We start from the raw sequence: 56602 nt of genomic DNA on the forward strand, positions 1-56602 counted from the left end.
GCCATGTCCATGATCTTGTGGATCTTCGTGGCATGCGCCTCACCCAGCGCCCCGCCGAAGATCCGGAAATCATGCGCGTAGACGAAGACCGTCCGACCCTCCACCGTCCCCCAGCCGGTGATGACACCGTCCGTGTACGGCCTCTTCGCCTCCAGACCGAACCCGGTGGCCCGGTGGCGGCGAAGCTGCTCGACCTCGCTGAACGAGCCCGCGTCCAGCAGCAGCTCGATGCGCTCGCGGGCAGTCAGCTTGCCCTTGGCGTGCTGCGCCTGGGTCGCACGCTCGCTGGGGCCGCGCCGGGCCTGCTCGCGCAGGGCCAGCAGTTCGGCCACCCGGCCACGCGTGTCGCTCGGCTGCTCACCCTGGGTTTCGTCCACAACGGTCATGCATCGACCCTACGAACCCCGACCCAGAAATCGTGCCGTCGACTCCGTACAGTCTCCTGCCCGGTTTCGTGGTGGGAGTCAACAGAAACGTCCCGCCGTGCAGGCGATCCACCAGCTGAACGCCGCTCGGCGCTGTGAGAACTCCACAAAGAGCCGGTGTGCCGTGGGCCACAGGGCACCGAGGGGGCCCGGGGACCCCCTCAGTATCGCCCAGCACTGTTCAGCTCGGCGCCACCGCGCCGCGACCGCCGTTCGACGGAGATTCAACCTCCGCAGTGGAAGCGGGCGTTGCCCCAGTCGGCGTGGTCGTTTCCGTTGCCGTCACCGCCGTCGTCGACGACGAGTTCGACGTACCGCGCGCCGGTGACATCGGCGGTGAGCCTCCAGGCCGGGTCGAAGGCGCCCAGCACCGGCGACTTCACCTTCTCCGTACCGTCGGCGGTGACGGAGAACCGCACGCTGCCCCGACTGGTCTGGACGTCGTCGACCCCGACCTCGGCGGTGAAGGAGGTGCACCTCCCGCCCAGGTAGTAGCGGATCGCCGCCGGGGCGTGCGTGCCGAGCCCCTTGGCGTAAGTGACTCCGCCGATGCGCAGCGGGGTGCCGTCACCGCTCCCGGTCTCCCCGTTGGACTGGTCCCGCTCCACGGGCCCCCAGCCGTTGCGGGCCTCCGTCCAGTCCAGGTCACTGGCCCAGCGGTCCTCGGTGGGCGGCGGCGGGAGAGTCCGTACGGAGGTCTGCGAGCCGAGCGTGCGCGGGGCGTCCTGGACGGTGTACGTGGCCCGGGCGCCGAGCTGGTACGTGTCGTACGGCGCGTCGAGCGGCGGAGTGACCCGCCAGCTGCCGGTGGCCTTCGCGCCCGGAGCGACGGAGTCGAAGGCGACGGCCCCCGTGGGCTCGGCCTTCCACCCCTCCGGGACCGTCAGCGCCAGCTCAACCCCCGTGGCGGCCGTCGCCTCGTCGTTGCCGAAGACCGCCTTCACGGTGTTCGGGGCGCCCGGCTCCAGGGTCGCCGCGTCGGCGGCCACGGTGAGCGTGCCGCAGGAGGCCTCCTGCCCGGCCGGGGCGGGTCCGAGGTCGGTCACGGTGAAGGCGTCGAGCACGAAGTCCGCGCCCTGGGGCGCCCCGGCCCGCTTCCGCAGCCCGGTCCAGGTGTCGCCGCACCCGGCGGTGAGGGTCTGGCTGAAGTGGCCGGTGGTGCGCTGCTGCCCGATGGGGGTGGTGCGGGTCTCGGTGGAGACGGCCCCGCCGCCCGCGGTCCGGTCGTAGCCGTCGACCCAGGCGTAGGCTCCGGCGTGGCTGGACTGGTAGGCGAACTCCACCGTGTACCGGTGGCCGTCCTTCATGGGCACGGTCCAGGGGGCGGTGCGGTAGACGAGCCCGGTGTTCTCCTCGTGGGACTTCAGGGACTCCTTGCCGGCGAGCACGTCGTCGATGAGCTTCCCGTTCCAGCCGGACCGGGTGTACGGGGCGTTGAGCTGGGAGATATGGGTGCGGGGGTCGGTGGAGCCGCCCGCGTCGCCCTTGAGGAAGGGGCCCCACCCCTGGTCGACCGCCTCGAAGTCCTCGTACACGAGCGTGCCGGGCCGGGTGGCGGGGGCGTTCTCGACGATGCGTACGTCATCGGCCCGGACCCTCGCCTCCGAGCCCGCCGCCGCCCCGATGCGCAGGGTGGTGCGCCCGTTCGCCGGGGCGGTGAAGTTCACCTTGGCGCGCTGGAAGTGGGTGCCGTGCCAGTCCGATGCGGCGACGAAGTCCCTGGCCGTGGACCGCTCGACGGCGACCGACCGCCCGCCCGCGCTCAACACCGTACGACGGGACTGTCCGGGCTCGACCTCGATCAGGGCGGAGGCGGTGTAGCGCTTGCCGGGGGTGAGGCCCGCGATGGTCTGGGAGAGCGCGGCGGCGGGGGCGCCGGAGAGGGCGGCGCTGTTGCGGCCCTGCTCGTCGGTGTCCCGTACGACGGTTCCGGTCTTCGTCCAGCCGCTCAGCGTACGGTCGTTGAAGCCGGGGTCCTCGATGGGCGTGCCCTGGCCCCAGTCGGGGTCGGCCGCGCGCGGGGCCTGGCCGGGGTGGAGGACGTAGGGCTGTCCGGCGGTGGCGGTGAGCGTGATCCTCCCGTCGGCGGGCCGGACGGTGGCCACCTTCTCGCGGCCGTTGTCGGTCAGTGCGTAGACGGTGTACGGGCCCTTCCCCGGCACCTCCCAGGTGCTGGTGCCCCCGGCCCGGCTGTAGTGGTAGAGCTTCTTGCCGCTGTCCCACGGCAGCAGGTAGTCCGTCCCGCTGAGCACCTTGCGGCCCTGCTCGTAGAAGGTCCGCTTCCCGTTCTCGACCGTGCCGCGCACCCCGCCGGTGAAGGTGATGTCGTCGCCGTCCCAGCGGGTGATCCTCTGCTGCTGGAGGTACTTGGCGGGGAGGTTCCTCTGCCAGATCGTGGCGGTGAAGGCATTCCAGTCGGTCTCACCGGTCCACCCCTCGAACTCCTCCAGGGCGCTCTGCCCGAGGACCGGGTGGTTGTTCCAGACGTCCTTCTCGCTGTTGCGGATGAACCGGATGATCTGCGAGTTGAGCCCCTTGTTGGTGGCCCCGCCGTAGTCGAGGTCGTTGGCCCAGTGGGACCAGAGCGAGGCCCGCTCGAACTTGTCGGACCACTCGGTGCCGACCGTCCACCCCTGCTGCTGCACGGTCTGGATCGTCTTGTCGGCGATCCAGCCGTGGGTGTAGTAGACGTCGATGTAGAGGAAGGCGAGGTTGCGGTCGGTCTCGTCGCGCAGCTGCTGGAAGCGCCGGGCGAGGCCGCCGCTGTTGAGGTCGCGGCGCTGGTCGATGTAGTAGCTCTGGTTCAGCCAGTTCCAGCCGGGCTTGGAGGTGTCGACGAGCTGTTCGCTGAAGGCCTTGGCCTCCGGGTAGGACTCGGTGGCGTTGACGTGGACGCCGAAGGTGGCACCCCACTTCCTGCCCTGCTTCAGCAGGGTGTTGAGGTCCTTGAGCCCGCCCGCGCGCTTGTTGTGGTTGCCGCCGTAGTCGGGGTGGGCGGAGTCGTGGCCCTCGGAGCCGTACCCCTTGAGGACGGCGAGCTGACCGAGGCCGTCGGTGGCCTGCGCGATCCGCTTGACGTCGTCCAGGGTGCGCAGGAAGGGGTGGGTGGCCTGGCTGGCGAAGTTGAACGGGATGTGGGTGACGACCCGGTCGGCGGTCTGCTCGCTGCCGGGAGCGGTGATGCCGATGGAGCGGAAGGCGATGGCCCCGTCCTGCCAGTCGACGGCCTGGTCCCCGTTGGCGTCCGGGGTGATGACGACCTTGGCCCAGGGCAGGTTCTCGCCGCTCTCGGGTTTCGGTGCGCCCTCGCCCCGGTAGGTCCACTGGCCCGAGCTGACGCCGACCCGGATGCTGCCGTCGCCCTCGGTGCGGGCCTGGTGCCAGAAGCGGGCGTCGTCGCCGTTGGTGGGTCCGGAGGGCTTGTCGTAGGAGGAGTTGGACTCGACGGCGGCGGCGAGGGAGTCGGTGTTGAGGAGGGCGTAGGTGGCGCCGAGGGGTGCGGGGTCGGGCTCGGTCTCGCGGGTGATCTTGGCGAAGACGTCGGCGGTACGGGTGGAGTCCGGGTCCAGGGTGGTGAAGGCGGTGGCGGCGCCGGGTTCGGCGGAGCCGACGGAGACCAGGTCGTGGCCGGGGATGTCGATGGTCCCGACCCGGAAGGCGGCGGTGTCGCGGACGGCGGTCACCTTGAAGGTGGTGGTCCGGCCGGAGACGGTGAGCGAGGCGTCGATCTCGACCCCGGGGAGGCCGCCGAAGGCGAGGGTGTAGCGGGCGGAGGAACCGTTCACCTCCGGCGCGGTCTTGAGCTTCACCGGGTGGGCGGTGCCGTTGAGGGTGACGGCGGTGACCGGCCGCGTACTGCCGAGGAGCCGTCTGCCGCTGGTCCGGTCGGTGTACGAGAGGACGCGCGGGAAGTCGTGGGCCACGGCGACGGTGAGCTGGTCGGAGCCGATGGTGGCGGACGCGGCGGCGGACCGGGCCGCCCCGGCCGGTACGGAGGACGGATCGGCGGCTGCGGCGGGGAGGGCGGCGGTCCCCACCAACGCCAGGACGGCGGCTGAGGCGACGGCCGAGGCCACGGAGACCGGGCCTGCGGAGCGGAATCTTGGCGACATGGCCCCTTGAGTAGCCCTCGTGTCGGGACACCGTCAACGAAGGACGGGGCCGGTGGCCGTCTCCGTCCAACAACCGCGGTCGTTAAGTCCAAGTGGGGGTACGGGCCCGCCGGGCGCCCGCTCGTCCGCCTCTTGGCCGGAGCCACCTCACTACGACCTGGGCCGTCCCCGTACGCCCGGCGCCGCCTCCCTGCGACCAGGACCGTCCCGGTACGACCGGCGCCGCCCGGGCGTGCCGCGGACCGGGCTCCTGAAGGAGGCCGGACCGCTGCCCCCGGGATCGCCCGTTCAGTCCTGGAGGGTGGTGAGCCAGTCGATCAGCAGACGGTTGACCTCGTCGGGGCGCTCCTGCTGGATCCAGTGGCCGCAGCCGTCCAGGAGGTGGCAGGCCGACAGGCCGGGAAGGGTGGCGGGGTAGGCGTCGATGGCGTCGGACATCCAGGTGGTGGAGGCGTCCCGGGCGCCGCCGACGAACAGGGACGGCTGCTTGACAGCGGCTCCGCGGTACGCGGCGAGGTCCTCCCAGTCGCGGTCCATGCTGCGGTAGCGGTTGAGGGCTCCGGTGATCCCGGTGCGCTCGAACTCCGCGGCGTAGACGTCGAGGTCGTCCTCGCTCAGCCAGGCCGGAAGGACTTCCGCGGGGAAGCGGTCACGCATCCTGCCGCCGCGGGCGACGAAGTGCGGGTCGGGCTCGCCGGGGCCGGGCATGGTGTCGGCGGACAGGGCCGCGTAGAGACCCGCGAGCCAGCCCCGGACGTCCGGCTCGATCTCCGCCTCGGCGCGGCCGGGCTCCTGGAAGTAGGAGACGTAGAACTCCTCGTCGGGGCCGCCGATCTGTCCGAAGACGTCGGTGGGGCGCGGGCCGCCGGGCGGCGCGTAGGGGACGCTCAGCAGGCCGACGGCGCGGAAGACCTCGGGGTGGAGCAGGGCGGAGGCGGAGGCGATGTTGGAGCCCCAGTCGTGGCCGACGACCACCGCGCTCTCCTCGCCGAGCGCGCGCACGACGGCGACGTTGTCCTCCACCAGGTCGAGCATCCGGTAGGCCTCGGTCGCCTCCGGCACGGCGGAGCCGCCGTATCCGCGCACGTCGAGCGCCACCGCCCGGTAGCCGGCTCCGGCGAGGGCCGCGAGCTGGCGGCGCCAGGAGTACCAGAGCTCGGGGAAGCCGTGCACGAGCAGGACCATCGGGCCGGTGCCCTGCTCGACCACGTGCAGGGGCCCGGACGGGGTCTCGACGGTGCGATGGCTGAGGTCGGCGATCGGGTCGGGCTGCATGGCTTCTCCTCGGTTCGCGGTGTCGCGGCTACCGGTCGATCATGCGACGCGGCACCCGCCCGACGCGATCGGCTTTGCCACTCCGGCAAGTTGGGGGAAAGAGCGGTGGCGTGCGGGCCCGGACACCCCCTCGCCCGGGGTCCGGGCCCCCGCGGCGCGCATCCGCACGCGCCCGCGGGGTGCGGATGCGCGGGTGAGCACCGCGGAGCCGCCGACCGACGTGGATGACGCTCCCCACCAGCCCCCGGCCGGACGCACCGGACCGCCCCCATATCGAAAGGTTGAAACTTGAACAAGATGAGGTTAGAGTCAATCTCGTTGAAGGTTAAACAACACCGACGCACGGGACCGCCGTGCACGTCCCCCGAGGAGGAGCCATGGCTCTGTTCACCCGCAAGTCGACCGCCGCCCCGACCGCCGTCGCCGAGGCCCCCGCGGTGGACCCCGCCCTGGCCGCCCTGACCGGCACCTACACCATCGACCCGGCCCACAGCAGCATCGGTTTCACCGTGCGGCACGCGATGGTCACCAATGTGCGCGGCTCCTTCGGGGAGCACGAGGGCACTCTGACCCTGGACGGCACCGACCCGGCGAACTCCTCCGCCGCCATCGACGTGAGGATCGCCAGCATCGACACCGGCATCGCGGACCGCGACGGCCACCTGGTGAGCGGCGACTTCTTCGACGCCGAGAAGTTCCCCCTCATGACGTTCCGCTCGACGCGCGCCGAGCAGCTGGGCGGCGAGAGGTACCGGATCACCGGCGACCTGACCATCAAGGACGTCACGCGCCCCCTCTCCATCGACCTGGAGTTCAACGGCTCCGCCACCGACGTCTACGGCAACGAGCGCGTCGGCTTCGAGGGCAGCGCCGACATCCTGCGCTCCGACTGGGGCCTGACCTGGAACGCGGCACTGGAGACCGGCGGGGTCATGGTCAGCGACAAGGTCAAGCTGAACTTCGACATCTCCGCGATCAAGGCCGCCGCTCCGCAGGCCTGACCCGCGGCCGTACGCGGCAGCACACCGCACACCGCACGGGCGGTCCGGCGCCTTCGGGCCACCGGGCCGCCCGGCGCTGTTCCGGCACTCCGGCGCTCCGGCGAGTGCGTGCCCGAGGGCCCGGCCCCCCGCGAGCGGCCCGCGGGACAGAGCCGGCCTCCCCCGGCACGCCAGGGCCCCCACCCCGCCGTCGGTGAGGTGGGGGCCGCACGACGGTCCCGGCTCAGGCCTTGCGCTGCATGGAGCTGCGGGCCGGGTTGCTTTGCTCGCCCGCCTTGGGGTCCTTCTCGCCCGCCTTCGCGCGGACGCCCTCCTCGATGCGCTTGCCGATGGTGGCGTCGATGTTCGACCAGTACGTGAAGGCCCGCTGGAGGACCGGTTCGGTCACCCCGTTGAGGAGGTGGCCGACGACGTTGTCCACGAGCCGGTCCCGGGCCGCGTCGTCCAGGACCTCGCGGACCATCGTGCCCGCCTGTCCCCAGTCGTCGTCCTCGGCGTGGTCGACGTAGGCCGCCCGGGTGATGTCCCCGTCGGCGTACCAGCTCGGCGGGGTGCCGTAACGCTCGGTGTCCGCCGCCGGGCCGCCCTTGGAGTTGGGCGCGTAGACCGGGTCGGTGGTCTTCCGGTACGCCATCGCCCCGTCCTTGGAGTACGTGTACACCGGGACGACCGGGGCGTTGACGGGCAGTTGCTGGTAGTTGCCGCCGATGCGGTGGCGGTGCGCGTCGGCGTAGGAGAACAGCCGCGCCAGGAGCATGCGGTCCGGGCTCGGGCCGATGCCGGGGACGAAGTTGTTCGGCTGGAAGGCCGCCTGCTCGATCTCGGCGTGGTTGTCCGTGGGGTTGCGGTTGAGCGTCATCCGGCCGACCTCGATCAGCGGGTAGTCGCCGTGCGGCCACACCTTGGTCAGGTCGAACGGGTTGAACCGGTAGTCCTTGGCCTCCTCGTACGGCATGATCTGGACCTTCAGCGTCCAGCTCGGGAAGTCGCCGTCGCGGATGTGCTCGAAGAGGTCACGCGTGTGGTAGTCCGTGTCCGCCGCCGCCATCTGGTCGGCCTCGTGCTGCGTGAACGTCTCGATGCCCTGGTCGGTCTTGAAGTGGTACTTCACCCAGAACCTCTGGCCCTCGGCGTTGATCCACATGTACGTGTGCGAGGTGTAGCCGTTCATGTGGCGCCAGGTGCGCGGGATGCCCCGGTCCCCCATCAGCCAGGTGACCTGGTGGGCCGACTCCGGCGAGAGGGTCCAGAAGTCCCACTGCATGTCGTGGTCGCGGAGGTTGTTGTCCGCCCGGCGTTTCTGGGACCGGATGAAGTGCTGGAACTTCATCGGGTCCTTCACGAAGAACACGGGGGTGTTGTTGCCCACCATGTCGTAGTTGCCCTCGGTGGTGTAGAACTTCACCGCGAAGCCGCGCGGGTCCCGCCAGGTGTCCGGGCTGCCCCGCTCCCCCGCCACGGTGGAGAACCGGATGACCAGGTCGGTCGTGGTGCCCGGCTGGAAGAGCGCCGCCTTCGTGTACGCGGAGACGTCCGCGGTCACCTCGAACGTCCCGAACGCCCCGCTGCCCTTGGCGTGCGGCTGGCGTTCGGGGATGCGCTCGCGGTTGAACTGGGCCATCTGCTCGATCAGGTAGGAGTCCTGGAGCAGGATCGGCCCGCCGGGCCCGACGGTGAGCGAATGCTCGTCGCTCTCCACCGGGGCGCCGGAATCGGAGGTGGTCGGCTTGCGCGAGGTGTCGGTCATGTCGTCGTTTCCTCTTGTCGGTCTTCGCGGGCGTGTCGGCGTCGGCTCCTGCCTCGGCTCCCCTGTCGGCCCTCCGCCAATGTAGGCATACCGGGGCGAATCGACCCGTCGAGGAGAGGATCCCGGCGGCCCGCGTCAGCGGGCTCGCTCTCCCGAGACCAGGCGGTAGATCACCAGGACGATCACCGAACCGACGATGGCGGCGATCCACGTCGACAGGCTGAAGAATCCGTCGATCGAGTCGACGCCGAAGATCACCTTGCCCAGCCAGCCGCCGAGCAGCCCGCCCACGATGCCGATCACCATCGTCAGCAGACAGCCGCCCGGGTCCTTGCCCGGCATCAGCGCCTTGGCGATGGCGCCCGCGAACAGGCCGATGAGGATCCAGGCGATGATGCTCACGAGAGTCTCCTTCTCCGTTGCCGACGTGGCGGCACCCCTGTGGTGCCGGCACCCTCCACCTATCCCCCCAGCGGCGCCTCACACCTGGGCCCGCCGCCGACCGTCACCCCCGCGCCCCCTCATTCGCCGCGATGCGTTACGCCGGACGGGCCTTCGCCGCCTCTCTCCGATGCCGGTGCCGTGCCGCTGCCGCCCCCGCCTCCCCTCAGGCCAGGACCGCCGTCGCCTCGATCTCCACCAGGTGCTCCGGTACGTCCAGGGCCGCCACGCCCACCAGCGTGCCCGGCGGGACCGGGGTGACGCCCAGCTTCGCCGCCGCCCGGGCCGCGCCCTCCAGGAACAGCGGCAGCTTGTCGGGCGTCCAGTCGACGACGTACACGGTCAGCTTCGCCACGTCGTCGAAGGAGCCGCCGGCCGCGGCCAGCGCCGTCCCGATGTTCAGGAAGCACTGCTCGACCTGGGCGGCGAGGTCGCCCGCGCCGACCGTGGCGCCGTCGGCGTCCCAGGCGACCTGCCCGGCGACGAAGACGAGCCTGGTGCCGGTCGCGACGGAGACCTGCCGGTAGGCACCGACCTTCGGCAGTCCTTCGGGGTCCAACAGCGTGATGGCCATGTCCAACGCCTCCTCATGAAGAGCCTTGCGGTCTCTCGCGGTCTCTTGTGGTTACTCAGGAACCGTAGGAGAGTCAGCCCTGACGTGGAAGAACGCACTTTTCGGTGACGGAGGAACCTCATGGTGACCAAGCAGTTCAGCGGCTCGCCCGACGAGGCGGACCTGCGCCGCGCGGACTCCCTGGCCCGGGAGATCTTCTCGGACCTCGCCAACAAATGGGCGCTCCTGATCGTCGAGACCCTCGGGGACCGCACCCTGCGCTTCAGCGAGGTGCTCAAGGAGGTCGACGGCATCAGCCACAAGATGCTCACCCAGAACCTGCGCATGCTGGAGCGCAACGGCCTGGTCGAACGGACCGTGTACCCCACGGTCCCGCCGAAGGTCGAGTACACCCTCACCGAGCCGGGTCAGGGCCTGCGGGGAACGGTCCACGGCATGTGCGACTGGACGCAGCGGTATCTGGGCCACATCGAGGAGGCCCGCGACCGCTTCCCGGGCTGAGGACCACCGGACCGGGCCGCCAAGTGGCGCGGTGATTCGATCATGTGATGGGGCGTCGGAGGCAACGTCCGGCCCTTGGCCCGCGTCTTCACGTACGTGATGGATTTCCTGGACCCGTCCGGTACGGGCTTCACAGACGACGACGAAGCGACCCCGCGCCCCGGCCCCTGGTGGCGCCACACGCTGTGGGTGGTGGCCGTCACCGCCCTCGGGGTGGGTCTGGGCTGGGCCGGTTCGCTGTTCCGCCTCGGCCCCGACGACTACGGGCTGCTCGGCGCCGCCCCGGGTTCGCCCTGGGCCTACCTGGCCGTCTGGGCCGTCACCGGCCTGGCGGCGGCCGGTGTGCTGCGGGCGACGGCGGCGAGGGTGCCGATCCCCGCCCCGGGCACCATCGCCGTGATCCTCCTTCTCGCGGGCACGCGCCTCTCCCTGGGTTGGCGCCCCGAAGCCCCGCAGCTCGCGGCCATGGCAGCGGGCGCGCTGGTGCTGGCGGGCATCTGGTCGGCCGTCGCCCTGCGCGCCGACCCCGGCACACAGAAGGCGGAAGGCTCCCGGGCGGCCTGACGGCACCCCGCCCCCGCCACCCAAGATCACCGTGTGCAGAATGGCCTTTATGCCGATATCAAACCTTCCGCGTACGGCTACGGCCGACGACGCCCCGGACATCAGCCGCACGCTCGCCCTCGCCTTCGACGACGACCCGATGATGCGCTGGTTCTTCCCCGAAGCCGCCTCCCGCGAGGCCGCGTTGGGCCGCTACTTCGCCACCCTCTTCACCCGGCAGTACGTCCACCACGGCGTGTGCGAGCGCACCGGGGCGGCGGCCGCGTTCTGGGTGGCGCCGGAAGCACAGGCCAAGGCCGTCCCGGACGCGGAGACCATCCAGGAACTGCGGAACATCCTGGGCGACCGGGCCGGGCTCTTCGGAGACGCCGTGGAGACGGCCGCCCGCCACACACCCCGGGAACCGCACTGGTCCCTGGCGCTGATCGGCGCCGACCCCGCCGCCCAGGGCCAGGGGCACGGGTCCCGGCTGCTCCGCTCGGGGCTGGCCAAGGCCGACGCGGCCGGGCAGCCCGTGTACCTGGAGTCCTCCAAGGCCTCCAACCTGCCGGTCTACGAGCACTTCGGCTTCGCCGTGCGCGAGGAGTTCGAGCTGCCGGGCGACGGCGGCCCGACCCTGTGGGGGATGTGGCGCGAACCGCGCGACTGAGGAACGTACGACGTACACCGCACGGTTCTCGCCCAGGAATCGGACATTCCCGGACGAGAACCGGACGGAGATCACTCCGCGCGGAACGCCCCGCCCCTCCGGCCCGTCTCTCCCCACAGGAACAACAGGACGGACGAGACGACTACGGGACAGCAGGGCACCAGGGCGGCACACAGGGGGATCGAGGCACCATGGCCAGGCCAGGACCAGGACGTGTCATCGCCGCGGGCGTCACCGCGACGGCGGCCCTGCTCGCACTCATCCACCTGCCGCCCCACATCCAGCAGTCCCCCTCCCGTACGACACCGTCCGCGAGCGCGGCCGACACCACCGAGCTGGCCCGGCTCGCCACGCACTACCTCCAGCAGCGGGCCGACATGTTGACGGCCGCCCGGCCGTCGGTGGAGGACGCGAGCGGGCGCTTTCGGGCCACCCCCGCCATGGCGGCCCGGGCCCGGAGCGAGCTGGCGGCACTCGCGGAGAAGGGCCGGCAGTACGAAGGGGTCGACGGCGGCTACACCAGGGCGCGGGTCGACGTCGAAGTCACCGGGGCGGATGTCACCGACCGTACGGCCACGCTCCAGCTCACCGACCACACCCGTCTCTACTTCTCGTCCACCCCGCAGCAGGTCGAGGGCGGCGCCCCGGAGTGCGAGGAGTCGGCGCTCCCCCGCACGATGACGTTCGCCCGCGGGGCCGACGGCGGCTGGCTGCTCTCCTCGGACCGGGCCGAGGTGGCAGGCGGGCCGCTGCCGACGACGGAGGTGGCCGAGGTGACCCACACGGGCGGCCATCCGGCCCACTGAGTACGTCGCCTCCCCGCTCTGAGTACGAGCCCCCTGCGCCGCCCGTCCCCGGCCCTGCGAGAGTTCACCCCGCGGAGCCGGGGAGGGCTCCGGCCAGGTGGCCGACATACTCGATGGGGCGGGGTGGACCGTGGATCTCTTCGATGCGGAGCTGGGCGGCGGGCGGGACGAGTCCGAGGGGGGCGAGGGGCGCGGCTGCTCCACGGCCGCGCTGGTGACCGTCGGGATCTTTGCGCTGCTGGCGGTGGTGGCGCACCGGTTCTTCGGGTGGGTGGGGGACCTGTTGTCCGCCGTGTTCTCGTAGAAGCCCCGCAAGACCGGCGGGAGTTGCCGCAGGACTCGTGGGAGTTCCCGCGGAACCCCCGCAGAAGCCCCCGCAGGCGTTCCGGCAGGGGCAGGTCCCTCGGTCGCGTCAGCCGCGCCGCCGCTCCTCCACCGCGGTGCGGGTGTCCTCCGCGATCAGGTCGCCGTTGATGGCGGCCCCCGCCATCAGACCGGCCGCGGCGGCGCCGATGACCTGTTCGGTGAGGCGGGTGACGTTGCCCGCCGCCCAGACCCCGGGGACCTCCGTCGCGCCGACCGGGTCGGTGGGGACGTACGTACCGATCACCTCACCGCCCATCTCCTGCGGGACCGCCGCCAGCCCGAGCGATTCCAGCACGGCCGAGCGGGCGGTGAAACGGGCCTGCACCACGACGGCCTCGCGCGGGATCACCCGGCCGCCCGCCAGGCGCACGCCGGTGAGACGGCCGTCCGCGACCTCCAAGCCCTCCACCTCGCCGTCCACCACGGCCACCCCGCGCGCGGCGAGCTGCTCGTACTCCTCGTCCGTCGGCTCCGGGCCCGTGTGGCGGAAGAGGGTGACGTCGTCGCTCCACTGCCGCCACATCAGCGCCTGGTGCACGGCGAGGGGGCCGACGGACAGCACCCCGACCGGGCGGTCCGCCACCTCGCGCCCGTGGCAGTACGGGCAGTGCAGCACCTCACGCCCCCAGCGCTCCGCCAGCCCCGGTACGGGCGGCAGCTCGTCCACGAGCCCCGTCGTCACCAGGAGCCTGCGCGCCTCCACCGAGGAGCCGTCCTCCAGCGCGACGCGGAAGCCGCCGTCCTGCGGCAGCCGCTCGGCCGAGGCCACCCGGCCCCCGACGATCTCCCCGCCGTACCCGGCCACCTCGCCCCGGCCGATCGCCAGCAGCTCCCCGGGCGGGGTCGACTCCCGGCCCAGGTAGTTGTGGACGTGCGACGCGGGTGCGTTACGGGGCTCCCCCGCGTCGATCACCAGCACCGAGCGCCGGGCCCGCGCCAGGGTGAGCGCCCCGCTGAGCCCGGCCGCCCCGCCGCCCACGACCACCACGTCGTACCGCCGCCGCTGTGCCTGCCGCTGTTCCATCTCGTTCCTGCCCTCCATACGGATCACCTCCATGTGGTGCCGATGGTGCGCGCGGCCCGGCAGGAACGACAAACATCATTGCCGAAACGGCAACATCACCCGAGCGTGAACTCGCACCACACGATCTTGCCGGGGTTCCGCTCCGCCACGCCCCACTTGTCCGCCAGCGCGGAGACCAGGAGCAGCCCCCGGCCGCCCTCCTCCTCCACACCGGGCAGCCCGTCCGCCATCCGCACCTCACCGTCGCCGCTGTCGTGCAGCTCGATCCGGAGCGCCGCCTCCAGCCGCTCCAGAGAGATCTTGACCCGGAACCCGCGCCCCGGCGGAACGCCGTGCCGGAGGGCGTTGGTCGCCAACTCGGTCACGCAGAGCAGCATGTCGTAGGCGCGTTCCTCGCACCCCCACTCGATCAGCGCCTTGCGGGTGAACTTACGTACGACCGGGACCGAGCTGCGGTCGCGGCAGTAGAAGTTCGTGCGGAGGTAGGGGGGTTGGGTCGTCTCGTTCATGCCTTCACGCTCACACACCGTCACTACGCTGTAGCAGGGCGGAAGGCCGTACAAAACCTTTTGTACGGGTCCTGACGGGTAGACAGCGGCACCAAACGGGGGAGAGCCATCGCATGCAACCGGGAAAGCAGAGCGGCATCAGGCGGGTTACTTCGTGGCAACTGGTCGGGGCGCAGCTACGCCACTTCCGCAGGGTCGCCGGGCTGACACAGGCCGCCTTGGCCGAGCGGGTCGGGGTGGGCGAGGACACCATCGCCTCCATCGAGCAGGGGCGACGAGCACTACAGCCGGACCTGGCCGCCAAGCTCGACGAACTACTGGAAACCAAGGGGGCCTTGCAGGTCGCGGTGGTGAAGATCCCGAAGAAGGAGCGCTACCAGGCGCTGGTCAAGGACTTCGTACAGTGCGAGCAGGACGCGGTGAGCCTGTTCTCGTACGAGTCCCAGCTCATCCCGGGACTGTTGCAGACCGAGGCATACGCGCGGCTGGTGTTCTCCAGCCACTATCCACCGCTCGAAGAAGAGGAGATCGAGAAGCGGGTGGCGACCCGACTCGATCGGCAGAAGATCCTGGATCGCAAGCCTCGCCCCATCCTCCACTTCATTCTGGAGGAGAGCATCCTGTTCGCCGAGTTGGGCGATCGCGAGGTCATGCTCGCGCAACTTCTCCACCTGCGACGCTGCATGGACCTGCCGTTCGTCAGTATTCAGATCATGCCCCGGAAGACATCGAAGCACGCAGGGCTCGCGGGACCGCTGGTCCTGCTGGAAACTCCCGATCACGAACAGCTCGCGTACGTCGAGATGCATCTCCGAGCGGAGCTGTACGACGATCCGGCCGACGTCAGCGCCCTCATGCAGAAATATGGGATGCTGCGGTCGCAGGCGCTGACCGCCGAGGAAAGCGCCCGGCTTCTGGACGCACTGCTCGCAGCCCTGCTTGGAGAGACATGAACCGCGCAGCCCTCCCCGTCTCCGGCCCCACCGCCCTCCACTGGTTCAAGTCCAGCTACAGCAGCGACCAGGGCGGAGACTGCGTGGAAGTCGCCTACCACTGGCAGAAGTCGAGCTACAGCAGCGACCAGGGCGGCAACTGTGTCGAAGTCGCCGCCCACCCCGCCGCCGTCCACATCCGCGACTCCAAGGTGACCGACGGCCCCGTCCTCACCGTCGAGCCCGCCGCCTGGGGCGCCTTCGTCAGGAGCGGTACCGCTCTCTGACACCGCACCCCCCGCCACCGGCCCGCCCCGCCACCGGCCTCTCGGCCGAGAGCGGGGCGGTTCTCATCCATACGGGACCGGACCAGTGGACGTGGGCGGCTCAACCGGAGACGTGTGAGTCCCGGCGCGGAACCTCTAGCGCATGTCCTTCCGCGCCCGCCGCGCCCGCTGCGTGGCCTCCTGCTCGATGAGCAGCCCATCGAAATTCTCTGTGCGATTTCGCCGGCCGAGGATGAAGGCGCACCATCCGACCAGGCCGCCTAACCCTGCGAGAAGCACCAAGAACGCCCCCATGCCCACCCCCGCAAAAGGCTCGCTGCTCATTTCACGAGCGAGCGATTTCGCTTCCGCTGCGTTGCATTCCCTCACGGTGTCTACCGAAAACGCACCAACGGGAGGGTTGCCAGCCATGGCGAATGGCTGACGCAACGGGGTGCACCGGGGGTGTACCGGATGCCAAGACGGCCCACCGGGGAGTGCCGGTGGGCCGCCCTTTCGTGTGCCGGTGGTCGTCGGCTCAGCTGAAACGGGCCTCGGAGAGAGTCGTGGTCACCGTGCCGGCGGTGGAGGAGGCGGTGTCCGCCGCGCCGTCGACGACCTTGCCGAGGTCCCCGATCTGGTCCAGCGCGCCCAGGCTGACGGGCGGCTCGGCCGCGTGGGCGGTGTCCCCGCCTCCGGGGTGCGGGGAGATCGCGGCGATGACCGCTCCGGTGGCGAGAGTGACGACGGCGAGAACGCTTCGCTTCTTCATGCCGGGTTCAACGGCTCAGCCCCCGGAAAGGGCACGCCCCGAATTTCCCCCGGCGGGTCGCGAGGCGGTGCGGGCCCGGTCCGCCCGGCGCAGTTCGCCCGTCGTCAGCGCCAGGCCGGAGGCGCCGAGGAGCAGTATGCCGGGGAACGCGAGGAACGGCCGACGGCTGCTCGGCAGCAGGGCCTCGTACTCGCTCCGCCCGATCCCGACCGTGCCGCGCGTCTCCGGCCCCGGGTCGAAGGCGTAGTACCGGCCGTCCCTCACCTCGGCGTCCTGCAGTCGTCCCGGCGAGCCCGCCCCCGCCACGTCGGCCGCCATGATCGCGACGCCCGCCACGGCCAGGACCGCGAACCCCGCCTGCACCCTGCCCGGCAGGCACCGGAAGGCCTCCCACTGCATGCGCTTGTCCGCCCCCGCCAGGGCCGCCCGCACGAGCGCCGACACCAGCAGCACGAACGCCGACGCGAACCCCGCCACCACCAGCCAGCTCGCTTCGAACAGCGGCCAGGTCCCCGGCACCCACGTCAGTGCCGCCAGTCCCAGCAGTGCCGCCCCCAGCGCGGCCCCCACGCCGCCGTGCAGTTTGTATGTCCACCCCATGCGCCGCAGCCTCGCACACGCCCGTCTTTCGGCCGTCACCGAGGCAGGGCGTCAGAAGCCGCCGCCGTCGAAGCCGCCGCCGAAGCCACCGCCGTCACCGAACCCGCCGCCGTCACCGAAGCCCCCGCCGAAGCCGGAGGAGTCGAAGTCGGAGCCGGAGAAGTCGCCGCCGCCCCATTCGCCGCCCGCGCCGAAGTCACCGCCGCCGTACTCGGAGGCGTACGCCGGGGTGGCGAGCATCGAGCCGAGCATGGTGCCCATCAGGAGGGCGGGGAGGAGGCCACCGGCGAAGTAGCCGCCGGCCCAGGGGCCGTAGGCGGGGCCCGCCTCCCAGTACGGGCGGCGGTTGCCGTCGCCCACGTCGACCATGCGGCTCATGGGGTCCTCGCCCTGGCTCAGGCGCACCTCGTCCGCCGCGCAGACCGGGACCTCGCGGGGCGCGCCGCCGGAGGGGGTCCAGCGGACGTCGGCCACCGAGGGGCCGTGACGGGGGTCGAAGAAGCACGGTGGGCGACGGGCCGGTATCTCCTTGCCGGTGCGGCGGGCCTCCAGGACGGCGAGGGAGAAGCGGCCGTCCTCCAGGGACTGGGTGACCCCGCGCACGTCGGAGGGGTGCTCGGCCTTGGCCATTTTCGTCTTGGCGGTCTCGTAGGAGTCCAGGGCGCGTTCGTAGTCGCCGCGCATGGTGTCGTCGGCGCCCGGTTCGGCGGGGTGGAAGTCCAGGCGCTCCAGGGTCTCGCCGTACGCGGTGATGTCCTCGTCCACCACGACCCGGAGCTTGTCGAGGGCGATGCGCTCCTCCTCCGCCTTCCGACGCTTGTTGCGGCGGGAGATCGCGTACGCGCCCGCGCCCCCTGCCGCCACCAGGGCGCCGAGCGTGATCAGGCCGCCGATCGGGGCTCCGGTGCCGTCGGCCGTGGTGCCTCCGGTGCCGGACCACGAGGCGGGGGCGGTTCCCCGGGCCTGTTCGACGGCGCGGTCGACGAAGGCGTTGAGCTGGGAGGTGGCGTCGGTGGCGGTGGCCGGGTTCTTGACGGAGGCGGTCAGGTTGTCGACCGCCCGCGTGGGCATGACCTGCGGGTCCGCGCCCGCGTTGAAGCCGTCGCCGAGGCGGACCGCGTAGACGCCCGTGATGCCGGTGCCGCTGCGCAGAGTCGGGAGGAGGCCTTCCTCGGGGAAGGCCTCGGTGTCGGGGAGGACGGCGACGAAGACCGGCTTGTCGGCGTCCAGGATCTTGGCTTCCAGGGCCTTCTCGTCAGCGACGGAGAGCTGATCGCGGGCGCCCGGGTCCACATAGACCGGGTCCTCGCGCAGTGCCTGGGCGGCATCGTTGATCGTCGCGGCCGGGGCCGCCGACGCAGGGGAGGTCAGGGCGAGTGCAGCCGCTGCGATGATGAGCAGCAGGCCCGCCAACAGCGTGGGGAAGAGCCTTTTCCTCATACTTCACGCTACTCCAGGCGGGCGACGAATGCCGTCGCCCGCCTGGAGAGCGGGGTGCCTACGCGGCCCGGTAGGCCGTGCGCAGCTTGGCCACCGCGCCCGTCAGGTCGCCCTTGAGCAGCAGGTGGTCCGCCTCCGCGAAGGGCTGAGAGACGGCCTGCGTGAACTGTCCGTTGATCTTCTGCTGGACCAGCAGCCGCGCCTGGTCCACGATCGCCTTGCCCGCCGGGGTCTTCCCCAGCTTCGCCTTCTGGGCCACCTGGGCGGCCACGGCGAGGGCGGCGAGGGTCGGCTCGCCGCCGGCCGGGGGCTTGTTCAGGGTCGTCAGGCCCCAGCCGTACGGGAACTGCGGGTCGTACACCGTGTCCCCGACGTTGATCGGAAGCTGGGCCTCGGACTTCGGCCAGGTCACCGGGAGCTGTCCGGTGAAGGGGCGCTTGCCGTAGAGGACGTCGGCCACGCCGTCGCCCTCGGAGCCCGGCAGCCAGGAGGCGACCAGCGCGTCCATGTCCCCGAGCCGGTCCCCGATGAGCTGCGGGCGGCCCGAGACGGTGAGGACCGCGCACTTCATGGCCGCGCAGACCTTGTCGACGGCGGCCTTGTCGGCGTCGGTCAGCTCCAGGTCGTGGCCGTTGCCGACGTCCCCGATGCCCTCGGCGTACGGGGTCTCCCCGACGACCACCACGCCCACGTCGTGACCGTCCGTGGCGGCCGAGGCGTCCTTCGAGTAGGTGACGGAGTCGGGGTTCTTCGCCGCCTTCCTCATCCCCTCCAGGATGGTCGTGCCCGGCGTGATCCTGCCGGAGGAGCCCTGCCAGCTGATCGTCCAGCCGCCGGCCTGGTTGCCGATGTCGTCGGCGTTGGACCCGGCGACGTACACCTTCTGGTCCGGCCTGAGGGGCAGGACCGCTCCGTCGTTCTTCAGGAGCACCTGCGACTTCGCCACCGCCTCGCGTGCCACCGCGCGGTGCTCGGCCGAGCCGACCTTGTCGAGGTGGGTGGTGTCCGCGTACGGCTTCTCGAAGAGGCCGAGGCGGAACTTCTGGGTGAGGATGCGGGAGACCGCGTCGTCGATCCGGGCCTGGCTGATCCGGCCCGCCGTGACCTCCTCCTTCAGCGTCCTGGTGAACTCCTGGTACGCGGTCGGGACCATGATCATGTCGAGTCCGGCGTTGACCGACGTGCGGACGTCGCTCGGGTAGTCGCCGGGGATCTGGTCGATGGCCTGCCAGTCGCTGATGACGAAGCCCTCGAAGCCCATCCGGTCCTTGAGGACGCCGTTGATCATCTCGCCGTGGGCGTGCATCTTCACCGGGCCCTCGCCGTCCCCGATGATGTCGAGCGAGGAGTACGAGGGCATGATCGTGCCCACGCCCCGCTTGACCGACTCCGCGAACGGCGACAGGTGGACCGCCTCCAGCTCCTGGCGGGTGACCTTGGTGACGCCCTGGTCGGTCGTGTACGAGCCGGTGGTGGAGGAGCCGTACTCGGTGCCGCCGTCCCCGACGAAGTGCTTGGCGCTGCCGAGGACCTTGTCGTTGCGGTGCAGGTCCTTGCCGGACGGGTGGCCCTGCATGCCCTGGATGACCGTCTCCATGGCCTCGACCAGGGCCGGGTCCTCACCGAACGCCTCGTAGGAGCGGCCCCAGCGCTCGTCGCGGGTGACGCAGACGCAGGGGGCGAAGTCCCAAGGGATGCCGGTGGCCCGGACCTCCTTCGCGGTGATCGCACCGGTCCTCTCCGCGCTCTTCGGGTCGCGGCCCGCGCCGATGCCGATGTTGTGCGGCATGATCGTCGCGCCGACCACGTTGTTGTGGCCGTGCACCGCGTCCACGCCGTAGATCAGCGGGATCTGGAAGCGGGTGGCCCGGGCGCGGAGCTGGTAGGCGTCGACCATCCTGGCCCAGGCGGCGGCCGTGTTGGGGGTGGGGACCGAGCCGCCGCCGGAGAGCAGCGAGCCGAGGTCGTACGCGGCGATGTCGCCGGGGGTGCGCAGCGCGTTGCGTTCGGCCTGGGTCATCTGACCGGCCTTCTCCGCGAGGGACATCCGGCCCAGCAGGTCCGCGACCCGCTGCTTCACGGGGAGCCTGGCGTTCTGGTACGGGAGTCCGTGGGCGTCGATGACGACCTGCGGGTGCTCCGCCGGGGCCTTGGCGCCGGTGACGGTCAGCGCCAGGGGGATCGTCTTCGCCTCGGAGGGCTCGGACGCCTTCGCCGTGCGGACGGTCACCTTGTGGGTCGTGCCGGAGGCGGTGCCTGCCGGGAAGGTGTGGGCGCCGGTGAGCGGGGTGTAGTCCTTGCCCGCGACCGCCGTGCCGCCCCGGGTGGCGTACGTGAGCGTGATCGGCTCCTCGGTAGGGGCGGAGCCGGTGGTGGCGACGGAGAGGGTGATGTCCGCGCTGTCGCCGTTCTTCACGGGGTGCACGGCCGCGTCCGTCACCACGCTCGCGGTCACCGCAGGGTCGGCCTTGCCGTACAGCTCGACGGCGTCCAGGGCGAAGGTCCCGGGGGCGCCGGGCGGCATGGTGAAGGCGTAGCCCCACATCTCGTCGAGGCCGAGGATCTGGTCGATGCCGCCGACGGGCTGGTAGTCGGCGCGGTAGGCGAAGTCCGCGAACGGGATCTCGACGAGCTGCCAGCCCTCCCAGTCGTCGGTGAAGGAGGTGGTCCACAGCTCGGAGGCGCCGCCGTTGGCCCCGCCGTCCTTGATCTCGAAGTGGACGCGCTTGCCCGAACCGGGCGGCAGGGGTGCGGTGTTCTGGCCGTACCACCAGAAGCGGATGCCCTGGTGGGTGGTCCAGTCCTGGGGCGGGGTGTCCACGGCGAACTCGTGGCTGAAGCCGCCGTACGCGCTTATGTCGTAGGAGCCTTCGAGGACGTGTCCGCCCTCGGGGGCATCGGCGCGCTCGGCCAGCTTCAGCCGCGGGTGGTCGGTGGCGTTGCCGCCCCAGGTGAAGATGGCGTCGGCGGGCGGGGTGTTGCCGAGCGGCACCTCGCCCTCGAAGCGGTCGATGAGGACGGGCGCCGGTTCGTCGTCGGCGGCCGCCTGGCTGGGCGCGGCTCCGGCGAGCAGGGCGGCCAGGACCGCGACGGCGGCCAGGACGGCGGTCGCGGGTCTGCTCCGGCCCTTGCGGGGGCAGGAGTGCGGGGTGCGATACATGGGAGCGCTCTCTTTTCGGGTCGGGTGGGTTGGGGGAAAGGGTCCATGGGTCTTTCGGGTTACCGCCGCTCGTCCGGGTGAGCCGGATCGTGTCGCGGTACCGCCCGGCGCTGTCCTTGAGCGTGCGGGCCCGGATGGCGCAGTCGACGCGGGCGATGCCGAACGGCTGGTCGTAGCCGTGCGCCCCCTCGAAGGAGCCCGTCGGCGGCCGACGGCTCGTACGCCTTGCCGCAGCGCGGGAGGAACGCGCGGCTGGTGGGCATCGCGCAGAGGTGCGGGGGCGGGCCGGGGACACCGGTCAGCTCGCGGCGCGGGCCGTGGAGCACGCGGAAGGGGTGGAGCAGTCCGTTGCTGTGGGGGCGGCGGGGGTCGCGGTGGATCTCCGCCCCGTCCGCCTCCTCCACGATGCGGCCCCCGTACATGATCGCGATCCGGTCCGGGAATTCGACCAGGAGCGCGATGCCAGGGGGGATGAACACGACCGAGAAGTCGCACTGTTCCCTCAACTGGGCCAGCGGTCGCGGGATCCGGCGGCGCAGCACCACGCCCAGCGCGGTCGTCGGCTCGTCCCGGATGACGATCTCGGGCTCCGGGGCGAGCGCCATCGCGATCATCACACGTCGGCGCGTCCCGCCGGAGAGCTGGTGCGGATAGGCGGCGAGCCGGTCGGCGGAGACTCCCACCATGCTCAGCAACTCCCTTGCCCGTTGAGCGCGTTGGGCCTTCGTCAGCTCGGGGCGGCGGGCTTTCATTGCGTCGGCGATCACCCCGGGCGGGGCGAGCAGCCGGGTCGCGGCGGGCGCCAGGCCCGGCTTGCCGGACCCCGACTCCCCTGCCAGACCTCCGACTTCGTCCCCGTGACGGGTGAGGTCGATGTCCCGCTGGGCGTGCGCGGCCCGCTGGCCGGTGCCCTGGGCGAGGTGCGGTCCGCTGATGGTGGGGACCGGCTCGGCGCTCATGGGCGGGGCTCCTGCGGCCGGTCCGTCACGGCGCCGAGCGGCGCACGACCAGTTCGGTGGGCAGTACGGCCGGGCCGTCGGGTACGGGCGTGCCGCCGAGGCGGGAGAGCAGTAGGCGGGCGGCCGTCTCCCCCATGCGGCGGGTGGGCTGGCGCACGGTGGTCAGGGGCGGTTCGGTGTGTTCGGCCATCGGGATGTCGTCGAAGCCGACGACCGCGACATCGTCGGGGACCCGGCGCCCGGCGACCCGCAGGGCACGCAGCACCCCGGCGGCGCTGAGGTCGTTGTGCGCGAAGACGGAGTCGAACGTGACGCCCCGGGCGAGGAGTCGCTCCATGGCGAGGCGGCCTCCGAGTTCGGTGAAGTCCCCATCCACGACATGGACGTCGGGCAGGACCGAGCGGAATCCGCCCAGCCGGTCCCGTACGCAGCCGAAGTGCCGGGGGCCGGTGAGGACGACGGGCCGGGAGCGCCCGGCGGAGAGCAGGTGACGGGCCGCCGACGCTCCTCCCTCGTGGTTGGTGGTCACGACGGAGGGGAACGCGGGGTGGTGGCCCCGGTCGTCGATGAGGACGATCGGCAGGCCGTCGCGGTGCAGGTCGGCGAGGTGGCCGAGGGTGTTCTCGGGCTCCACGACCACGAGCCCGTCGAAGGCGCGCGCGGACACCTGACTGGTGAAGCGCTGGACGGACTCGGCGCCCCGGTTGCAGGTGAACAGCAGCAGCCCGTGGTCGGCGGACTCGACGGTGTCGACGACGCCCTGGAGCAGTTCACCCATCCACGGCCAGGTCAGCGAGGGCACGAGCATCCCGACCGTACGGCTGGAGCCCCGGGCCAGCCCCACGGCTCCGGAGCTGGGCACATAGCCGAGCTGTGCGATCACTTCACGAACGCGGGCGGCGGTCGCCCCGCCCACCTCGCCCTTGGTGTTGACGACCCGCGACACGGTCGTCTTGCTCACGCCGGCCTCACGGGCGACATCGGCGATGGTGACACGCATCTGGGCCTCCACGGGGTAAAGGCAGGAGCGGGACGGGGGCGCGGCTGGGGCAGGACGGCAGGCACGCGGGAGACGTGCGGGGACGTGCGGGAGGGGCCTTGGGTACCGGTTCCGGAACCGGTACCGGCGTTGCGGCTGGAGTTAATCGCGCCGATACAGAGCCGTCAATACTTCACGTCGAGATTGGTCGGATCTCATCTGCCGGGCGGAGAGGGCGGGTTGAGCGTTCATCTCCTGAACGCATGAGAGCCGCCGTCCCCAAGGTTCGGGGCGGCGGCTCTCACGGACAGGCAGGACGTACTCACTCCGTGGGCTCGACCCCCGCGCGCAGCAGGCCGTAGGTGTACGCGTCCTCCAGCGCCTGCCAGGACGCGGCGATGACGTTCTCGGCGACCCCGACCGTGGCCCAGTCGGCGGTTCCGTCGCCCGTGGTGATCAGGACCCGGGTGGTGGACTCGGTGCCGGTGCGGCCTTCCAGGATGCGGACCTTGTAGTCGACCAGCTCCAGTTTGGCGAGCTGCGGGTAGATCCGCTCCAGGGCCACGCGCAGGGCCCGGTCCAGGGCGTTGACCGGGCCGTTGCCCTCGGCGGTCGCGACGATGCGCTCGCCCTTGGCCCAGAGCTTCACGGTGGCCTCGTTGGCGTGGGTGCCGTCGGGGCGGTCCTCGACGATCGCGCGCCAGGACTCCGTACGGAAGTAGCGGCGGGCCCGGCCCTCCACCTCGCCGCGGAGCAGGAGTTCGAAGGAGGCGTCGGCGGCCTCGTAGGTGTAGCCCTGGAGTTCGCGCTCCTTGACCCGCTCCACCACCCGGCCGACCAGGGCGCGGTCGTCGCCCAGGTCCACGCCCAGTTCCCTGCCCTTCAGCTCGATGGAGGCGCGGCCCGCCATGTCGGAGACCAGCATCCGCATGGTGTTGCCGACCAGCTCCGGGTCGATGTGCTGGTAGAGGTCCGGGTCGACCTTGATCGCGGAGGCGTGCAGCCCGGCCTTGTGGGCGAAGGCCGAGACACCGACGTACGGCTGGTGGGTGGACGGCGTGAGGTTGACGACCTCGGCGATGGCGTGCGAAGTCCGGGTCATCTCGGCGAGCGCGCCCTCGGGCAGCACCTTCATGCCGTACTTGAGCTCCAGGGCGGCGACCACGGGGAAGAGGTTGGCGTTGCCGACCCGCTCGCCGTACCCGTTGGCCGTGCACTGGACGTGGGTGGCGCCCGCGTCCACGGCGGCCAGGGTGTTGGCGACCGCGCAGCCGGTGTCGTCCTGGGCGTGGATGCCGAGCCGGGCGCCGGTGTCCGCGATGACCGTGGAGACGACGGCCTGGACCTGGGCGGGGAGCATGCCGCCGTTGGTGTCGCAGAGGATGACGACCTCGGCGCCCGCCTCGTGGGCCGTACGGACGACGGCCTTCGCGTACGCCGGGTTGGCCCGGTAGCCGTCGAAGAAGTGCTCGCAGTCCACGAAGACCCTGCGGCCCTGCTCACGCAGGTGGGAGACGGTGTCGCGGACCATCTCCAGGTTCTCGTCCAGGGTGGTGCGCAGGGCCAGCTCGACATGGCGGTCATGGGACTTGGCGACCAGCGTGATCACCGGGGCGCCGGAGTTCAGGAGCGCCCGCACCTGCGGGTCCTCGGCCGCGCGGCCACCGGCCCGGCGGGTCGCGCCGAACGCCACCAGCTGGGCGTTCTCGAACGTGATCTCCTGCTGTGCACGGGCGAAGAACTCGGTGTCGCGGGGGTTGGCCCCCGGCCAGCCGCCCTCGATGTAGCCGACACCGAAGGTGTCCAGATGACGGGCGATGGTCAGCTTGTCGGCGACCGTCAGGTTGATGCCCTCACGCTGAGCACCGTCGCGCAGTGTGGTGTCGAAGACATGGAAACTGTCGTCGGTGGCGTTGGCCTTGGTGGTCATGCTGGTCTGGCTCCTGTCGGATGAGTGGACCGGACGATCTGGTTCCACTTGCCCTCATCATCCCGCGCGCGCGGCCCCGGCCCGGGTGTGGGCCGGAAAACAAAAAACCCCTCGCGGGTGCGAGAGGTCTGCGCGCGGGTCTGGGGCACGGTGGCCGTGCCGTACGGGGTGGTACGGGACGGTCACTGCGGACCGGCGCGCCTGCTGCCAATAATCATGACGAACGAGGACACGGCAGAAGTCTCGCACAGTGACGCGTCCGTGACGGCGGTGTCTCAGGATGCGGTCGTGACGTTGGTCGCATCGCCCGTTCAGTGGCCCTTCTCCAGCGTCTCGTCCAGGAACTCCCCCGCCTGGACGAGCACCTGTTCGCGGCCCGTCCCCGGGATGCCGACCGTCACATGGACGCTGAACCCGTCCAGCAGCGCCCGCAGCCGGGTCGCGAACCGGTCGGTGTCCACCGGCCTGAACTCCCCGCGCGAGACCCCCTCGGCCAGCAGCGCCACCAGGTCCCGGTGCCAGGCTCCCTCGATGGCGGCCTGCCGGGCCCTGGCGTCGTCGTCCGCGTTCTGCGAGCGGCCCCAGACCTCCAGCCAGAGCGTCCAGTGGGGGTCGCGGTGGCCGGCGGGGAGGTAGACCCCGATGTACGCGTCCAGCCGCTCACGGGCCGTCCCCGGCTCGGCCAGCAGGGCGCGCCGCTCGGCACCGAGGCGGTCCTCGCTCCACTCCAGGGTCCGCAGCAGCAGCTCGTCCTTGGTGCGGAAGTAGTAGAGGAGGTGCCCGCTGCTCATCCCCACCTCGCGCCCGAGCCCGGCCATGGTGAGCCCGTCGAGCCCGCGCGCGGCGATGGTGGCCATGGCGGCGGCGAGGACGTCCTCGCGGGGCGGGGCGGGATGGCGGGTGCGACGGGGCATGGGACGACCGGGCTCTCGTGGGTTCAGATCTTCGGCTGCTGCTGGGTGATGCAGTGGATGCCTCCACCGCCGGCAAAGATCGTACGGGCGTCGACGAGCGTCACCGTGCGGTCGGGGAACAGGCCCCGGAAGATCGCCGCGGCCTCCTCGTCGCGCGGGTCGCCGAAGGCGCAGAGAACCACGCCGCCGTTGCAGAGGTAGTGGTTGATGTAGGAGTAGTCGACCCACTCCCCGTCCTCGTCACGCAGCACGGTGGGCGCGGGCACCTCGACGACCTCCAGCCTGCGCCCCTTGGCGTCCGTGGCGGCCCGCAGGACGGCCAGCAGCTCCCGGGTGACCGCGTGGTCGGGGTGGGCCGGGTCCGGCTGGACGTGGGCGACGACGGTGCCCGGGCGGACGAAGGCGGCGACGATGTCGACATGGCCGAGCGTGCCGTACGTCCCGTAGTCCCCGGTCAGCCCGCGCGGCAGCCAGATCGCCTTCTCGGTGCCCAGGTGGGCGTGGATCTCCGCCTCCACCTGCTCGCGGCTCCAGCCGGGGTTGCGCTCCTCGCCGAGCTGGACGGTCTCGGTGAGCAGGACGGTCCCCTCGCCGTCCACGTGGATCGCGCCGCCCTCGTTGACGAGCGGGGAGCTGTGGACGGGGGTACCGGTCAGCTCCGCGACGGCTCGGGCGATGTGCTGGTCGCTCTCCCAGCGGGCCCAGCCCTGGGCGCCCCAGCCGTTGAACGTCCAGTCGACGGCGGCGAGGGTGCGGCCGTCGGTGACGAAGCTCGGCCCGATGTCCCGCATCCAGGCGTCGTCGAGGGGGCGGACGGCGAGTTCCACATCGGGGCCGAGGAGAGCGGCGGCGCCTTCCTCCTGCCCCGGCCCGACCACCATGGTGACCGGCTCGAACCGGCGTACGGCGCGGGCCACGGCGGCCCAGGCGTGACGGGCCTCGGCCAGCTCGGCGTCGGAGGCGAAGGTGGGGTTGGGGCCGGGCCAGGCCATCCAGGTGCGCTCGTGGGGCGCCCACTCGGGGGGCATGCGGAAGGGGGCGGGGGTGGCCGGCATGGGGGCTCCTGAGCTCCTTGGTGCGGTGATTAGAGTGCCACTCTAACTGGAGTTCATGGGCAAGCGGAAGCTTCTCGGGCTCCCATTAGAGCGTCGCTCTAACCACCCGGCACGGAAAAGGCCGCACCGGCCTTGGGGGCGGTGCGGCCTTCGCCGGGGGCCAGGGGGCCGGGGCCCTGGCGGGACTAGCCGAGCGGGTGCATCCAGCCGTGGGTGTCCTCGGCGATCCCGCGCTGGATGTCGAGCAGGCGCTCACGCAGCTTCATGGTGACCTCGCCGGGGGTGCCGTCGCCCTGGACCCACTCGCCGCTCGCGGTCTTCACGGTGCCGACGGGGGTGATGACGGCGGCGGTGCCGCAGGCGAAGACCTCGGTCAGGGTGCCGTTGGCGGTGTCGTCGCGCCACTGGTCGATGGAGATCCGGCCCTCCTCGGAGCCGTAGCCGAGGTCGCGGGCGACCGTGAGGAGGGAGTCGCGGGTGACTCCGGCGAGCAGGGAGCCGGTGAGGGCGGGCGTGACGATCTTCTTGGAGCCGTCCTCCTGCTCGTACACGAAGTAGAGGTTCATCCCGCCCAGCTCCTCGACCCACTTGTGCTCGACGGCGTCGAGGTAGGCGACCTGGGCGCAGCCGTGCTCGGCGGCCTCGGCCTGGGCGAGGAGGGAGGCCGCGTAGTTGCCACCGGTCTTGGCGTCGCCCATACCGCCCGGGACGGCGCGGACGCGGTTCTCGGAGAGCCAGATGGAGACGGGCTTCACGCCGCCGGGGAAGTAGGCGCCGGCGGGCGAGGCGATGACCAGGAAGAGGTACTCGTTGGCCGGCTTCACGCCGAGCCCGACCTCGGTCGCGATCATGAACGGGCGCAGGTAGAGCGACTCCTCGCCGCCGTGCGCCGGGACCCACGCCTTGTCCTGCTGGACCAGCGCGTCGCAGGCCGCGATGAACGTCTCGACGGGCAGCTCGGGCATGGCGAGGCGGGCGGCGGAGCGCTGGAAGCGGCGGGCGTTGGCGTCGGGGCGGAACGAGGCGACCGAGCCGTCGGGCTGGCGGTAGGCCTTGAGCCCCTCGAAGATCTCCTGCGCGTAGTGCAGGGTCATGTTGGCCGGGTCCAGCGACAGCGGGCCGTAGGGGACCAGCTCGGCGTCGTGCCAGCCGCGCCCCTCGGTCCAGCGGATCGTCACCATGTGGTCGGTGAAGTGGCGGCCGAATCCGGGGCTGACCAGGATCGCTTCGCGCTCCGCGTCGGACAGCGGGTTCGAGGAGGGCTTGAGCTCGATCGTGGGCGTCGTCATGAGTGCGTCCTTCACCGGTCTTGTGTGTGATGGACCGCGCCCACGCCCGTCCTCCTCCCGACGCTTTCCGGTCAGGTCCTAGGACGTCCGAGCTTCACCGCGAGCCACGGCCCCGCGTTCGATTATCCCTTGCGGAGGGCCGGGCACGAAATGGTGGGATTGCGGTCCAGGGGTCGATGGTGGCACCCGGGGGCCGCACAGGTGAAGCCGCCGGGCGCTGATGCGACCCGGCGGCTTCGAGGTGGAGTCGTCGGGTCAGCTCGCTACGCGTACCGCGAGCGCGTCACCGATCTCGTCGGTCGTCCGCGCGGTGGCCCCGTCGCGCTCCGCCAGATCGGCGGAGACGGCGTCCTCGATGCGGACGGCCTCGGCCTCGTAGCCGAGGTGGCGCAGCAGGAGGGCGACGGAGAGGACCGTGGCGGTCGGGTCGGCCTTGCCCTGCCCCGCGATGTCGGGGGCGGAGCCGTGGACCGGCTCGAACATCGACGGGAAGGCGCCCGTCGGGTTGATGTTGCCGGATGCGGCCAGGCCGATACCGCCGGTCACGGCGGCGGCGAGGTCCGTGAGGATGTCACCGAAGAGGTTGTCGGTGACGATGACGTCGAAGCGCTCCGGCTGGGTGACGAAGAAGATCGTCGCGGCGTCGACGTGCAGGTAGTCGGTGGAGACCTGCGGGTACTCGGCGGCGACCTTGTCGAAGGTGTTCTTCCAGAGGTGGCCGGCGTAGACGAGGACGTTGTTCTTGTGGACCAGCGTCAGCTTCTTGCGGGGCCGGGCGGCCGCGCGCTCGAAGGCGTCCCGGACCACGCGCTCGACGCCGTACGCCGTGTTGACGCTGACCTCGGTGGCCACTTCGGCGGGGGTGCCGGTGCGCAGCGAGCCGCCGTTGCCGGTGTACGGGCCCTCGGTGCCCTCGCGGACGACGACGAAGTCGATGTCGGGGCGGCCCGCGAGGGGGGTCGCGGTGTTCGGGAAGAGCTTGGAGGGGCGCAGGTTGATGAAGTGGTCGAAGGCGAAACGCAGCTTCAGCAGCAGCCCGCGCTCCAGGACGCCGGACGGCACGGACGGGTCTCCGATCGCGCCGAGGAGGATGGCGTCGTGGCCCTTGAGCGCCTCCAGCTCCGCGTCCGGGAGGGTGTCGCCGGTGCGGTGCCAGCGCTGGGCGCCGAGGTCGTACTCCTTGGTCTCCAGCTTCACATCCTGCGGGAGGACAGCGTTGAGGACCTTGAGGCCCTGGGCCACGACTTCCTGGCCGATTCCGTCACCGGGGATCACTGCGAGATCGATGCTGCGAGACATGCGGGAAGCCTAACGGTGCGTCCCACCCCATGACATCCGACGTCCACCATATGGACGATGGGTGGAGGAGCAAGGGTGTGCGGGCGGCGGGATCGAGGGCTGCGGCGCGGTGGGGCGGGCGGGGTGCTGGGCCGCTCCGTCCGGGCCGGTCAGGGCTGACGGCGAGCGGGCGGCGCGGGGGCCGCTGGTGCACGGGCCGCCGTTGTGCGGGGCGGGCGCTGCACGGATGGGGCGGGCTCGGGCGCCGGTGGGGCGGGCTCGGAGAGCACGCGAACCCGGAGTGCGCGCGAACCCGGCGGACGGGCAGGCCGCCCGGTGGGCGCGCGGGCCGGGACGGCGCGCGCGGCACCGGCGGCCCCGCGGGCTCAGTGGCCGGTGGAGCCGCCGTTGTCGCGGCGGTCCAGAGCGCGCTGGAGAGCGGCGGCGGCGTTCTTGCGCTCGGCCTCGGCGGAGCGGGAGCTGTGGCGGACGCGGCGGGTCGTGGTGGTGGCCATGATGGATCGACTCCTTGAGATCGCATGGATGCCGGGGGCGGGCCGCACGGCGCGGTGCGGCGCCGAGGCCGGGCCGGGATCGGATTTCGAGGCGCCGGAAGGGGCGGGGAGCGTACGCCGCAGGGGTTACCTGCTTCGGGGCGCGCGCCCGCAACCGCCACAGTCGCTCGATCGAGCGATTCGTTCGGCTCCCACAACGCTAGGACAGTCGGGCCGCTCTGTCTCCACAGTTAGTCGGACTTCCTACTATCTGAGACGGCCGTGGTTCCGCTCGCCGCCCGCAGTTCGCGGATCAGCGCCCGTACGGCGAGGGATCGCGCCTGCTCAGGGGTGGTGAGATAGCCGATCGAGCGGGTCGGGCGGTCCGGTCCGAGAGCGGCGATCTCGATTCCGTCGGGTGCTCCGTACAGGGACAGACCGGGCATGATCGCCATACCGAGACCACGGGACACCATCGAGAGCACCGCCCCGTCGTCCTCGGCCTCCACCGTCGCCCGGGGGATCCAGCTCTGGGCCGCCCACCAGTCACGCGTGTACGAGGTGCAGTTCTCGGCCCAGTCGACCAACGGGAGGGTCCGGGGCGCCGGATGCCCGGCCGGGTGCACCAGGGAGTACTCCTCCTCCAGCAGTACGCCACCCACCAGCCCGGCCTCCACGCGCGAGGTCGTCCCGATCGTGGCGACGGCCAGATCGGCCCGCCCGTCCAGCACCTCACCGGCCGTGCCCCGCCCCACCTCGCGCACCATCCGCACCACCGGCTCGATGCCCGGGTGGCGGGCGGTGAGGCGTCCCAGGGCGGGCGGCAGCAGATGGAGGGCCGCGCTGCGGAACGCGGCGATCCGCAGCGGCCCGCCGACCGTGTCCGCGCCCCCGGGTCCTGCCGCGACCCCCCGGGCCTCGGCGCCCATCACGTCGAGCAGCCGCAGGACGCGCCGGGCGTGCGCGGCGACCACCTCGCCGGCCGGGGTAGGCGAGGCGCCCCGGCGTCCGCGTTCGAAGAGCACGGCGCCGATCCTGCGCTCGCTGGCGCGGACGGAGTGGGAGACGGCGGACTGGGTCATGCCCAGCTCCCGGGCGGCGGCGGAGAAGCCGCGCGCACCGGCCACGGCGACGATGACGCGCAGCTCGTGCGGGGCGAGATCGGTCATCGTGAACCGGGAGAGCCGTGTCCGGGAAGGCCGGACCCATGAAAGGTGTTCATGGAAGTGATTCTTCCATCGACAGCGTCCTCTGCCCGGCCACCGCCGTCCCCGCCTAACGTCGTCGCCATGACGACCCAGCACCCCACCGGCACCAGCGGGATCAGCGAAACCGCCATCACCGCCCGCACCACCGACACCTCCCGCACCACCAGCGCCTCCCGCGCCGCCGGCATCTCCCGCACCTCCCGCACCTTCCACCTCGCCGCCCGCCCGCACGGCTTCCCGACGCCGGATCTCTTCTCCGTCCACGAGGCCCCCGTCCCCGAGCCCGCCCCCGGCACGGCCGTCGTGGAGAACCTCTATCTCTCCGTGGACCCCTACCACCGCGAGGAGATGGACCACGGGTGGGACGTGGGCGCCCCGCGCGAAGGGCGCGCCCTGGGGCGCGTGACGGCCTCCCGCACCCCGGAGTGGGCGGAGGGCGATCTCGTGCTGCATCGCGAGGGGTGGCGGACCCATGCCGTGGTGGCGCCGGGCGACAGCGGGGTGCGGAAGGTGCCCTCGTACGACGGGGTCCCGCTAACCGCGTACATGTCACTCCTCGGCGGCACCGGGCTCACCGCCTATGTGGCGCTCACCCGGACACTGGAACTCCGGCCCGGGCAGGACCTCTTCGTCTCGGCGGCGGCCGGCGGGGTCGGTACGGCGGCGGGGCGGATGGCCCGACTGCTCGGCGCCGGGCGGATCATCGGCAGCACGGGAACGCCCGCGAAGGCGGCCCGGCTCACCGGGGAGCTGGGCTTCGACGCGGCGTTCGACTACCACGACGGGCCGGTCGGGGAGCTGCTGGCCCAGGAGGCGCCCGACGGCATCGACGCCTCCGTGGACAACGTCGGCGGTGACCATCTCGCGGGCGCGATCTCGGTCCTCCGCGAGCACGGGCGGATCGCGTGGGTCGGTGCGATCTCCCAGTACCACTCGGCGCACGAGCCGCCCGCCGCCCCGCGCAACCTGTTCGACATCGTGGAGAAGAGCCTGCGCCTGGAGGGGGTCATGGTCCGCAACTACCCGGGTGTGCAGCAGGAGTTGGAGGACTTCCTGGTGCCGCACCTGCGGAGCGGGGCGGTGGTGCCCGAAGTCACGGTGGTGGAGGGCTTCGAGCGGACGGTGGACGGGTTCCTCGGGATGCTGCGGGGCGAGAACACCGGGAAGATGCTGATCCGGGTCGCCGACTGAGGCCGCAGGGCTGGCCGTTGGCCGTCGCGCGCGGCCCACAGCCCCCCAGCACGCCCCCTCGACAGCAGGTGCCGCCACAGCAGGTCGCCGCTACAGCAGGTCGCCTTCGCGCCAGTCGAAGACGAGGGGGTGGCCGGCCCCGGGCAGTACGTGACCGGCGGCGGGGCGCACGTAGGTGCTGCCCTCCTCCTCCGGCAGCGCCACCGTCCCCTGCGGCCCGAGGGCGGCGAGGCCGCCCGGCCACACCTGCCAGCCGCGCGCCGCGTAGAGAGCCGCGCCCGCGTCGGAGGCGGAGAGGGCGCCGAACGCGTACGCCCCGTCGACGACCCGCTCCAGCGCACCCATCACCCGGTGGCCGAGCCCCTGGCGGCGACGGCCGGGGCGGACGGCGACCGCCTCGACGTATCCCACGCGGAGCGAGCGGCCCTCGTGGAGCACCCGGCGCTGGACGACGGAGCCGTGGGCGACGAGGAGCCCGCCGGTGTCGCGCACCAGGGCGTGGACGCCGCCGAGGGAGTGCTCCCAGTCGTGGTCGCTGAACTCGCCCTCGAAGGCGGTGTCCAGGAGGGCGCGGATCTCGTCCCGTACGGCCGCGGTCAGCTCATAGGTGTGGGCGGCGTGCACCGCGGGCAGCTCGGTCATGATCCCAGTTTCCCAGGCACCCCCTCCCACCAGGCACGCAGGGGCGATGCGGGGTACGGAGCCGGTCGCGCCGGCTCCGTACCCCGGGCTCCGGGCTCCGTACCCCGGGGCTCCCGGCTCTAGTACACCGAGACGCCGTACGCGGAGAGCGCCTCCACCACCGGCTGGTGGATGGCCGAGCCGCTGGTGCCGGAGCAGCCGGAGCTGCCGGAGTGGATGCCGAGGGCGACGGTGCCGGCGAAGTGGGCGCCGCCGCTGTCGCCGCCGGCCGAGCAGGCGGTGGTGCGGACCATGCCGTAGACGGGCCCGTCGCTGTAGTTGACGGTGACGTTGACGGCGGTGACCGTGCCGGAGGTCACCTTGGTGGTGGAGCCGCTCTTGCGGATCGCCTGGCCGACGACGGCGTTGGCGGCGGTGGTGATGTCCTGGGTGGAGCCGTTGTAGAGGTCGACGGTCCCGGCGGGCGAGGAGCCGTCGGTGTAGCGGACGATGCCGTAGTCGTTGGTCGGGAAGCTGGTGCCCTCCCGGACGCCGATGACCGGACCGCCCGAGGTGGCCGACCAGTTGGCGGAGATGTTGGTGCAGTGTCCCGCGGTCACGAAGTAACGGGCCCCGCCCTTGGTGACGTTGAAGGCGGCCGAGCAGCGGCTGCCGCCGCCGTAGATGGCCCCGCCACCCAGCACCTCGCGGTCGAAGACGCCGGGAACGCGACTGATGCTCACCGCGCCGCCGAGCCGCTTCGCGACGGCTTCGAGGCGGGCCATGTCCCGTGCGGAGACGGAGGAGTCGGCCTCCACTGCGACCTGGTTGGTGCGCGGGTCGATGCCCCAGGAGGTGCCGGTGATCTTCGCCTCGGCCTCCAGGGTCTTCATGGCGGCGTCCAGCTGGGCGGCGCTGCGGGCGACCCGGCGGACGGTGGCCCCGGCGGCGCGGGCCTGCTCCTCGGCCCGGTCGGTGGTGACGGTGACGACCAGCTTCCCGGTCCGGGGGTCGAGGTAGGTGCCTGCGGTGTCGGCGCCGAGCGTGCGCTCGACGGCGGCGTCGAGGGCGTACGCCGAGGCGGAGGGGACCGCCGCCATGGTGGGGGCGGCGGAGTGGACGTCGGCCGCGGCGGCGGGGGTCGCGCCGAGGCCGAGGGCTCCGGCGACGAGGAGCAGGGAAAGGCTCAGGCGGGCGCGGGAGTCGCGTCTCATGGGGGGAACTCCTTCTGGGGTGACGTGTGGGGACGTACCGAGAAGGAATTTGACATGGACATTACCTTCATCACAAGACCGCGTGCCACAGCGGCAGTTGATACCGCCACCTCCGCCCGGGCCATGGGCACCGACCGGCCCCCGGTCACCGGACACTGACCGGGACCGGCCCCGGACCTGACCGAAGCCCCGCTTCCCCCGGCCTCCCCCGGGGCGCACACTGCGCCCATGTCCGACACGACACCCGCACCCGTACCCGCGGCGGCCACCACCCCGGCGCCCGCGACCACCTCCGCCTCCCGCGCCTGGTCGCCCACCCACGGCGACCCCTACCGCCCCACGCCCTACCGCCCCGAGCGCATCGCCCCCGAGGAGTCCCTGGCCCGCGCCGCCCGGCTGCGGCGGCGCATGGACGAGCGGCGGACCGTCCGGGCCTTCTCCCCCGACCCGGTCCCCGAGCAGGTGCTCCGCGACGCCGTCGCCTGCGCGGCCACCGCCCCCTCCGGCGCCCACCAGCAGCCGTGGACCTTCGTCCTGGTGAAGGACCCCGAGGTGCGCCGACGCATCCGGGAGGCCGCCGAGCACGAGGAGAAGCTGAGTTACGACGGGCGGCTCGGCGAGGAGTGGCTGGCCGCCCTGCGCCCGCTGGGCACCGACGCGGTCAAGGCCCACATGACGGACGCGCCCGGCCTGATCGTGGTGTTCCAGCAGCGCTACTGGCTGGGCGAGGACGGCACCAGGCGCAAGCACTACTACGTCGACGAGTCGGTCGGCATCGCGGTGGGGATGCTGCTCAGCGCCCTGCACCTGTCGGGGCTCGCCGCGCTGGTCCACACCCCGAGCCCGATGCGCTTCCTCGGTGAGGTGCTGGGCCGGCCCGAGAACGAGAAGGCGTTCGCCGTGATCCCCGTCGGCCACCCCGCCGACGACTGCGAGGTGCCGGACCTGGTCCGCAAGTCGCTGGACCAGGTGCTGGTGGAGATCTGAGGGGCCCGCACCGGGCCCCGTACCCGTACCGGAGCACGAGCGGAACCCCGTCCCGCACGCACACGCGCAGGCCCGCCCGTGCTCGCGTTCATGGGCGTGCGGACAGCGAAACCGCCCCCTGGCCGGTTGGGGGCCGGACAGGGGGCGGTGCTCAGAGGTCTCCCGCACCGCGGTGGGGAGACGGTGGCCCGGGGCGTCGTGCTGCGGCGCCCCGGGGAGGGGCGTCAGCCCTGGTGGGGGTAGGTGTAGTCGGTCGGCGGGACCAGGGTCTCCTTGATGGCCCGGGTCAGGGTCCAGCGCTGGAGGTTCTGCGGGGCCCCGGCCTTGTCGTTGGTGCCGGAGGCACGGCCGCCGCCGAAGGGCTGCTGGCCGACGACGGCGCCGGTCGACTTGTCGTTGATGTAGAAGTTGCCCGCGGCGTAGCGGAGCTTGTCCATCGTGTACGCGGCGGCCGCGCGGTCGCCCGCGATGACCGAGCCGGTCAGCGCGTAGTCGGAGACCGACTCCATCTGCTCCAGCATGGCGTCGTAGTGCTCGTCCTCGTAGACGTGGACCGCGAGGATCGGGCCGAAGTACTCGGTCGTGAAGACCTCGTTCTCGGGGTCGGTGCACTCGATGACGGTCGGACGGACGAAGTAGCCCACCGAGTCGTCGTAGGTGCCGCCCGCGATGACCGTGCACGCCGGGTCGGACTGGGCGCGGTCGATCGCGGCCTTGTTCTTGGCGAACGAGCGCTCGTCGATGACGGCCCCGATGAAGTTGCTCAGGTCGGTGACGTCACCCATCTTGATGGCGTCGACCTCGGCCGCGAACTCCTCCTTGAAGCCGGAGTTCCAGATGGAGGCGGGGATGTACGCCCGCGAGGACGCGGAGCACTTCTGGCCCTGGAACTCGAAGGAGCCGCGGGTCAGCGCGGTCTTCAGGACGGCGCGGTCGGCGCTGGGGTGCGCGACGACGAAGTCCTTGCCGCCGGTCTCGCCGACCAGCCGCGGGTAGGTGCGGTAGGTGGCGATGTTGTTGCCGACCGTCTTCCACAGGTGCTGGAAGGTGCGGGTCGAGCCGGTGAAGTGGATACCGGCCAGGTCGCGGTGGTTCAGCGCGACCTCGGAGACGGCGATGCCGTCACCGGTGACCAGGTTGATGACGCCCTTGGGCAGACCGGCCTCCTCCAGGAGCTGCATCAGCAGCACGGCGGCGTGGGTCTGGGTCGGGGACGGCTTCCACACCACGACGTTGCCCATGAGGGCCGGGGCGGTGGGGAGGTTGCCCGCGATGGCCGTGAAGTTGAACGGCGTGATCGCGTAGACGAAGCCCTCCAGCGGGCGGTGGTCCATGCGGTTCCACACGCCCGGGGAGTTGGCCGGGGGCTGCTCGGCGAGGATCTGGCGCGCGTAGTGCACGTTGAAGCGCCAGAAGTCGATCAGCTCGCAGGGGGTGTCGATCTCGGCCTGCTGGGCGGTCTTGGACTGGCCGAGCATGGTGGAGGCGGCCAGCGTCTCGCGCCAGGGGCCCGCCAGCAGCTCGGCGGCGCGCAGGATGATCGCCGCGCGGTCGTCGAAGGACATCGCGCGCCAGGCCGGGGCGGCGGCGAGGGCCGCGTCGACGGCGTCCTTCGCGTCCTGCTCGGTGGCGCCGGCGAAGGTGCCGATGACGGCCTTGTGGTTGTGCGGCTGCACGACGTTCACCCGCTCGCCGCCGCCCATCCGCTTCTCGCCGCCGATGGTCATCGGCAGGTCGATCGGGTTCTCGCTCAGCTCCTTGAGCTTCACCTCCAGGCGGGCGCGCTCCGGGGAGCCCGGGGCGTAGGAGTGAACCGGCTCGTTGACCGGCGCGGGGACCTGGGTGACGGCGTCCATGGTTGCCTTGTCTCCTTGGTGTCGGCGGGGATGTGGGTCGGCCCGGGGGCCGCTCAGCCCTTGGTGAGGATCGAACGGCCGAAGAACAGCAGGTTGGCCGGCTTCTCCGCGAGGCGGCGCATGAAGTATCCGTACCAGTCGGTGCCGTACGCCGTGTAGACGCGCATCCGGTGGCCCTCGGCCGCGAGCCGGACGTGCTCGTCGCTGCGGATGCCGTACAGCATCTGGAACTCGTACTCATCCAGTTTGCGCCCGGCCTGGCGGCCCAGCTCCTGGGCGATGGCGATCAGACGGGGATCGTGGGACCCGATCATCGGGTATCCCTCGCCCTCCATCAGGATGCGGGTGATGCGGACGTACGCCTTGTCGATCTCGGCCTTGTCCTGGTACGCGACGGAGGCGGGCTCCTTGTAGGCGCCCTTCACGATGCGGACGCGGCTGCCGGCGGCGGCCAGGCGGCGGGCGTCGGCCTCGGTGCGGAACAGGTAGGACTGGATGACGCAGCCGGTCTGCGGGAAGTCCTTCCGCAGCTCCTCGTGGATGGCGAACATCGAGTCGAGGGTGGTGTGGTCCTCGGCGTCCAGGGTGACCGTGGTGCCGATGGCGGCCGCCGCCTCGACGACCGGGCGCACGTTGGCGAGGGCCAGCTCGTGGCCGCCCGGGAATGCGGGGGCGAGCCCGGAGGGCCCTCCGTTGAGGGTGGCGGCGGGCGACGGGAGGGACTGGCCGAACATCGACAGCTTGACGGACATCTCGGCGCGCGGGCCCAGGTGCAGGGCCTCCAGGCGCTCGATCAGCTCCAGGTAGGCGTCGCGGGCGGCCTCGGCCTGGGCGGGGGTGGTGATGTCCTCGCCGACGACGTCGAGCGTGACTTCCAGGCCCTTGCCGGCGGCGTCCACGACGATCGGGACGACCTGGTCGACGGTCTCCCCGGCGATGAAGCGGTCCACGACCTGCTTGGTGCCGGGCGCGGCCGAGACGAACCGGCGCATCTTGTCGCTGCGTGACGCGGCGAGGATCACGGGACCCAGCACGGGGACCTCCACGAATAAACGGACGAAGGGCCGCAACGGCATGTTCATGAACGTATGCGCACGCATATGAACACACTGGCACGGCACGGATAACCACCGTGAAATCTAGGCACCGCTCCGACCCTGTGCCATCGACACCTGTCACGCATCCGTGGCCGCCGTCTCAGACATCTGTATGAGGAAAGCCGCGCGGAGGTGCAGAATGGCGGAGTGACAGGCGACTACCAGGAACTGGTCGACGAGATCTCCGCGCTCCTCGACGCCCCGGCCACCCTGGAGAACCGCGACTTCGGCCTGGTCGCCTTCGGAGCCCACGACAGCGACGACGACAGTGCGACGGACCCGGTCCGCACCCGCTCGATCCTGACCCGACGCTCCACGCCCGCCGTCCGCTCCTGGTTCGAGGGGTTCGGCATCACCCGGGCCACCGGGCCCGTCCGGATCCCCGCCGCGCCCGAGGCCGGGGTGTTCCGGGACCGGATCTGTCTTCCGGTACGCCATCGGGGTGTCGTCCTCGGTTACGTCTGGCTGCTCGACGCGGACCCGGGCCCGACCGAGGAGCAGCTCGCCGCCGCGATGGAGGTGGCCGCCCGGATCGGGGCGCTGCTCTTCGACGAGGCGCGGGCGGGCGCGGACCTCTCGCGGGAGTTCGGCGCGGTGCTCACAGCGGGCCCCGGCCGGCAGCACGACACCGCCGTCGCCGCGCTGGGCGAGGCCCTGGGCCGGGACGCGGAGGGGCTGCACACGGTGGTGTGCGTGACGCCGTGGGCCGACGACACGCCGTCGGTACGGGGCGTGGCGTCGGCCGCCGCGCTGGCGACGGTCCCCGCGCCGGGGGCCGCGGGGTCCCTGTCGCTGGCCGCGCTCATCCGACTGCGCTCGCCGGACCGCCTGGACCCGGCCCTGAGCGCCGCGGACCGGTTGCGCACCGGCGCGGACCCGGCCGCCACCGGGGGGATCGCGACGCCGCGCCGGGGTCTGGACACGCTGCCGGCCTCCTGGCGCGAGGCCACGGCGGCGGCCCGCGCGGCCCGTGCCGAACCCCGTCTCGGTCCGGTCGCCCGCTGGTCGGCGATCGGCCCGTACCGCCTGCTGACCGCGCTCCCGGGCACCGGCACGGACCCCGGGGACCCGGCCGTCGCCTCGCTGCTGACCCCCTTGCACCGGGAGCTGGCGCACACGGCGGAGGTCTTCCTGGACTGCGCGGGCCAGGCGAGCCGGACGGCCGCCGCCCTGGGTATCCACCGCCAGACGCTGTACTACCGGCTCTCCCGGGTCCAGCAGATCACCGGCCTGGATCTGAACGACGGCGAGGACCGGCTGCTGCTGCACATGGCGGTGAAGCGGGCCCGGCTCTAGGCTAAGGGCTCGCAGAGAATCAACATGCTGTCGAGCACCCGGCCTGAGCTGCGATGTCAAGACAGACAACACGCAACTTATTCTTCTGCGAGCCCTTAGGCCGCCCGGACGGACACGCCCCGGACCCGCCCCGGGCGCATCAGGAGCGCGTAGCACCCGGACGCGACGAGCATGCCCACCGGAAGGGACAGGTCGACGCCGCCCAGCGCCGCCGCGACGGGTCCGGTGTAGACGGTGTCCACGCACAGGGCCGCGGCGGCGACGCCCGCCGTGAGGGCAAGGGCACCGGGGATGTGGACCCCGCCCGTGTACCAGAACCGGCTGCCGTGGCTCTCGTCCGTCAGCTCGGGGCCGTCGTAGCGGTTGCGGCGCAGCAGGATGTCGGTGACGTAGAGGGCGGTGCTGGGGCCGAGCAGGACGACCGTGAGCTGGAGGACGTCGCTCATGGTGTCGAGCAGGTCGGAGACCAGCAGGGCGTACAGGGTCAGGGAGACCGCCGCGGCCCCGTCCACGAGCACGCTGTACGAGCGCCTGATCCGCAGACCCACGGCCTGGAGGGCGAGGCCCGCGCTGTAGGCGGTCAGGGCGTTGATGGCGATGGTGCCGAGGACCAGGGCCAGCAGGAAGGCGGAGGCGAACCAGCCGGGCAGGATCGATTCGAGCCCGGACTGCGGGTCGCTCATGTCCACCGCCGTGGCCGCCAGCGCGCCGAGCGAGCACACGGCGACACTGGGCACGAAGCCGCCGAGCGCGGTCCAGCCGACGACCGCCCGCTTCGATGTCGTACGGGGAAGATAGCGGGAGAAGTCGGCGCTGGTGGTGTAGGACAGCGGACCCGAGGCGATGAGCGCGAGACCGGCGGCGAGCGTGGCCCACAGGGCCGTCCCGCCCAGCGGTTCGGCCGGCCGGTAGGAGAGATCGGCGTGGCCGGACACGCTGAGGGCGACGATCGTGAAGGCGAGGGCCAGCACGAGCGTGATCGGCAGGTAGAGCTTCATGATCGCGGCGTGCCCCCAGACGCTGATGACCAGCGTGAGCGCGGCGATCACGACCACGACGGCCGCCGTGACCCCGTCACCCGGGGCGATGCCCGCGCGCTCGACGAGCGCGGTGGCGGCGCTCGCCGCCGCGGCGAGGTTGAGGGCGAAGTAGCAGACGGAGATCGCCCAGCCGACGACCGCGTTGTTGACCCGGTTGCCGCGCACGCCGTAGACCGCCCGTGTGATCACTTCGCTCGGGGTGCCCGAGGCCGGCCCGGAGATCGCGAGCACGCCCGTGAGCAGCCAGAACAGATTGCCGACCACGATCACCGCGAGCGCCTGCGCCAGGGTCAGACCGATCAGGACGAGCACCCCGCCGGCCAGCAGGCTCAGGTAGTTGACGTTGGCGGCCGCCCAGACGGCGAACAGTTCACGCGGCCGCCCTCGCCGGTCGGCGTCGGGAATGTGGTCGATGCCGTGGGCCTCGATGCGCGGCGCCGTGCGCTCCGATGCGAGAGGGACCGCCACGAAGTGCGGGGTTTTAGCCGGTAGTGCGGCTTCCTCCGGGCCGTACACGGTGTCGTGACGACCCGGTACCGGGTCGGGAATCGTGGACGCCATGGGCCCTCCGAGTGCTGGTCGTGCCCGCCTGCTTGCTTATTGGTCGCACACTCAATAACGTTCACGGCATGTCGTCAAGCGTTCAGCGCCCCCGTGTTCGGAAAAGCCCTGCCGCCCGGCGTGCGGAGATCGTCGACGCGGCCGCCGCCGTCGCCCTCGCCGAGGGGCTGGAGTGCATCACTCTGCGCCGGATCGGCGACGACCTCGGCGTCCGGCCGGGGCTGATCAGCCACTACTTCCCGTCCGCCGAGGAGCTGGTGGCCGAGGCCTTCGGCAGCGCGGCGAGCGGCGAGCTGGACGCACTGCTGCCCGAGGGCCCACCGGACATCTCCCCGGTGCGGCGGCTGGCGGGCTTCCTCGGCCGCACCACGGGCGAGGAGTACGACGCGATCAGCCGGCTCTGGATCAACGCCCGCCACCTCAGCCGCTACCGGCCCGCACTCCGGGACCGGGTGGCGGAGCAGGAGGCCGCCTGGCGCGGACGCCTGGAGGGCCTGATTCGGGAAGGCGTGGAGCGCGGCGAGTTCCGCACCCCCGACCCGTCGGTGACGACCGTCCAGATCCTGGTCGTGCTGGACGGGCTCGGCGCCCACGCCAACACCGACACGAGCGGGCGGCCCGCCGCGGTGGCCCGGATGGCACACACCACCGCGGAACGCGAACTGGGCCTGGCGGCAGGCGCCTTGAGCACCTCCGGGAGCTGAGCACCGGCACCTGGCCGCCCGCGTCCGACCGCCTTCCGCCGACCGCCGTTCCGCCGACCAACCGACCTGCCGCCTGCCGCCTGCCGCCTGCCGCCTGCCGCCTGCCGCCTGCCGCCCGAACGCCCTGGAGCCACCGTGCGTACCTCTCTCGTCCTCCTCTCCGCCCGACTGCTCGACCCCGTCACGGGCCGCCTCCTGCCGGAGACCGCGCTGGCCGTGTCCGGCGGGCGGACATCCGCGCTGGGCGGCGACCGGGAGATCCGGGCGCTGGCCGGTGCCTCGACCGCGGTGATCGACCTCAAGGGCGCGGTGGTCACCCCGGGCCTGGTCGACGGACACCTCCACCCGGTCTCGGGGGCCGAACTGACGCACGGGCTCGACCTGTCCGGCTGTACGGACCTGGCGGGGGTGCTCGGAGCGCTCGCGGGCGAGGTACGGCGGCTGGCCCCGGGCGCGTGGCTGCACGCCTGGGGCCTGGACCCGAACGTCTTCGGCGACGCGCCGGTGGAGTCCGCCGCCCTCTCCCCCGTGCTCGACGGCGTACCGGCCCTGATCCAGCTCTTCGACGCCCACTCGATGCTGGCCAGCCCGCGCGCACTGGAACTGGCGGGGGTGGACGGCCCCCGGACGTTCGACCAGGCCGCCGAGGTGGTCTGCGACGCGGCGGGGCGGCCGACCGGGCTGCTGCTGGAGGACGCCGCCTGCGAACTCGTCGAGCGGGCCGCGCCCCGGCCCACCCGTGAGGAGAGCCGCGACCGGCTGGCCGCCGCCCTGCGCTCGATGGCCGCCGCGGGCCTCACCGGCGGACACGCCATGGACGCGAACGGGGACAGCCTCGCCCTCTACACCGAGCTGGACGCGGCGGGCGAACTGCCGCTGCGACTGCGGGTCGCGCCCTGGTGCCAGCCCGGTGCGGACGCGGACGCGGTACGGGAGCTGATCGGGCAGCAGGGGACGGGCGGGACCCTGTGGCGGACGGCGGGCGTCAAACTGTTCATGGACGGCACGATCGACAACGGCACCGCCTGGCTGGAGCGCCCGGACTGCCACGGCGAGTCGACGCACGCCTTCTGGCCCGACCCCGAGGTCTACACCCGGGTCATCGGGCAGCTGCACCGCGCCGGGGTGCCCACCGCCACCCATGCGATCGGGGACGCCGCCGTACGCCACGCCCTGGACTCCGTGGCGACGGCCCGGACCACCGGAGGCCCAGCCGTACGCCACCGGATCGAGCACATCGAGACGGTGCCCGACGACACCGTGGCCCGGTTCGCGGAGCTGGGCGTGGTGGCCTCCATGCAGCCCACGCACTGCTGCGACTTCACCCGGGCCGACCACACGGACAACTGGTCGCGGCGGCTCGGGGAAGAGCGCGCCTCCCGGGCCTGGCGCTGCCGCGACCTCTGGGACGCGGGCGCGCGGGTGGTCCTCGGCTCCGACTGGCCGATCGCCCCCTTCCCGCCGCTGGGCGTCATGGCGGGGGCCCGCCACCGCCGCCCCGGCCGCGACCTCACCCAGCCGCCGCACGGCCCCGGCCAGGCGCTCACCGCCCTCGAAGCGCTCCAGGGCATGACGGTCGACGCCGCCTGGGCGGCGGGCGATGAACACGAGGCCGGACGGCTCGCCGTGGGCTGCCGCGCCGACTTCACGGTCTTCGCGGACAGCCCGCTGACCACGCCGGACGTCGAGCTGCCGGACCTGCCGGTGCTGCTGACGGTCGTCGACGGCCGCCCCACCCACCGCGACGCGTCGCTCTGAGCACTCCTCGCGCGCCGGGGAGCGGCAGGCGCTCCCCGGCGGGGCGGCCCAGGTGGTCGTCGGAGAGCGTGAAGCGGATCACGTGCTCGATCCCGGCCGCCGTGCACCACCCAAGGAACGTGGTCAGCTCGGCACCGCCCGCCCGGTGACCCTCCCGGACACCCGGGTACCCGGCCTGCGGGCCCAGCGCCGTTCCCGGGGGCCACAGGAGGAATCGCGGCACCGCGCCGGGGCCCGGACGCACTGCCGGTCTCCTGGCGCGAGGCCGCGGCGGCGCGCGGGGTCCCGGTTCGTTCGGTCGCCCGCCGGCCGGCCCGTACCGCCCGGTCAGCGGCCTCGACCTGAACGCCGGGGAGGACCGCGCGCCTGCCGCACACGGCGGTGACGTGGGCGCAAAGGCGCGGTCACCATCGAGTACGGCCAGGCCCGCACTCTGCCGTGCTCCTGCTCCGACGGGCTCCGGACAGTGGCGTCGAGTCGTCCGGGACCGAGGCTTCCGGAGGCCGGACCAGCCCGGTCCGGGCACAATCGAAGTGCTCTCCGAACGCCCCCTGCGGGAAATGGGGTACCACGTGGACCACCATCCGGGTCGGCCGGGCGCCCCCCTCGGCGCCGCACTCGCCCGGCTGCCTGTCCCCCGGATCCTCCGGCGCGCCGTGGACGCGGCCACGGCGATGAGCGGCGCCCGCCGCCTGGAATGGCTCGGCGCGGCGGGCGACCACATCGGCACCACGCTCGACCTGGACCGGACCGCCCAGGAACTGGCGGACTACGCCGTACCGGCACTGGCCGACGCCGCCGCGGTCGACCTGCTGGAATCCCTGCTGCGCGGAGGAGAGGGGGAACGGTCAGGATCGGCCGAGGCGCCCCTGACCCGGGCCATGGCCGTGGCGCACATCGACCGGCTCCAGCACCTCGAACCGGACCCGGTGGGGGAGCTGACCACCGCCCACCCCTCCAAAGTGGCCCATCAATGCCTGATCACACGCCGACCGGCACTGGTGAGACGCATCGCGCCGGACCAGTACGAGTACATCGCCCCCACCTCACACGCCGCCCTCGTCCTGCGCCGCGCGGGAGTGCACAGCTATCTGGCGCTGCCCCTCGTCTCACGGGGTGTCCTCCTGGGACTCGTCGATTTCCTCCGGTCCGGAGACCGGCCGCCGTTCTCGCACGCCGATGTGGCCCTGGCGTGCGAGCTGGCGGCGAAGGCCGCGGTCTTCGTGGACAACGCCCGCCTGTACGGGCGTGAGCGCGCGGCCGTCGTCACGCTGCAACGCGCCCTGCTCCCCCGGGCCGCCCCCTCCACACCGGGCCTCCAGGTCAGGTCGGGCTACCGGCCCGCCGTCGACCCCGGCGGTGTCGGCGGCGACTGGTTCGACGTGGTGGCGCTGCCGAGCGGACGCAGCGCCCTGGTGGTGGGAGACGTGATGGGCCATGGGCTGGCGGCCGCGGCGACCATGGGACGGCTGCGCTCCGTCGCCCGTACGCTCCTGGGGCTAGACATCTCACCGGAACGCGTACTGGCCCGGCTCGACCTGGCGGCCCGCGACCTGGAGGAGGACCAGGTCGCCACCTGCCTGTGCGCCGTCTACGACCACGCCGAGCGGACGTACCGGCTGGCCAGCGCGGGTCACCTGCCACCCCTGATGATCGACGCCGCCGGCCGTGCCGCCTTCCTGGACGTGCCCCCGGGTGCCCCCCTGGGCGCGGGGGTGATCCCCTACGACCAGGTGACGGCCCAGGTACCGGAAGGCAGCCGCCTCGTGATGTACACCGACGGACTGATCAAGAACCGGCACGAGGACGTCGGCGTCCAGCTGGAACGCCTGCTTGCGGCGGTCGACGGCCCGCCGGTCTCGCTGCCGGACGCTTGCGAGGCGGCGTGGACCAGGACCGACAGCTGCGGTGACGGGCGCTTCGACGACGCGGTCATGCTCATGGCGGAGGCCCTCCCGCAGCCCGACGCGGACGTGGTGGTCTGGTCGCTCCCGGCCAACGGGTCCGCCGCCGGAACGGCACGCCGTCTGGTCCGCGCCCAGCTGGACCGCTGGTCGCTCTCCGAACTGACGGACGTCACCGAACTGGTCGTGAGCGAACTCGTCGGCAACGCCCTCCGCTACGGCGGCGGGGCGACCGGGCTGCGTCTGCTGCGCCACGACCGGCTGTGCGTCGAGGTCTCGGACATCGGGCCGGATCTGCCCCAGATCCAGCACGCCCCCCTCAGCGCCGAGGGCGGGCGAGGCCTCCAGCTGATCAACATGCTCTGCCGCCGGTGGGGCTCCTGCCGGACGCCCGAGGGAAAGGTCGTCTGGGCCGAGCAGGATCTGCCCGGCGGCGGTTCCCGAGGCGGCGGGTGACCTGTGGACAGCGGAGCTGACCAGGCGGGCGCGGCCCCCTGTGTCCGCTGTCCGGGGTGTGTCCGCTGTCAGCCCCGCCGTCCGAACCGCCGGTTCAGCCTGACGAAGGCGAGCGCGCCGAGGAAGCCGACGATGTTGAGGACGGCGATGGCCGCGACGATCGCCCAGACGAGGTCCATGAGTGCTCCCGTGGTCTTCGAGGTACGGACTCCGAGTCGCTCACGTGCTCCGAGGGCTCCCCGAGCCCGGGACGGTCTTCACCACAGCGCCCGGTCGCACACCAGCGCCGCCAGCACCAGGGGCGCGTCGCCGTCGCTGTGGCCGACGGTGACGGCGAGCCGGCGGACGGCGGGAGCCTCCGGGCCCCACACCGCCAGGTCGCCGTACAGGTCCTCGTCGAACAGGGCCTCGTACAGCGGGTCCACCGCCGAGCCGCCCTGCCACCTCAGCAGCGGCCCGTGCAGGGGAACGGTGGTGTGCGGGCCCAGGATACGGTCCAACTCCGCCGCCAGACAGGCCAGATGGGCCTCCGCCGCCTCCTCGGCACCGTTCCACTCAGGGGCGTACACACCGGTCAGCGGGTCGCCCTCCCAGAGCGGGACGATACGGAAGCCGGGGCCCTGGGTGGCGGTCCACTCGCCCGTCGCCGGATCGCCCAGCGCGGTGGTGAGGCCGGTGGGTGGCAGGGGGACGGTGAGGAGTTGCCCGACCTCGGTCAGGGCCCGGCCGAGCTCGAAGGGCTCCCCGGCGCGCGAGGTCACCGTCCGCCTCCGGCCATCGCGAGACAGGCCGTCACGGGTCGGGCCGCCCCGGGTCGGGCCGCCGTCACGACGCGGGCCGCCGTCACAGGACCGGCCGGTCCATCGGGCGGGGCAGCGGGGCCAGTGCCCCCGCCTCGCGCAGCCGCTCGTACGCACGCACCACCGCCGCGCTGTCTCCGGGGGCCGCGATACTCAACAGCTCGCCGCCGCCCGGGAGTTCCTGGCGGACCGCCTCCAGGCCCTCGGGGACCAGGGCGGCGCGGGCCGGGGAGAGGTAGCCGGTGCGCCCGACGACCGGGTCGCCCACCGCGTAACCGGCCTCGTCCTCCAGCGCGTCCAGCACGTCGTCGTCGCTCACGTCGCCGAAGTCCGGCTCCCACACCCGGGCGAGGAGCGCGAGGACGTCCTCCTCGGGGACCACGGCGGCGTCCGGGGCGTGCAGGACGATCGCCAGGGACTGGAGCAGGAACTCCGGTGCCCCGCCCGCCAGTCCGCTGACCTCCGCCTCCCAGCCGGGGGTGCCCGTGCCGACCAGCCGCAGCCCGGTGCCGGTGAGATCCGACCAGTCGGCCGCGCTCTGGGCCGCCCGCAGGGCGTCGAGCAGGGCCTTCCCCTCGGGGGTGAAGGCGGTGGCGGGCCCGGTCCCGTGCACCTGGCTCCAGGCGTCGGCCGCCTGCGGGACCAGCTCCGCGAGCCCGTCCAGGGTCCGCTGCCACCGGTCGGCCAGGGCCTCGGCCGGCTCCGGCCTCGGCCCCCAGAAACCCCGCACCACACGTCGCATGCTGATCTCTCTCCTCCGCGTCGCCGGACCGCTCCGAACCACCCTCGCGTGCAGGCTAACGCGGCTGCTCGTCGAAGGCTCCGGGCTTCCGGGAGCTGTCGCCGGGTTTCGTGGGCGTGTGCACCACCCGGATCGGCAGGCCCTCGTCCCGGAACGCCCTGCGCGCCGTCCTCGCCACCTCCGGGTCCGAGAAGTGCCACTCCACCGGCTTGCCGCCGGCCGCCTCCACCTGGCCGCGCGCCTCGGTCACGAACCTCTCCCTGCCGGAGGCGGTGAGCGTGCCCGGGTCGGTCCTGGAGAGGTAGCTGCCGTAGCCGTTCTTGGCCTCCAGATACGTCTGCCGGGAGGAGTCCCAGCCGTCGTACTCCACGGGGGGTCTCCCCTCGCGGGGGTGCGGTACGACGTACTCCTGGCCCCGGTTGGTGCCGGTGATCTGCTCCTGGTAGCGGAGCCAGGACTCGTTCTTCCAGTTGGGCGCGGGGTTGCGGTCCCGGCTCGCCCAGAAGCCGTCGCCCGCGTCGGCGTCGCCCGGGGTGCGGGTCCTCAGATCGTCCGCCCAGGACGGCGGGTTGTAGTTGCGCGGGTCGGAGGTGTCGTTGCGCTGCGGCTCCGGGTACTCCTTCTTCTCCAGCGCCGCCCTGCGCGCCCGCTCCGGCTCCTCCAGCCGCTTCTGCTCCAGGTGCGCGGCCCGCTCCGCCTCCCGCGCCTCGGCCGCCGCCTGCCTGGCCGCCTCGTCGCAGCCGCCGTTCGCCACGACCACCCGGCCCCGTGCCCCGCTCGCCAGAACGACCCCGCCCGGTGATCGGCCCGCCAGCACCCCCGTGCCGGATCCGGGAACCCCGCCGCCGGGCCCGCCTCCGTACCGCACCAGCGGCGACGGCCCCGACGCGATCACGCAGCCCGTCCTCCGCGCCGCGTCCTCCGCGCTGTCGGCGGCCTCGTCCGCCTCCTTCGCCGCCTTCCGTACGCCGTCGAGGTCGCCCGCCTCCGCCGCCTGCCGGGCCCGCCGGGCCGCCGCGCCCGCGTCCCCCGCCGCGTCCGCGACCTCGGAGGCCACCTTGCCGACCGTGCCGAGCTTCCCGGCCTTGCCGGTCACCTTGGCCACGTTGTAGCCGGGGATGAAGAGCGAGCCGATGTTCCAGATGACGTCGGTGACGGCCCGGGTCTTCTCCCCGTTGTTCCAGCGCTCGCGGACCTCGTCCCCGACGAAGACGTCGTCCCCGACCGTGACCCCGGTGTTGACGGACGCCTTGCCCCAGTCCCAGAGCGCCCCCAGGTAGTCGCCGTCGCTCCACTTGTCCCCCGCGCCCCGGGAGTCCTTGACCCACTGGTCCCCGAGCCGGCGTCCGTACTCCGCCAGACCGGCCCACGTCTCGGGCTTGAACAGGTCGACGATGCCGGTGATGTCGCCCCAGAGGCCGTCGACCACCAGGCCTTTGAAGACCTGCGTCGTACGGTCCCAGGCGCAGCCGAGGAAGCCCCAGCCGCCGCAGTCCTCCTGGTCGGACGCTCGCTCGCCGCCGCTGTTCCCGCCGTCGCCTTCGGCGGAGGCCGGTACGTCGTAGGCGGCCTCGGGCTCCTCGTGGTCCTCGGCGTAGGTGTCCTCGCCGGTGCCGGGGCGGCCTTCGTCGTCGGGTCCGCCGGTGCCGCCGCCTGCTGGGGTGCCGGTGGAGCCGGAGGTTCCGGCGGTGTCGGAGGTTCCGGCGGTGTCGGAGGTTCCGGCGGTGTCGGAGGTTCCGGCGGAGCCCGTGGTGTCGCCGACGGCCCCACCCGTACCTCCCGCCGCGTCGCCCCCGGACGCTCCGGTACCGCCGGTGACCGCCGAGCCCTCCTCCGAGGCACCGCCGCCCGAGGTGTCCCCCGCCTCCAGCGAGCCGCTGCCGCCGCCCGCAACCGGGCACGAGCTGCCGGTCAGCGAGCAGATCGCGGACTGGAGGCCCTCCGTGATCCGGCCGCCCAGGCCCCCCACCGTCAGGGCCGCGATCAGCGCCACGACGATCAGGACCAGGCCCAGGTACTCCAGCGCGGACTGCCCGCGGTCCCGGCGCCAGGTGATCGTGTACGGGAGCGAGAACCTCGGCGGCTCCCCGCGCTCCCGGGGCGGCCGCAGGAACCACGCGCGGCTCTGCGGACGGCGCAGCAGCACCAGGATCAGGACGGGCAGCACCAGCTGCGTGAGCCCGTCCGGTGAGCCGTCCACCAGGTTGCCCAGGGCCCCGGCGATCAGCCAGAGCTGGACGGCGACGGTCCCCCACAGCACACGCCTGCCGCCGGTTTGCAGATGCCAGGCCAGCAGGGCGCAGAGCACTCCGGGCGCGGAGGCGTACAGCAGGATGCCCAGCACCTGGGCGCCCATGGCGTCGACGGCGATCGCGGAACCGGAGAGGCCGATCGCCCCGAGGGCCGTCGCGCCGAGGAGGACGAGGAGCAGCACCCGTACGACGACGAGCGCGCCCGGGAGGTCACGGCGCGGGGCGGCGGCAGGGGCCGGGCCGCCCGCCGCGGGTATGCCACCGAGAGCAGACATAGGTGATCCGACCCCCGGTGCCCATGGGTGACCTGACAACGGGTCACCCTAGGGTCGGCGCGGCTCACGCGTCGTGGGCCCCAGGGCCCAACCCGGGGCCCACCAGGGCGCGTCGGCCGTCGGCCCTTCCGGAGAGACGGCGAACCCGGCAGCCGGGCGCCCTTGGCGGTGGGCGTCCTGCTGCCGGGTTCGTCCGGCTGTCGGCGCTGCGACGACCGACCGGTTCCGTCCCGCTGCCGGTCGTAGGGCCGCGCGTCAGTCGGTGAGGTTCACCGAGCGGGCCGAGGAGGCGCCGATCTCGTCCGCGATCTCGGAGAGCACCGCCTGCGGGACGGTCTCGTCGACGGTGAGGACGACCAGCGCCTCGCCGCCCTCCGCGGCCCGGGAGACCTGCATGCCCGCGATGTTGAGCCCGGCCTCACCGAGGATCTTGCCGACGGTGCCGACGACACCGGGACGGTCCTGGTAGCGCAGGACGACCATGTGGTCCGCGAGGGCCAGGTCCACGTCGTGCTCACCGATGGCCACGATCTTCTGGAGGTGCTTCGGGCCCGCCAGCGTGCCGGAGACCGCGACCTCCTCGCCGCTGCCGAGGGTGCCGCGCACGGTGACCACGTTGCGGTGGTCGGGCGACTCGGAGCTGGTGGTGAGGCGGACCTCGACCCCGCGCTCCTGGGCGAAGAGCGGGGCGTTGACGTACGACACGGTCTCGTCGACGACGTCCTCGAAGACGCCCTTCAGCGCCGACAGCTCCAGCACCTTGACGTCGTGCTGGGTGATCTCGCCGTACACCTCGACGTCGAGGCGGGCCGCGACCTCGCCCGCCAGCGCGGTGAAGATCCGTCCGAGCTTCTCCGCGAGCGGCAGGCCGGGGCGTACGTCCTCCGCGATGACACCGCCCTGGACGTTGACCGCGTCCGGGACCAGCTCACCGGCGAGGGCGAGGCGGACGGACTTGGCGACGGCGATGCCCGCCTTCTCCTGGGCCTCGTCGGTGGAGGCGCCCAGGTGCGGGGTGCAGACGACCTGGTCGAACTGGAAGAGCGGGGAGTCCGTGCAGGGCTCCTTGGCGTACACGTCGAGCCCGGCACCGGCGACGCGGCCCTCCTTGAGGGCGGAGTGCAGCGCCTCCTCGTCGACGATCCCGCCGCGCGCGGCGTTGACGATGCGGACCGAGGGCTTCACCTTGTGCAGTGCCTCGTCCCCGATGAGGCCGAGGGTCTCGGGGGTCTTGGGCAGGTGCACGGTGATGAAGTCCGCGACCTCCAGCAGCTCGTCCAGGCTGAGGAGCTTGACGCCCATCTGCGCGGCGCGGGCGGGCTGGACGTAGGGGTCGTAGGCGACGATCTTCATGCCGAAGGCCGACATGCGCTGGGCGACCAGGACCCCGATACGGCCGAGGCCGACGACGCCCAGGACCTTCTCGCTCAGCTCGACCCCGGTGTACTTGGAGCGCTTCCACTCGCCGTTCTTGAGGGCGGTGTTGGCCTGCGGGATGTTGCGCGCGGTGGCGACCAGCAGACCGCAGGCCAGCTCGGCGGCGGTGACGATGTTGGAGGTCGGGGCGTTGACGACCATCACGCCGGCCTTGGTGGCGGCGGAGACGTCGACGTTGTCGAGACCGACACCCGCGCGGGCCACCACGCGGAGCTTCTTCGCGGCGGCGATCGCCTCGGCGTCGACCTTCGTGGCGGAACGCACCAGGACGGCGTCGACGTCGGCGATCGCGGGGAGGAGTTCGGCGCGGTCCGCGCCGTTGCAGTGCCGGATCTCGAAATCCGGACCCAGAGCGTCGACCGTGGCGGGCGACAGCTCTTCAGCGATGAGTACGACAGGCTTCGAGCTCACGTGAGTCCTCACAAGTCCAGTGCCGGACGGCCGTCCCGACGGCCGCAGGCGGTGGAGGGGCTAGCCGCGTGGTAGACGCACGACACTGTGGGCCCTGACGCGTATGTGTTGAGAAGTGTAGTCATGCGGAAGGCCGTCTACCGCGCCCCCGTGGAAGGATCACCCGCACGAGGGTGGACGCGGTGTACACCCGTACGGAAGAACTCCCTCCGCTGACTTCCGGACGGCCGGCTCCCGGAGACCTGGCCTCCGGCCGCCCGGCTTCCGGCCCCCGGTTTCCGGACGTTGCGGAGCGGGGCGGGCCCTCGCCGGACCCGCCCCGCTCCCCGAGGCCTAGGCCTCCTCGTCGTTCACCCAGCTCATGAGCTTGCGCAGCTCACGGCCGGTGGTCTCCAGCAGGTGGTCGCTGTCGGCCTTCTTGTACTCGTTGTACTTGGGCAGACCGTTGTGGTACTCGGCCATCCAGTTCTTGGCGAAGGTGCCGTCCTGGATCTCGGTGAGGACCTTCTTCATCTCGGCCTTGGTGGCGTCGGTGATGATCCGCGGGCCGGTGACGTAGTCGCCCCACTCGGCGGTCTCCGAGATGGACCAGCGCATCTTCTCCAGGCCGCCCTCGTACATGAGGTCGACGATGAGCTTCAGCTCGTGCAGGCACTCGAAGTAGGCGATCTCCGGCTGGTAGCCCGCCTCGGTCAGCGTCTCGAAACCGGCCTTCACCAGGGCCGCGGTGCCACCGCAGAGGACGGCCTGCTCACCGAAGAGGTCGGTCTCGGTCTCCTCGGTGAAGGTGGTCTTGATGACGCCGGCGCGGGTGCCGCCGATGCCCTTGGCGTACGACAGCGCCAGCTCCAGGCCCTTGCCCGTGGAGTCCTGCTCGACGGCCACGATGCAGGGGACGCCGCGGCCCTCCTCGTACTGGCGGCGGACCAGGTGGCCGGGGCCCTTGGGGGCGACCATGCAGACGTCGACGTCGGCCGGGGGCTTGATGAAGCCGAAGCGGATGTTCAGGCCGTGGCCGAAGAACAGCGCGTCGCCGGCCTTGAGGTTGTCCTTGACGGACTCCTCGTAGACCTGGGCCTGGATCGGGTCCGGGACGAGGATCATGATGACGTCGGCCTCGGCGGCGGCCTCGGACGGGGTCACCACGCGCAGGCCCTGCTCCTCGGCCTTGGCCTTGGACTTCGAGCCCTCGTGCAGACCGACGCGGACGTCGACGCCGGAGTCGCGGAGCGACAGCGCGTGGGCGTGGCCCTGGCTGCCGTAGCCGAGGACCGCGACCTTGCGGCCCTGGATGATGGACAGGTCGGCATCGTCGTCGTAGAACAGCTCGGCCACTGGGTCTTCTCCTTGGTGTGCAGGTGTTGCGTCCCACCGTACGGCGGGGGCGTCGGGTTCGTGTTCGGGTCTCGCCATGCGAGCGGCGCCGGGGGCGCCGGTCGTGCCGCCGGTCAGGCGGAGCGGTCGAGGGCGCGCAGAGAGCGGTCGGTGATCGAGCGCGCGCCACGCCCTATGGCGATGGTGCCGGACTGGACGAGCTCCTTGATGCCGTACTGCTCCAGCATCTTGAGCATCGCCTCCAGCTTGTCGGCCCCTCCGGTCGCCTCGATCGTGACGGCGTCCGGGGAGACGTCGACGGTCTTGGCGCGGAACAACTGGACGATCTCGACGATCTGGGAGCGGGTCTCGCTGTCGGCGCGGACCTTCACCAGGACGAGCTCCCGCTGGATCGCGGCGGCGGGCTCGAGTTCGACGATCTTCAGGACGTTGACCAGCTTGTTGAGCTGTTTGGTCACCTGCTCCAGGGGCAGGTCCTCGACATTCACGACGATGGTGATGCGGGAGATGTCGGGGTGTTCGGTGGTACCGACGGCGAGCGAGTCGATGTTGAAGCCCCGTCGGGAGAACAGGGCGGTGATCCGGGCGAGGACACCGGGCTTGTTCTCGACCAGGACGGAGAGCGTGTGCTTTTCGGACATGGGAGTCGGTCTCTCTCTGTCTCTCAGTCGTCTTCGTTGTCGCCGAAGTCGGGGCGGACGCCGCGTGCGGCCTGGACCTCGTCGTTGGAGGTGCCGGCGGCGACCATCGGCCAGACCATGGCGTCCTCGTGGACGATGAAGTCGACCACGACGGGGCGGTCGTTGACGGAGTTGGCCTCTTCGATGACCTTGTCCAGGTCGGCCGGGTCCTCGCAGCGGATGGCGTAGCAGCCCATGGCCTCGGAGAGCTTGACGAAGTCCGGGACGCGGGTGCCCTTGTTGGGGACGCCGTCGGAGTCGGGGCCGGCGTGCAGGACGGTGTTGGAGTAGCGCTGGTTGTAGAAGAGGGTCTGCCACTGGCGGACCATCCCGAGGGCGCCGTTGTTGATGATGGCGACCTTGATCGGGATGTTGTTGAGCGCGCAGGTGGTCAGTTCCTGGTTGGTCATCTGGAAGCAGCCGTCGCCGTCGATGGCCCAGACCGTGCGGTCGGGCATGCCGGCCTTGGCGCCCATGGCGGCCGGGACCGCGTACCCCATCGTTCCGGCGCCGCCGCTGTTGAGCCAGGTGGCGGGCTGCTCGTAGTCGATGAAGTGGGAGGCCCACATCTGGTGCTGGCCGACGCCCGCCGCGAAGATCGTGCCTTCGGGGGCGAGCTTGCCGATGCGCTGGATGACCTGCTGCGGGGAGAGGCTGCCGTCCTCGGGGAGGTCGTAGCCGAGCGGGTAGGTGTCGCGCCAGCGGTTGAGGTCCTTCCACCACGCGGTGTAGTCGCCGGTGTTGCCCTCGGTGTGCTCGGCCTGGACGGCCTGGACCAGATCGGCCAGGACCTCGCGGGCGTCGCCCACGATGGGGACGTCCGCGGTGCGGTTCTTGCCGATCTCGGCGGGGTCGATGTCGGCGTGGACGATCTTGGCGTACGGGGCGAAGCTGTCCAGCTTGCCGGTGACGCGGTCGTCGAAGCGGGCGCCGAGGGCGACGATCAGGTCGGCCTTCTGCAGCGCGGTGACGGCGGTGACCGCGCCGTGCATGCCGGGCATTCCCACGTGCAGCGGGTGGCTGTCGGGGAAGGCGCCGAGCGCCATCAGGGTGGTGGTGACGGGCGCTCCGGTCAGCTCGGCGAGGACCTTCAGCTCGGCGGTGGCCCCGGCCTTGATGACGCCGCCGCCGACGTAGAGCACGGGGCGCTTGGACTGGGTGATCAGCTTGGCCGCTTCGCGGATCTGCTTGGCGTGGGGCTTGGTCACCGGGCGGTAGCCGGGCAGGTCCTGGGTGGGCGGCCAGCTGAAGGTGGTCTGCGCCTGGAGGGCGTCCTTGGCGATGTCGACGAGGACGGGGCCCGGGCGGCCGGTGGAGGCGATGTGGAAGGCCTCGGCGATGGTGTGCGGGATGTCCTCGGCCCGGGTGACCAGGAAGTTGTGCTTGGTGATCGGCATCGTGATGCCGCAGATGTCGGCCTCCTGGAAGGCGTCGGTGCCGATCGCCTTGGAGGCCACCTGGCCGGTGATCGCGACGAGCGGCACGGAGTCCATGTGCGCGTCGGCGATCGGGGTGACCAGGTTGGTGGCGCCGGGGCCCGAGGTGGCCATGCAGACGCCGACCTTGCCGGTGGCCTGCGCGTACCCGGTGGCGGCGTGGCCGGCGCCCTGCTCGTGGCGGACCAGGACGTGACGGACCCGGGTGGAGTCCATCATCGGGTCGTAGGCGGGGAGGATCGCGCCGCCGGGAATGCCGAATACCGTGTCGGCGCCGACTTCCTCGAGAGAGCGGATGAGGGACTGCGCGCCCGTGACGTGTTCGACGGTGACGGACGGCTGTCCGCCGGTACGGGCGCGCGGCTGCGGGTGGTGGGCCCCGGTGGCCTGCTCGGTCATCGGCATTCTCTTCTCGAAGCTGAGGGTTTTCGCGGGTGGTTTTTCGCGGGTGGTTTGCAGCGTTTTGAGAGGTTCAGTGCAACAAAAAACCCCTCGTGCCGTGAGGCAAGCGAGGGGAGCGCGCCGGGTGCGGTCCGCGGAGTGTCGTGGAGTGACTCCGCTTCAGCCGACGCGCTTTCCAAGTACGAGAATTCGGGTGCGCATGGCATTGACCCTCTCTCCGGCACGCATGACGTGTCAAGTGGGTGGGACAGGCGTCTCAGCATGTGATCCGGTGAGCAGCGGGATCGAGCCGCCGGCCATCACCGTACGGGGGCCGGGGACGCCCGGCACGGGGAACTGCCCGCGCACCAGGGCGCGGCGCAGCCGGTACTCGTCGAGGGGGCCGGAGAAGGCCATCCCCTGGCCGTGGGTGCAGCCCATGGCGCGGAGCGCGAGGACCTGCTCGGGGACGTCGACGCCGTCCGCGACGGACTGGAGGCCGAGGTCGCAGGCGATCCGCAGCAGCCCGCTGGTGATCTTGTGGAGCCTGGCAGATTCCACCACCCCCTCGACCAGGGTGCGGTCGAGTTTCAGGACGTCGATGGGGAGGCGGCGCAGGGCGTTGATCGCGGCGAATCCGCTGCCGAAGCCGTCGAGGGCGATCCGGACGCCGAGGCGGCGCAGGGCCACGAGGCGCTGCTCCAGCTCGTCGAAGGAGATCCGGGGGTCGCTGTCGGCCACCTCGATCATCAGGGCGCCCGAGGGCAGCCCGTGCCGGGTCAGCAGCGCCTCGATGGAGCCGAAGGGCAGGGCCTTGTCGAGCAGCCGGGTGGCGGAGAGCCGCACGGAGACGGCGGCGGGGTGGCCGGCTCTGGCGCGGTCGGCGGCCTGTTTGACG

General features: G+C 72.1%; 49 protein-coding genes (1 of these 49 cut by a window edge). 14 read left to right on the plus strand and 35 right to left on the minus strand.

Annotation, left to right across the window (positions count from 1 at the left end; genetic code table 11):
* From AC0682_RS03910 to AC0682_RS03920, 3 genes are all read right to left on the minus strand, one after another.
* Positions 1-386, minus strand: a 386-nt coding sequence (locus tag AC0682_RS03910) for a carboxyl transferase domain-containing protein (protein ID WP_478530792.1), incomplete at its 3' end; no start/stop codon positions are given.
* A 263-nt stretch (positions 387-649) separates the two neighbouring features.
* Positions 650-4537, minus strand: coding sequence for an endo-alpha-N-acetylgalactosaminidase family protein (locus AC0682_RS03915; RefSeq protein ID WP_478530793.1), 3888 nt, complete (start codon positions 4535-4537; stop codon positions 650-652).
* A 288-nt stretch (positions 4538-4825) separates the two neighbouring features.
* Positions 4826-5812, minus strand: a complete 987-nt coding sequence (locus tag AC0682_RS03920) for an alpha/beta fold hydrolase (RefSeq protein WP_478530794.1) — start codon at positions 5810-5812, stop codon at positions 4826-4828.
* 377 nt (positions 5813-6189) lie between these two features.
* On the opposite strand from AC0682_RS03920, the gene AC0682_RS03925 reads away from it, so the two are divergent.
* Complete coding sequence (locus tag AC0682_RS03925) at positions 6190-6813, plus strand: YceI family protein (protein WP_478530795.1); 624 nt, start codon at positions 6190-6192, stop codon at positions 6811-6813.
* 223 nt (positions 6814-7036) lie between these two features.
* Here AC0682_RS03925 and AC0682_RS03930 read toward each other — a convergent pair whose 3' ends face one another.
* From AC0682_RS03930 to AC0682_RS03940, 3 genes are all read right to left on the minus strand, one after another.
* Complete coding sequence (locus tag AC0682_RS03930; RefSeq protein ID WP_478530796.1) at positions 7037-8560, minus strand: catalase; 1524 nt, start codon at positions 8558-8560, stop codon at positions 7037-7039.
* A 135-nt stretch (positions 8561-8695) separates the two neighbouring features.
* The gene (locus tag AC0682_RS03935; protein WP_478530797.1) at positions 8696-8962 is read right to left on the minus strand and encodes a GlsB/YeaQ/YmgE family stress response membrane protein; all 267 of its coding nucleotides are present in this window, start codon (positions 8960-8962) and stop codon (positions 8696-8698) included.
* Positions 8963-9167: 205 nt separating this feature from the next.
* Complete coding sequence (locus AC0682_RS03940) at positions 9168-9575, minus strand: RidA family protein (RefSeq protein WP_478530798.1); 408 nt, start codon at positions 9573-9575, stop codon at positions 9168-9170.
* 120 nt (positions 9576-9695) lie between these two features.
* On the opposite strand from AC0682_RS03940, the gene AC0682_RS03945 reads away from it, so the two are divergent.
* The 5 genes from AC0682_RS03945 (at position 9696) to AC0682_RS03965 (ending at position 12399) form a co-directional block, all read left to right on the plus strand.
* On the plus strand, positions 9696-10076 hold the full coding sequence (locus AC0682_RS03945; RefSeq protein ID WP_478530799.1) for a winged helix-turn-helix transcriptional regulator: 381 nt from the start codon (positions 9696-9698) through the stop codon (positions 10074-10076).
* Between the two features lie 99 nt (positions 10077-10175).
* The gene (locus AC0682_RS03950; RefSeq protein WP_478531093.1) at positions 10176-10640 is read left to right on the plus strand and encodes a hypothetical protein; all 465 of its coding nucleotides are present in this window, start codon (positions 10176-10178) and stop codon (positions 10638-10640) included.
* Positions 10641-10689: 49 nt separating this feature from the next.
* On the plus strand, positions 10690-11289 hold the full coding sequence (locus AC0682_RS03955) for a GNAT family N-acetyltransferase (RefSeq protein ID WP_478530800.1): 600 nt from the start codon (positions 10690-10692) through the stop codon (positions 11287-11289).
* A 191-nt stretch (positions 11290-11480) separates the two neighbouring features.
* Complete coding sequence (locus tag AC0682_RS03960) at positions 11481-12095, plus strand: hypothetical protein (RefSeq protein ID WP_478530801.1); 615 nt, start codon at positions 11481-11483, stop codon at positions 12093-12095.
* Between the two features lie 130 nt (positions 12096-12225).
* A complete protein-coding gene (locus AC0682_RS03965) occupies positions 12226-12399 on the plus strand; it encodes a hypothetical protein (RefSeq protein ID WP_478530802.1) in 174 nt (57 codons plus the stop codon).
* 108 nt (positions 12400-12507) lie between these two features.
* Here AC0682_RS03965 and AC0682_RS03970 read toward each other — a convergent pair whose 3' ends face one another.
* Together AC0682_RS03970 and AC0682_RS03975 are read right to left on the minus strand one after the other, a co-directional pair.
* Positions 12508-13503: an NAD(P)/FAD-dependent oxidoreductase gene (locus AC0682_RS03970; protein WP_478530803.1), complete on the minus strand. Its 996-nt coding sequence runs from the start codon at positions 13501-13503 to the stop codon at positions 12508-12510.
* Between the two features lie 77 nt (positions 13504-13580).
* The gene (locus tag AC0682_RS03975) at positions 13581-13994 is read right to left on the minus strand and encodes an ATP-binding protein (RefSeq protein WP_112490201.1); all 414 of its coding nucleotides are present in this window, start codon (positions 13992-13994) and stop codon (positions 13581-13583) included.
* Between the two features lie 113 nt (positions 13995-14107).
* Here AC0682_RS03975 and AC0682_RS03980 point away from each other — a divergent pair, with 113 nt between their 5' ends.
* Both AC0682_RS03980 and AC0682_RS03985 read left to right on the plus strand, forming a co-directional pair.
* Entirely contained in the window at positions 14108-14947 is an 840-nt protein-coding gene (locus AC0682_RS03980) for a helix-turn-helix domain-containing protein (RefSeq protein ID WP_478530804.1), read from the plus strand.
* Entirely contained in the window at positions 14944-15213 is a 270-nt protein-coding gene (locus tag AC0682_RS03985; RefSeq protein ID WP_165274096.1) for a DUF397 domain-containing protein, read from the plus strand. Before AC0682_RS03980 ends, AC0682_RS03985 begins: the two co-directional genes overlap by 4 nt.
* Before the next feature lie 135 nt (positions 15214-15348).
* Here the strand turns inward: AC0682_RS03985 and AC0682_RS03990 are convergent, their stop codons facing one another.
* From AC0682_RS03990 to AC0682_RS04055, 14 genes are all read right to left on the minus strand, one after another.
* Positions 15349-15624 carry a hypothetical protein gene (locus AC0682_RS03990; protein ID WP_478530805.1) on the minus strand — a complete coding sequence of 92 codons (276 nt, stop codon included), beginning with the start codon at positions 15622-15624 and terminating at the stop codon, positions 15349-15351.
* Positions 15625-15730: 106 nt separating this feature from the next.
* Positions 15731-15964, minus strand: coding sequence for a hypothetical protein (locus AC0682_RS03995; RefSeq protein ID WP_019766964.1), 234 nt, complete (start codon positions 15962-15964; stop codon positions 15731-15733).
* A 15-nt stretch (positions 15965-15979) separates the two neighbouring features.
* Positions 15980-16564, minus strand: a complete 585-nt coding sequence (locus tag AC0682_RS04000; RefSeq protein WP_478530806.1) for a hypothetical protein — start codon at positions 16562-16564, stop codon at positions 15980-15982.
* A 51-nt stretch (positions 16565-16615) separates the two neighbouring features.
* A complete protein-coding gene (locus AC0682_RS04005; RefSeq protein ID WP_254811615.1) occupies positions 16616-18004 on the minus strand; it encodes a hypothetical protein in 1389 nt (462 codons plus the stop codon).
* Positions 18005-18062: 58 nt separating this feature from the next.
* Positions 18063-21164: a glycoside hydrolase family 3 N-terminal domain-containing protein gene (locus AC0682_RS04010; RefSeq protein WP_478530807.1), complete on the minus strand. Its 3102-nt coding sequence runs from the start codon at positions 21162-21164 to the stop codon at positions 18063-18065.
* 59 nt (positions 21165-21223) lie between these two features.
* Positions 21224-22123, minus strand: a complete 900-nt coding sequence (locus AC0682_RS04015) for an ATP-binding cassette domain-containing protein (RefSeq protein WP_478530808.1) — start codon at positions 22121-22123, stop codon at positions 21224-21226.
* A 25-nt stretch (positions 22124-22148) separates the two neighbouring features.
* Complete coding sequence (locus tag AC0682_RS04020) at positions 22149-23123, minus strand: LacI family DNA-binding transcriptional regulator (protein WP_478530809.1); 975 nt, start codon at positions 23121-23123, stop codon at positions 22149-22151.
* Positions 23124-23424: 301 nt separating this feature from the next.
* A complete protein-coding gene (gene cimA, locus AC0682_RS04025; RefSeq protein WP_478530810.1) occupies positions 23425-25032 on the minus strand; it encodes a citramalate synthase in 1608 nt (535 codons plus the stop codon).
* Positions 25033-25343: 311 nt separating this feature from the next.
* Positions 25344-25946 carry a TetR family transcriptional regulator C-terminal domain-containing protein gene (locus AC0682_RS04030; protein WP_478530811.1) on the minus strand — a complete coding sequence of 201 codons (603 nt, stop codon included), beginning with the start codon at positions 25944-25946 and terminating at the stop codon, positions 25344-25346.
* Between the two features lie 23 nt (positions 25947-25969).
* Positions 25970-27001 carry an agmatine deiminase family protein gene (locus AC0682_RS04035; protein ID WP_478530812.1) on the minus strand — a complete coding sequence of 344 codons (1032 nt, stop codon included), beginning with the start codon at positions 26999-27001 and terminating at the stop codon, positions 25970-25972.
* 185 nt (positions 27002-27186) lie between these two features.
* A complete protein-coding gene (locus AC0682_RS04040) occupies positions 27187-28290 on the minus strand; it encodes a branched-chain amino acid aminotransferase (RefSeq protein WP_478530813.1) in 1104 nt (367 codons plus the stop codon).
* A 255-nt stretch (positions 28291-28545) separates the two neighbouring features.
* The gene (locus AC0682_RS04045) at positions 28546-29589 is read right to left on the minus strand and encodes a 3-isopropylmalate dehydrogenase (RefSeq protein WP_478530814.1); all 1044 of its coding nucleotides are present in this window, start codon (positions 29587-29589) and stop codon (positions 28546-28548) included.
* A gap of 365 nt (positions 29590-29954) precedes the next feature.
* Positions 29955-30083, minus strand: coding sequence for a hypothetical protein (locus tag AC0682_RS04050; protein ID WP_478530815.1), 129 nt, complete (start codon positions 30081-30083; stop codon positions 29955-29957).
* A 230-nt stretch (positions 30084-30313) separates the two neighbouring features.
* Entirely contained in the window at positions 30314-31231 is a 918-nt protein-coding gene (locus tag AC0682_RS04055) for a LysR family transcriptional regulator (RefSeq protein WP_478530816.1), read from the minus strand.
* 120 nt (positions 31232-31351) lie between these two features.
* On the opposite strand from AC0682_RS04055, the gene AC0682_RS04060 reads away from it, so the two are divergent.
* Complete coding sequence (locus AC0682_RS04060) at positions 31352-32461, plus strand: zinc-binding dehydrogenase (RefSeq protein ID WP_478530817.1); 1110 nt, start codon at positions 31352-31354, stop codon at positions 32459-32461.
* A 90-nt stretch (positions 32462-32551) separates the two neighbouring features.
* Here AC0682_RS04060 and AC0682_RS04065 read toward each other — a convergent pair whose 3' ends face one another.
* Together AC0682_RS04065 and AC0682_RS04070 are read right to left on the minus strand one after the other, a co-directional pair.
* The gene (locus AC0682_RS04065) at positions 32552-33103 is read right to left on the minus strand and encodes a GNAT family N-acetyltransferase (protein WP_019766979.1); all 552 of its coding nucleotides are present in this window, start codon (positions 33101-33103) and stop codon (positions 32552-32554) included.
* A gap of 119 nt (positions 33104-33222) precedes the next feature.
* Complete coding sequence (locus tag AC0682_RS04070) at positions 33223-34296, minus strand: S1 family peptidase (protein WP_478530818.1); 1074 nt, start codon at positions 34294-34296, stop codon at positions 33223-33225.
* 228 nt (positions 34297-34524) lie between these two features.
* Between AC0682_RS04070 and AC0682_RS04075 the strand changes: the two genes are divergently transcribed.
* Complete coding sequence (locus AC0682_RS04075; protein ID WP_478530819.1) at positions 34525-35283, plus strand: nitroreductase family protein; 759 nt, start codon at positions 34525-34527, stop codon at positions 35281-35283.
* 224 nt (positions 35284-35507) lie between these two features.
* Here the strand turns inward: AC0682_RS04075 and pruA are convergent, their stop codons facing one another.
* Positions 35508-37139, minus strand: a complete 1632-nt coding sequence (pruA, locus tag AC0682_RS04080) for an L-glutamate gamma-semialdehyde dehydrogenase (RefSeq protein ID WP_478530820.1) — start codon at positions 37137-37139, stop codon at positions 35508-35510.
* 53 nt (positions 37140-37192) lie between these two features.
* Positions 37193-38173 (minus strand): proline dehydrogenase family protein, encoded by a 981-nt coding sequence (locus AC0682_RS04085; RefSeq protein ID WP_478531094.1) that lies wholly within the window; start codon positions 38171-38173, stop codon positions 37193-37195.
* A gap of 210 nt (positions 38174-38383) precedes the next feature.
* Here AC0682_RS04085 and AC0682_RS04090 point away from each other — a divergent pair, with 210 nt between their 5' ends.
* On the plus strand, positions 38384-39532 hold the full coding sequence (locus tag AC0682_RS04090) for a PucR family transcriptional regulator (protein ID WP_478530821.1): 1149 nt from the start codon (positions 38384-38386) through the stop codon (positions 39530-39532).
* A 95-nt stretch (positions 39533-39627) separates the two neighbouring features.
* Here the strand turns inward: AC0682_RS04090 and AC0682_RS04095 are convergent, their stop codons facing one another.
* Positions 39628-41133, minus strand: coding sequence for a purine-cytosine permease family protein (locus AC0682_RS04095; RefSeq protein WP_478530822.1), 1506 nt, complete (start codon positions 41131-41133; stop codon positions 39628-39630).
* 68 nt (positions 41134-41201) lie between these two features.
* On the opposite strand from AC0682_RS04095, the gene AC0682_RS04100 reads away from it, so the two are divergent.
* The 3 genes from AC0682_RS04100 (at position 41202) to AC0682_RS04110 (ending at position 45955) form a co-directional block, all read left to right on the plus strand.
* Positions 41202-41837 (plus strand): TetR/AcrR family transcriptional regulator, encoded by a 636-nt coding sequence (locus AC0682_RS04100; protein WP_478530823.1) that lies wholly within the window; start codon positions 41202-41204, stop codon positions 41835-41837.
* A gap of 135 nt (positions 41838-41972) precedes the next feature.
* On the plus strand, positions 41973-43595 hold the full coding sequence (locus AC0682_RS04105; protein WP_478530824.1) for an amidohydrolase: 1623 nt from the start codon (positions 41973-41975) through the stop codon (positions 43593-43595).
* A 560-nt stretch (positions 43596-44155) separates the two neighbouring features.
* The gene (locus AC0682_RS04110; RefSeq protein WP_478530825.1) at positions 44156-45955 is read left to right on the plus strand and encodes an ATP-binding SpoIIE family protein phosphatase; all 1800 of its coding nucleotides are present in this window, start codon (positions 44156-44158) and stop codon (positions 45953-45955) included.
* 257 nt (positions 45956-46212) lie between these two features.
* On the opposite strand, the gene AC0682_RS04115 is transcribed toward AC0682_RS04110, so the two are convergent.
* The 8 genes from AC0682_RS04115 to AC0682_RS04150 all read right to left on the minus strand — a co-directional run.
* Positions 46213-46716: a hypothetical protein gene (locus AC0682_RS04115; protein ID WP_478530826.1), complete on the minus strand. Its 504-nt coding sequence runs from the start codon at positions 46714-46716 to the stop codon at positions 46213-46215.
* 82 nt (positions 46717-46798) lie between these two features.
* The gene (locus AC0682_RS04120; protein ID WP_478530827.1) at positions 46799-47497 is read right to left on the minus strand and encodes a hypothetical protein; all 699 of its coding nucleotides are present in this window, start codon (positions 47495-47497) and stop codon (positions 46799-46801) included.
* Positions 47498-47552: 55 nt separating this feature from the next.
* Entirely contained in the window at positions 47553-50024 is a 2472-nt protein-coding gene (locus AC0682_RS04125; RefSeq protein ID WP_478530828.1) for a Tox-REase-5 domain-containing protein, read from the minus strand.
* Between the two features lie 255 nt (positions 50025-50279).
* The gene (gene serA / locus AC0682_RS04130) at positions 50280-51872 is read right to left on the minus strand and encodes a phosphoglycerate dehydrogenase (protein ID WP_478530829.1); all 1593 of its coding nucleotides are present in this window, start codon (positions 51870-51872) and stop codon (positions 50280-50282) included.
* Positions 51873-52205: 333 nt separating this feature from the next.
* A complete protein-coding gene (gene ilvC / locus AC0682_RS04135; RefSeq protein ID WP_254811622.1) occupies positions 52206-53207 on the minus strand; it encodes a ketol-acid reductoisomerase in 1002 nt (333 codons plus the stop codon).
* Between the two features lie 113 nt (positions 53208-53320).
* Positions 53321-53848 (minus strand): acetolactate synthase small subunit, encoded by a 528-nt coding sequence (gene ilvN / locus AC0682_RS04140; protein ID WP_018492340.1) that lies wholly within the window; start codon positions 53846-53848, stop codon positions 53321-53323.
* Positions 53849-53871: 23 nt separating this feature from the next.
* Entirely contained in the window at positions 53872-55728 is a 1857-nt protein-coding gene (locus AC0682_RS04145; RefSeq protein WP_478530830.1) for an acetolactate synthase large subunit, read from the minus strand.
* Positions 55729-55959: 231 nt separating this feature from the next.
* Positions 55960-56602, minus strand: the 3' portion of a protein-coding gene (locus AC0682_RS04150; RefSeq protein WP_478530831.1) for a putative bifunctional diguanylate cyclase/phosphodiesterase. Its footprint extends 2174 nt past the window's final position; the window shows 643 of its 2817 coding nt (coding positions 2175-2817); the start codon falls outside the window, past its right edge; the stop codon is at positions 55960-55962.

Source organism: Streptomyces sp. NPDC043746 (assembly GCF_056436485.1).

What these genes read in the sequence shown, in the direction of transcription:
- AC0682_RS03925 (WP_478530795.1), top strand. Translation starts at nt 6,190, where the DNA reads ATGGCTCTGTTCACCCGCAAGTCGACCGCCGCCCCGACCGCCGTCGCC.
- AC0682_RS03930 (WP_478530796.1), bottom strand. Translation starts at nt 8,560, where the DNA reads ATGACCGACACCTCGCGCAAGCCGACCACCTCCGATTCCGGCGCCCCG.
- AC0682_RS04050 (WP_478530815.1), bottom strand. Translation starts at nt 30,083, where the DNA reads ATGGCCACCACCACGACCCGCCGCGTCCGCCACAGCTCCCGCTCCGCC.
- AC0682_RS03950 (WP_478531093.1), top strand. Translation starts at nt 10,176, where the DNA reads ATGGATTTCCTGGACCCGTCCGGTACGGGCTTCACAGACGACGACGAA.
- AC0682_RS04145 (WP_478530830.1), bottom strand. Translation starts at nt 55,728, where the DNA reads ATGCCGATGACCGAGCAGGCCACCGGGGCCCACCACCCGCAGCCGCGC.
- pruA (WP_478530820.1), bottom strand. Translation starts at nt 37,139, where the DNA reads ATGGACGCCGTCACCCAGGTCCCCGCGCCGGTCAACGAGCCGGTTCAC.
- AC0682_RS03940 (WP_478530798.1), bottom strand. Translation starts at nt 9,575, where the DNA reads ATGGCCATCACGCTGTTGGACCCCGAAGGACTGCCGAAGGTCGGTGCC.
- AC0682_RS04125 (WP_478530828.1), bottom strand. Translation starts at nt 50,024, where the DNA reads ATGTCTGCTCTCGGTGGCATACCCGCGGCGGGCGGCCCGGCCCCTGCC.
- AC0682_RS03985 (WP_165274096.1), top strand. Translation starts at nt 14,944, where the DNA reads ATGAACCGCGCAGCCCTCCCCGTCTCCGGCCCCACCGCCCTCCACTGG.
- AC0682_RS03975 (WP_112490201.1), bottom strand. Translation starts at nt 13,994, where the DNA reads ATGAACGAGACGACCCAACCCCCCTACCTCCGCACGAACTTCTACTGC.
- AC0682_RS04075 (WP_478530819.1), top strand. Translation starts at nt 34,525, where the DNA reads ATGTCCGACACGACACCCGCACCCGTACCCGCGGCGGCCACCACCCCG.
- AC0682_RS04095 (WP_478530822.1), bottom strand. Translation starts at nt 41,133, where the DNA reads ATGGCGTCCACGATTCCCGACCCGGTACCGGGTCGTCACGACACCGTG.
- AC0682_RS04110 (WP_478530825.1), top strand. Translation starts at nt 44,156, where the DNA reads ATGGGGTACCACGTGGACCACCATCCGGGTCGGCCGGGCGCCCCCCTC.
- AC0682_RS04070 (WP_478530818.1), bottom strand. Translation starts at nt 34,296, where the DNA reads ATGAGACGCGACTCCCGCGCCCGCCTGAGCCTTTCCCTGCTCCTCGTC.
- AC0682_RS03995 (WP_019766964.1), bottom strand. Translation starts at nt 15,964, where the DNA reads ATGAAGAAGCGAAGCGTTCTCGCCGTCGTCACTCTCGCCACCGGAGCG.
- AC0682_RS04060 (WP_478530817.1), top strand. Translation starts at nt 31,352, where the DNA reads ATGACGACCCAGCACCCCACCGGCACCAGCGGGATCAGCGAAACCGCC.
- AC0682_RS04065 (WP_019766979.1), bottom strand. Translation starts at nt 33,103, where the DNA reads ATGACCGAGCTGCCCGCGGTGCACGCCGCCCACACCTATGAGCTGACC.
- ilvN (WP_018492340.1), bottom strand. Translation starts at nt 53,848, where the DNA reads ATGTCCGAAAAGCACACGCTCTCCGTCCTGGTCGAGAACAAGCCCGGT.
- AC0682_RS04015 (WP_478530808.1), bottom strand. Translation starts at nt 22,123, where the DNA reads ATGAGCGCCGAGCCGGTCCCCACCATCAGCGGACCGCACCTCGCCCAG.
- AC0682_RS04055 (WP_478530816.1), bottom strand. Translation starts at nt 31,231, where the DNA reads ATGACCGATCTCGCCCCGCACGAGCTGCGCGTCATCGTCGCCGTGGCC.
- AC0682_RS03955 (WP_478530800.1), top strand. Translation starts at nt 10,690, where the DNA reads ATGCCGATATCAAACCTTCCGCGTACGGCTACGGCCGACGACGCCCCG.
- AC0682_RS03970 (WP_478530803.1), bottom strand. Translation starts at nt 13,503, where the DNA reads ATGGAGGGCAGGAACGAGATGGAACAGCGGCAGGCACAGCGGCGGCGG.
- AC0682_RS04020 (WP_478530809.1), bottom strand. Translation starts at nt 23,123, where the DNA reads ATGCGTGTCACCATCGCCGATGTCGCCCGTGAGGCCGGCGTGAGCAAG.
- AC0682_RS04030 (WP_478530811.1), bottom strand. Translation starts at nt 25,946, where the DNA reads ATGCCCCGTCGCACCCGCCATCCCGCCCCGCCCCGCGAGGACGTCCTC.
- AC0682_RS04035 (WP_478530812.1), bottom strand. Translation starts at nt 27,001, where the DNA reads ATGCCGGCCACCCCCGCCCCCTTCCGCATGCCCCCCGAGTGGGCGCCC.
- AC0682_RS04010 (WP_478530807.1), bottom strand. Translation starts at nt 21,164, where the DNA reads ATGTATCGCACCCCGCACTCCTGCCCCCGCAAGGGCCGGAGCAGACCC.
- AC0682_RS04005 (WP_254811615.1), bottom strand. Translation starts at nt 18,004, where the DNA reads ATGAGGAAAAGGCTCTTCCCCACGCTGTTGGCGGGCCTGCTGCTCATC.
- AC0682_RS04120 (WP_478530827.1), bottom strand. Translation starts at nt 47,497, where the DNA reads ATGCGACGTGTGGTGCGGGGTTTCTGGGGGCCGAGGCCGGAGCCGGCC.
- AC0682_RS04000 (WP_478530806.1), bottom strand. Translation starts at nt 16,564, where the DNA reads ATGGGGTGGACATACAAACTGCACGGCGGCGTGGGGGCCGCGCTGGGG.
- AC0682_RS03945 (WP_478530799.1), top strand. Translation starts at nt 9,696, where the DNA reads ATGGTGACCAAGCAGTTCAGCGGCTCGCCCGACGAGGCGGACCTGCGC.
- AC0682_RS03920 (WP_478530794.1), bottom strand. Translation starts at nt 5,812, where the DNA reads ATGCAGCCCGACCCGATCGCCGACCTCAGCCATCGCACCGTCGAGACC.
- AC0682_RS04045 (WP_478530814.1), bottom strand. Translation starts at nt 29,589, where the DNA reads ATGTCTCGCAGCATCGATCTCGCAGTGATCCCCGGTGACGGAATCGGC.
- AC0682_RS04100 (WP_478530823.1), top strand. Translation starts at nt 41,202, where the DNA reads ATGTCGTCAAGCGTTCAGCGCCCCCGTGTTCGGAAAAGCCCTGCCGCC.
- cimA (WP_478530810.1), bottom strand. Translation starts at nt 25,032, where the DNA reads ATGACCACCAAGGCCAACGCCACCGACGACAGTTTCCATGTCTTCGAC.
- AC0682_RS03980 (WP_478530804.1), top strand. Translation starts at nt 14,108, where the DNA reads ATGCAACCGGGAAAGCAGAGCGGCATCAGGCGGGTTACTTCGTGGCAA.
- AC0682_RS04040 (WP_478530813.1), bottom strand. Translation starts at nt 28,290, where the DNA reads ATGACGACGCCCACGATCGAGCTCAAGCCCTCCTCGAACCCGCTGTCC.
- AC0682_RS03915 (WP_478530793.1), bottom strand. Translation starts at nt 4,537, where the DNA reads ATGTCGCCAAGATTCCGCTCCGCAGGCCCGGTCTCCGTGGCCTCGGCC.
- AC0682_RS03960 (WP_478530801.1), top strand. Translation starts at nt 11,481, where the DNA reads ATGGCCAGGCCAGGACCAGGACGTGTCATCGCCGCGGGCGTCACCGCG.
- AC0682_RS03990 (WP_478530805.1), bottom strand. Translation starts at nt 15,624, where the DNA reads ATGGCTGGCAACCCTCCCGTTGGTGCGTTTTCGGTAGACACCGTGAGG.